Source organism: Nonomuraea ceibae, from assembly GCF_019396325.1.
Lineage (GTDB): Bacteria > Actinomycetota > Actinomycetes > Streptosporangiales > Streptosporangiaceae > Nonomuraea > Nonomuraea ceibae.
In genome coordinates, this window is record NZ_JAHKRO010000046.1 from 1 (window position 1) to 53813 (window position 53813).

At 70.7% G+C, this 53813-nt stretch carries 63 protein-coding genes and 1 tRNA gene (1 of these 64 running past the window's edge); 21 read left to right on the plus strand and 43 right to left on the minus strand.

What is annotated here, in order from left to right; genetic code table 11:
- Positions 1-590 precede the first annotated feature (590 nt).
- The 10 genes from KME80_RS25850 to KME80_RS25895 all read right to left on the minus strand — a co-directional run bounded on the left by KME80_RS25850 (position 591) and on the right by KME80_RS25895 (position 6518).
- Complete coding sequence (locus tag KME80_RS25850; RefSeq protein WP_219508759.1) at positions 591-1088, minus strand: Rv1363c family protein; 498 nt, start codon at positions 1086-1088, stop codon at positions 591-593.
- Positions 1085-1564 (minus strand): Rv1363c family protein, encoded by a 480-nt coding sequence (locus tag KME80_RS25855; protein WP_219508846.1) that lies wholly within the window; start codon positions 1562-1564, stop codon positions 1085-1087. The genes KME80_RS25850 and KME80_RS25855 overlap by 4 nt, the downstream gene beginning before the upstream one ends.
- Positions 1565-1720: 156 nt before the next feature.
- Positions 1721-2113, minus strand: a complete 393-nt coding sequence (gene rplL, locus KME80_RS25860; protein ID WP_219508761.1) for a 50S ribosomal protein L7/L12 — start codon at positions 2111-2113, stop codon at positions 1721-1723.
- A gap of 68 nt (positions 2114-2181) precedes the next feature.
- Positions 2182-2706 carry a 50S ribosomal protein L10 gene (gene rplJ, locus KME80_RS25865; RefSeq protein ID WP_138689471.1) on the minus strand — a complete coding sequence of 175 codons (525 nt, stop codon included), beginning with the start codon at positions 2704-2706 and terminating at the stop codon, positions 2182-2184.
- Positions 2707-2951: 245 nt separating this feature from the next.
- Complete coding sequence (locus KME80_RS25870; RefSeq protein ID WP_246645796.1) at positions 2952-3779, minus strand: SCO4651 family lipoprotein; 828 nt, start codon at positions 3777-3779, stop codon at positions 2952-2954.
- 169 nt (positions 3780-3948) lie between these two features.
- Positions 3949-4668 (minus strand): 50S ribosomal protein L1, encoded by a 720-nt coding sequence (gene rplA, locus KME80_RS25875; RefSeq protein ID WP_219508763.1) that lies wholly within the window; start codon positions 4666-4668, stop codon positions 3949-3951.
- Between the two features lie 59 nt (positions 4669-4727).
- Positions 4728-5159: a 50S ribosomal protein L11 gene (rplK, locus tag KME80_RS25880; protein WP_219508764.1), complete on the minus strand. Its 432-nt coding sequence runs from the start codon at positions 5157-5159 to the stop codon at positions 4728-4730.
- A 115-nt stretch (positions 5160-5274) separates the two neighbouring features.
- Complete coding sequence (nusG, locus tag KME80_RS25885) at positions 5275-6063, minus strand: transcription termination/antitermination protein NusG (RefSeq protein WP_219508766.1); 789 nt, start codon at positions 6061-6063, stop codon at positions 5275-5277.
- A 65-nt stretch (positions 6064-6128) separates the two neighbouring features.
- Positions 6129-6368: a preprotein translocase subunit SecE gene (secE, locus tag KME80_RS52010; RefSeq protein ID WP_219508767.1), complete on the minus strand. Its 240-nt coding sequence runs from the start codon at positions 6366-6368 to the stop codon at positions 6129-6131.
- Between the two features lie 77 nt (positions 6369-6445).
- Positions 6446-6518 (minus strand) — tRNA-Trp (locus tag KME80_RS25895).
- A 157-nt stretch (positions 6519-6675) separates the two neighbouring features.
- Here KME80_RS25895 and KME80_RS25900 point away from each other — a divergent pair.
- On the plus strand, positions 6676-7884 hold the full coding sequence (locus tag KME80_RS25900) for a pyridoxal phosphate-dependent aminotransferase (RefSeq protein WP_219508769.1): 1209 nt from the start codon (positions 6676-6678) through the stop codon (positions 7882-7884).
- Between the two features lie 40 nt (positions 7885-7924).
- Positions 7925-8944, plus strand: a complete 1020-nt coding sequence (locus tag KME80_RS25905) for an adenosine deaminase (RefSeq protein WP_219508771.1) — start codon at positions 7925-7927, stop codon at positions 8942-8944.
- On the opposite strand, the gene KME80_RS25910 is transcribed toward KME80_RS25905, so the two are convergent.
- Positions 8933-9862 (minus strand): hypothetical protein, encoded by a 930-nt coding sequence (locus KME80_RS25910; RefSeq protein ID WP_219508772.1) that lies wholly within the window; start codon positions 9860-9862, stop codon positions 8933-8935. The genes KME80_RS25905 and KME80_RS25910 overlap by 12 nt on opposite strands.
- Positions 9849-10388: an RNA polymerase sigma factor gene (locus KME80_RS25915; RefSeq protein ID WP_219508774.1), complete on the minus strand. Its 540-nt coding sequence runs from the start codon at positions 10386-10388 to the stop codon at positions 9849-9851. The genes KME80_RS25910 and KME80_RS25915 overlap by 14 nt, the downstream gene beginning before the upstream one ends.
- Positions 10389-10502: 114 nt before the next feature.
- On the opposite strand from KME80_RS25915, the gene KME80_RS25920 reads away from it, so the two are divergent.
- The gene (locus KME80_RS25920) at positions 10503-11213 is read left to right on the plus strand and encodes a class I SAM-dependent methyltransferase (protein WP_308125935.1); all 711 of its coding nucleotides are present in this window, start codon (positions 10503-10505) and stop codon (positions 11211-11213) included.
- Here KME80_RS25920 and KME80_RS25925 read toward each other — a convergent pair whose 3' ends face one another.
- From KME80_RS25925 to KME80_RS25945, 5 genes are all read right to left on the minus strand, one after another.
- Complete coding sequence (locus KME80_RS25925) at positions 11214-12101, minus strand: carbohydrate ABC transporter permease (RefSeq protein WP_246645797.1); 888 nt, start codon at positions 12099-12101, stop codon at positions 11214-11216.
- A complete protein-coding gene (locus tag KME80_RS25930; RefSeq protein ID WP_246645798.1) occupies positions 12098-12982 on the minus strand; it encodes a carbohydrate ABC transporter permease in 885 nt (294 codons plus the stop codon). Before KME80_RS25930 ends, KME80_RS25925 begins: the two co-directional genes overlap by 4 nt.
- Before the next feature lie 70 nt (positions 12983-13052).
- Positions 13053-14402, minus strand: coding sequence for an extracellular solute-binding protein (locus tag KME80_RS25935; protein ID WP_308125936.1), 1350 nt, complete (start codon positions 14400-14402; stop codon positions 13053-13055).
- A gap of 105 nt (positions 14403-14507) precedes the next feature.
- Positions 14508-16370, minus strand: coding sequence for an acyl-CoA dehydrogenase family protein (locus KME80_RS25940; RefSeq protein WP_219508777.1), 1863 nt, complete (start codon positions 16368-16370; stop codon positions 14508-14510).
- A gap of 84 nt (positions 16371-16454) precedes the next feature.
- Positions 16455-17624 (minus strand): APC family permease, encoded by a 1170-nt coding sequence (locus KME80_RS25945; protein WP_504739723.1) that lies wholly within the window; start codon positions 17622-17624, stop codon positions 16455-16457.
- Between the two features lie 131 nt (positions 17625-17755).
- Between KME80_RS25945 and KME80_RS25950 the strand changes: the two genes are divergently transcribed.
- On the plus strand, positions 17756-18220 hold the full coding sequence (locus KME80_RS25950) for an Lrp/AsnC family transcriptional regulator (protein ID WP_219508779.1): 465 nt from the start codon (positions 17756-17758) through the stop codon (positions 18218-18220).
- A gap of 1 nt (position 18221) precedes the next feature.
- Here the strand turns inward: KME80_RS25950 and KME80_RS25955 are convergent, their stop codons facing one another.
- Together KME80_RS25955 and KME80_RS25960 are read right to left on the minus strand one after the other, a co-directional pair.
- Positions 18222-18548, minus strand: a complete 327-nt coding sequence (locus KME80_RS25955; protein WP_219508780.1) for a transcriptional regulator — start codon at positions 18546-18548, stop codon at positions 18222-18224.
- Entirely contained in the window at positions 18529-18972 is a 444-nt protein-coding gene (locus tag KME80_RS25960; RefSeq protein ID WP_219508781.1) for a hypothetical protein, read from the minus strand. The genes KME80_RS25955 and KME80_RS25960 overlap by 20 nt, the downstream gene beginning before the upstream one ends.
- A gap of 219 nt (positions 18973-19191) precedes the next feature.
- Here KME80_RS25960 and KME80_RS52015 point away from each other — a divergent pair, with 219 nt between their 5' ends.
- From KME80_RS52015 to KME80_RS25985, 6 genes are all read left to right on the plus strand, one after another.
- Positions 19192-19326: a hypothetical protein gene (locus KME80_RS52015; protein ID WP_281427171.1), complete on the plus strand. Its 135-nt coding sequence runs from the start codon at positions 19192-19194 to the stop codon at positions 19324-19326.
- Positions 19327-19427: 101 nt separating this feature from the next.
- The gene (locus tag KME80_RS25965; protein ID WP_219508782.1) at positions 19428-19823 is read left to right on the plus strand and encodes a YbaB/EbfC family nucleoid-associated protein; all 396 of its coding nucleotides are present in this window, start codon (positions 19428-19430) and stop codon (positions 19821-19823) included.
- The gene (locus KME80_RS25970) at positions 19823-20209 is read left to right on the plus strand and encodes a YbaB/EbfC family nucleoid-associated protein (RefSeq protein ID WP_219508783.1); all 387 of its coding nucleotides are present in this window, start codon (positions 19823-19825) and stop codon (positions 20207-20209) included. Before KME80_RS25965 ends, KME80_RS25970 begins: the two co-directional genes overlap by 1 nt.
- A 59-nt stretch (positions 20210-20268) precedes the next feature.
- Complete coding sequence (locus tag KME80_RS25975; protein ID WP_219508784.1) at positions 20269-20574, plus strand: hypothetical protein; 306 nt, start codon at positions 20269-20271, stop codon at positions 20572-20574.
- Complete coding sequence (locus KME80_RS25980; protein WP_219508785.1) at positions 20565-21410, plus strand: hypothetical protein; 846 nt, start codon at positions 20565-20567, stop codon at positions 21408-21410. The genes KME80_RS25975 and KME80_RS25980 overlap by 10 nt, the downstream gene beginning before the upstream one ends.
- 2 nt (positions 21411-21412) lie before the next feature.
- Positions 21413-21625, plus strand: coding sequence for a hypothetical protein (locus tag KME80_RS25985; protein WP_219508787.1), 213 nt, complete (start codon positions 21413-21415; stop codon positions 21623-21625).
- A 25-nt stretch (positions 21626-21650) separates the two neighbouring features.
- On the opposite strand, the gene KME80_RS25990 is transcribed toward KME80_RS25985, so the two are convergent.
- The 6 genes from KME80_RS25990 to KME80_RS26015 form a co-directional block, all read right to left on the minus strand.
- Positions 21651-22796, minus strand: a complete 1146-nt coding sequence (locus tag KME80_RS25990; RefSeq protein ID WP_219508789.1) for an acetyl-CoA C-acetyltransferase — start codon at positions 22794-22796, stop codon at positions 21651-21653.
- A 57-nt stretch (positions 22797-22853) separates the two neighbouring features.
- Positions 22854-23531, minus strand: coding sequence for a hypothetical protein (locus KME80_RS25995; RefSeq protein ID WP_219508790.1), 678 nt, complete (start codon positions 23529-23531; stop codon positions 22854-22856).
- A gap of 24 nt (positions 23532-23555) precedes the next feature.
- Positions 23556-24317, minus strand: a complete 762-nt coding sequence (locus KME80_RS52830; RefSeq protein ID WP_219508792.1) for a class F sortase — start codon at positions 24315-24317, stop codon at positions 23556-23558.
- Between the two features lie 7 nt (positions 24318-24324).
- Positions 24325-25635, minus strand: coding sequence for a hypothetical protein (locus tag KME80_RS26005; protein WP_219508794.1), 1311 nt, complete (start codon positions 25633-25635; stop codon positions 24325-24327).
- A gap of 123 nt (positions 25636-25758) precedes the next feature.
- Entirely contained in the window at positions 25759-26538 is a 780-nt protein-coding gene (locus tag KME80_RS26010; RefSeq protein ID WP_219508795.1) for a class F sortase, read from the minus strand.
- On the minus strand, positions 26538-27860 hold the full coding sequence (locus tag KME80_RS26015) for a hypothetical protein (protein WP_219508796.1): 1323 nt from the start codon (positions 27858-27860) through the stop codon (positions 26538-26540). The genes KME80_RS26010 and KME80_RS26015 overlap by 1 nt, the downstream gene beginning before the upstream one ends.
- Before the next feature lie 190 nt (positions 27861-28050).
- Between KME80_RS26015 and KME80_RS26020 the strand changes: the two genes are divergently transcribed.
- On the plus strand, positions 28051-29196 hold the full coding sequence (locus KME80_RS26020; protein ID WP_219508797.1) for an acyl-CoA dehydrogenase family protein: 1146 nt from the start codon (positions 28051-28053) through the stop codon (positions 29194-29196).
- A 26-nt stretch (positions 29197-29222) separates the two neighbouring features.
- Positions 29223-29384, plus strand: coding sequence for a hypothetical protein (locus tag KME80_RS26025; protein ID WP_219508798.1), 162 nt, complete (start codon positions 29223-29225; stop codon positions 29382-29384).
- Here KME80_RS26025 and KME80_RS26030 read toward each other — a convergent pair.
- From KME80_RS26030 to KME80_RS26040, 3 genes are all read right to left on the minus strand, one after another.
- Positions 29350-30147: an alpha/beta fold hydrolase gene (locus KME80_RS26030; protein ID WP_219508799.1), complete on the minus strand. Its 798-nt coding sequence runs from the start codon at positions 30145-30147 to the stop codon at positions 29350-29352. The two genes, KME80_RS26025 and KME80_RS26030, sit on opposite strands and share 35 nt — an antisense overlap.
- Before the next feature lie 16 nt (positions 30148-30163).
- Entirely contained in the window at positions 30164-32380 is a 2217-nt protein-coding gene (locus KME80_RS26035) for an ATP-binding SpoIIE family protein phosphatase (RefSeq protein WP_219508800.1), read from the minus strand.
- Positions 32381-32503: 123 nt separating this feature from the next.
- Positions 32504-33208 carry an iron-dependent transcriptional repressor DtxR gene (locus KME80_RS26040; protein WP_281427172.1) on the minus strand — a complete coding sequence of 235 codons (705 nt, stop codon included), beginning with the start codon at positions 33206-33208 and terminating at the stop codon, positions 32504-32506.
- Between the two features lie 104 nt (positions 33209-33312).
- On the opposite strand from KME80_RS26040, the gene KME80_RS26045 reads away from it, so the two are divergent.
- Positions 33313-33936 carry a UdgX family uracil-DNA binding protein gene (locus KME80_RS26045; protein ID WP_219508801.1) on the plus strand — a complete coding sequence of 208 codons (624 nt, stop codon included), beginning with the start codon at positions 33313-33315 and terminating at the stop codon, positions 33934-33936.
- A gap of 21 nt (positions 33937-33957) precedes the next feature.
- Here KME80_RS26045 and KME80_RS26050 read toward each other — a convergent pair whose 3' ends face one another.
- Positions 33958-35193, minus strand: a complete 1236-nt coding sequence (locus tag KME80_RS26050; protein ID WP_219508802.1) for an MFS transporter — start codon at positions 35191-35193, stop codon at positions 33958-33960.
- Positions 35194-35203: 10 nt separating this feature from the next.
- Positions 35204-35857, minus strand: coding sequence for a pyridoxamine 5'-phosphate oxidase (gene pdxH / locus KME80_RS26055; protein ID WP_219508804.1), 654 nt, complete (start codon positions 35855-35857; stop codon positions 35204-35206).
- A 176-nt stretch (positions 35858-36033) separates the two neighbouring features.
- Between pdxH and KME80_RS26060 the strand changes: the two genes are divergently transcribed.
- Entirely contained in the window at positions 36034-37140 is a 1107-nt protein-coding gene (locus KME80_RS26060; RefSeq protein ID WP_219508806.1) for a citrate synthase 2, read from the plus strand.
- Here KME80_RS26060 and KME80_RS26065 read toward each other — a convergent pair.
- Positions 37071-39719 carry a type 1 periplasmic-binding domain-containing protein gene (locus KME80_RS26065; protein WP_219508808.1) on the minus strand — a complete coding sequence of 883 codons (2649 nt, stop codon included), beginning with the start codon at positions 39717-39719 and terminating at the stop codon, positions 37071-37073. The two genes, KME80_RS26060 and KME80_RS26065, sit on opposite strands and share 70 nt — an antisense overlap.
- Before the next feature lie 189 nt (positions 39720-39908).
- On the opposite strand from KME80_RS26065, the gene serC reads away from it, so the two are divergent.
- Complete coding sequence (serC, locus tag KME80_RS26070) at positions 39909-41018, plus strand: phosphoserine transaminase (protein ID WP_219508810.1); 1110 nt, start codon at positions 39909-39911, stop codon at positions 41016-41018.
- A 9-nt stretch (positions 41019-41027) separates the two neighbouring features.
- Here the strand turns inward: serC and KME80_RS26075 are convergent, their stop codons facing one another.
- From KME80_RS26075 to KME80_RS26090, 4 genes are all read right to left on the minus strand, one after another.
- Positions 41028-41645 carry a rhomboid family intramembrane serine protease gene (locus KME80_RS26075; RefSeq protein ID WP_219508812.1) on the minus strand — a complete coding sequence of 206 codons (618 nt, stop codon included), beginning with the start codon at positions 41643-41645 and terminating at the stop codon, positions 41028-41030.
- A gap of 103 nt (positions 41646-41748) precedes the next feature.
- Positions 41749-42513 carry a crotonase/enoyl-CoA hydratase family protein gene (locus tag KME80_RS26080; RefSeq protein ID WP_219508813.1) on the minus strand — a complete coding sequence of 255 codons (765 nt, stop codon included), beginning with the start codon at positions 42511-42513 and terminating at the stop codon, positions 41749-41751.
- A gap of 8 nt (positions 42514-42521) precedes the next feature.
- Positions 42522-43295, minus strand: a complete 774-nt coding sequence (locus KME80_RS26085) for an SDR family NAD(P)-dependent oxidoreductase (RefSeq protein WP_219508815.1) — start codon at positions 43293-43295, stop codon at positions 42522-42524.
- 48 nt (positions 43296-43343) lie between these two features.
- Positions 43344-43682 carry an STAS domain-containing protein gene (locus KME80_RS26090; RefSeq protein ID WP_049563214.1) on the minus strand — a complete coding sequence of 113 codons (339 nt, stop codon included), beginning with the start codon at positions 43680-43682 and terminating at the stop codon, positions 43344-43346.
- 74 nt (positions 43683-43756) lie between these two features.
- Between KME80_RS26090 and KME80_RS26095 the strand changes: the two genes are divergently transcribed.
- Positions 43757-44791, plus strand: a complete 1035-nt coding sequence (locus KME80_RS26095; RefSeq protein WP_219508816.1) for a potassium channel family protein — start codon at positions 43757-43759, stop codon at positions 44789-44791.
- On the opposite strand, the gene KME80_RS26100 is transcribed toward KME80_RS26095, so the two are convergent.
- The 4 genes from KME80_RS26100 to KME80_RS26115 form a co-directional block, all read right to left on the minus strand.
- Complete coding sequence (locus KME80_RS26100) at positions 44767-45513, minus strand: energy-coupling factor ABC transporter ATP-binding protein (RefSeq protein ID WP_219508818.1); 747 nt, start codon at positions 45511-45513, stop codon at positions 44767-44769. The two genes, KME80_RS26095 and KME80_RS26100, sit on opposite strands and share 25 nt — an antisense overlap.
- A complete protein-coding gene (gene cbiQ, locus KME80_RS26105; protein WP_219508819.1) occupies positions 45510-46265 on the minus strand; it encodes a cobalt ECF transporter T component CbiQ in 756 nt (251 codons plus the stop codon). The genes KME80_RS26100 and cbiQ overlap by 4 nt, the downstream gene beginning before the upstream one ends.
- 20 nt (positions 46266-46285) lie before the next feature.
- On the minus strand, positions 46286-47302 hold the full coding sequence (locus KME80_RS26110; RefSeq protein ID WP_219508820.1) for an energy-coupling factor ABC transporter permease: 1017 nt from the start codon (positions 47300-47302) through the stop codon (positions 46286-46288).
- Between the two features lie 73 nt (positions 47303-47375).
- On the minus strand, positions 47376-49202 hold the full coding sequence (locus KME80_RS26115; RefSeq protein WP_219508821.1) for a glycosyltransferase family 2 protein: 1827 nt from the start codon (positions 49200-49202) through the stop codon (positions 47376-47378).
- 313 nt (positions 49203-49515) lie between these two features.
- Between KME80_RS26115 and KME80_RS26120 the strand changes: the two genes are divergently transcribed.
- Complete coding sequence (locus KME80_RS26120) at positions 49516-49896, plus strand: hypothetical protein (protein ID WP_219508822.1); 381 nt, start codon at positions 49516-49518, stop codon at positions 49894-49896.
- Positions 49897-50021: 125 nt separating this feature from the next.
- Here the strand turns inward: KME80_RS26120 and KME80_RS26125 are convergent, their stop codons facing one another.
- Together KME80_RS26125 and KME80_RS26130 are read right to left on the minus strand one after the other, a co-directional pair.
- A complete protein-coding gene (locus tag KME80_RS26125) occupies positions 50022-50162 on the minus strand; it encodes a hypothetical protein (protein ID WP_219508823.1) in 141 nt (46 codons plus the stop codon).
- 126 nt (positions 50163-50288) lie between these two features.
- On the minus strand, positions 50289-50858 hold the full coding sequence (locus tag KME80_RS26130; protein WP_219508824.1) for a CGNR zinc finger domain-containing protein: 570 nt from the start codon (positions 50856-50858) through the stop codon (positions 50289-50291).
- Positions 50859-50931: 73 nt separating this feature from the next.
- Here KME80_RS26130 and KME80_RS26135 point away from each other — a divergent pair, with 73 nt between their 5' ends.
- The 4 genes from KME80_RS26135 to KME80_RS26150 all read left to right on the plus strand — a co-directional run bounded on the left by KME80_RS26135 (position 50932) and on the right by KME80_RS26150 (position 53435).
- Entirely contained in the window at positions 50932-51684 is a 753-nt protein-coding gene (locus tag KME80_RS26135) for a class I SAM-dependent methyltransferase (RefSeq protein WP_219508826.1), read from the plus strand.
- A 20-nt stretch (positions 51685-51704) separates the two neighbouring features.
- Positions 51705-51917 carry a PLDc N-terminal domain-containing protein gene (locus tag KME80_RS26140; RefSeq protein ID WP_219508828.1) on the plus strand — a complete coding sequence of 71 codons (213 nt, stop codon included), beginning with the start codon at positions 51705-51707 and terminating at the stop codon, positions 51915-51917.
- Positions 51918-52022: 105 nt separating this feature from the next.
- Positions 52023-53075, plus strand: coding sequence for a serine/threonine-protein kinase (locus KME80_RS26145; protein WP_219508830.1), 1053 nt, complete (start codon positions 52023-52025; stop codon positions 53073-53075).
- On the plus strand, positions 53076-53435 hold the full coding sequence (locus KME80_RS26150; RefSeq protein ID WP_219508831.1) for a hypothetical protein: 360 nt from the start codon (positions 53076-53078) through the stop codon (positions 53433-53435).
- Here the strand turns inward: KME80_RS26150 and KME80_RS26155 are convergent.
- Both KME80_RS26155 and KME80_RS26160 read right to left on the minus strand, forming a co-directional pair.
- Positions 53347-53532: a DUF5708 family protein gene (locus KME80_RS26155; protein ID WP_219508832.1), complete on the minus strand. Its 186-nt coding sequence runs from the start codon at positions 53530-53532 to the stop codon at positions 53347-53349. The two genes, KME80_RS26150 and KME80_RS26155, sit on opposite strands and share 89 nt — an antisense overlap.
- Positions 53533-53622: 90 nt before the next feature.
- Positions 53623-53813, minus strand: partial view of a dienelactone hydrolase family protein gene (locus KME80_RS26160; protein ID WP_219508833.1) — the final stretch only. Its footprint extends 361 nt past the window's final position; 191 of the gene's 552 nt are visible here — the last part of the coding sequence; the start codon falls outside the window, past its right edge; its stop codon occupies positions 53623-53625.

Sequence of the window (53813 nt, forward strand, 5' to 3'; positions counted from 1 at the left end):
ACCCGGCCCTTCCACTTCTCGTTGCCCAGCAGCCAGTCGAACGACTCGGTCTGCAGGGCGAGAAGGTCAGGAACTTCGAGGGGCTCCTGGATGCGCGAAAAAGAGACGCGACGGGGACCGGCGGGTACGGCGGAGGCGTTGCGCGAGGCTGCCAACAGATGTCCTTCCGAGGGCTCGCGGCGGACTGACTACACGCACGCCAGACAACCTCGCAACGTGAGCAGCGGAGCGGGTCGTCAAAGGGCAGCGCAAAGGGGCAGTGTAGCCGAACGGCACACGCCTGTCCACTTCGCTCTCGCTGCATGCTCCACGTTGGTCGCAGCATCGCCCGTCCGAGCGTAAACGTCAAGCCCGTTAGGCCGACTTTTAGCCGACTTAGGGCCCGGACGCTGGGTTTTCTCCCCTGTGTGATCGGTCGCCTACCGCCAGGCCCAAGACGATACCCGCGAACGGGGGCGGTTAACGCTCCGTCACACCGGGGGTCGAACCCATGCCGACAACCGGTGTAGCAGTGACGGGGATACCCATCCCCAAGGCTTCGCCAAACCTGAATTTTGATAACAATTGAAGGTCGCGCCACGCCCGAGCCCTCAGGCGCTGCCGATCAGCGTCGACAGGTCGGCCACCAGCCAGCGGGAATCTTGCCACACCATGACGAACCTGGCGCGGTTCTGGCTGACCTGTTGCTGCGGCTCGGCCTTCCCGGTGATCGCCTTGACCGTACCCGTGTTCACGAACAGAAGAACCTCGACGCGCCCGGGTTCGGCCCGTTCGACCGCCGCGGCCACGACCGAGGCGGTCTGCACCGTCTTCTGGGCCTTCGCCTTGGCCACCAGCGTGCCCGACAGCTCCCGGTAGTATCGGGTCAGCGCGCCGGTCGTGTGCCGGCCGGCCCGCGCCAGGTCCTGCTCCACCGTGCGATAGTCGTAGGAGAGCAGATCAGGCGCGACGGCCCGGGCGGCGGCCATCGCCTCGGTCCCCGACCTCTCGCTGTCGTGCAGCGCCTTGTAGTCGAGCAGCAGCATCGCGCACGCGACGCCGAGCGCGAGCGTCAGCACCGCCAGCAGCACGGTCGCGATCCGCCTCACACCTGCACCGCCTTCGACACCAGCCACACGCCGCCGGTCCTGGCCAGGTCCATCTCCCACCGGTAGAAGCGCTCCTGCGGCGCGTTGCGGGAGCCGTCCCAGCGGATCTGCACGTCGGCGACCACGAGCGCCTTGGCCGTGCGCGGGCCGATCGACACCAGCCCGGTGGCGCGCACGACGCCCTCCTGGACGACCTTGCCCGACTTCGTGGTGTCCTTGAGCTTGCCCGCCCCGGCCTCGTACTCGGCCCGCGCGGCCCCCGTCGAGGTGGCCAGGATGCGGGCCACGTCCGCGTCGATGGTGCGGTAGTCGAGCGAGAGCAGGTTGACCGCGTGGGTGCGGGCGGCCAGCAGCACCGCCTGCCGGTCGTCCCAGGCGGCCTGCGCGTCGCGGTCCTGGACGACGAGCCAGGTGGCGGCGGCGCCCAGCAGCGCCACCGCGGCGGCGAGCAGCCAGTTGAGGAGGCGGGCGGACATCGCAGCCACGTTCTGCCCCCTTCCGGACCGGTCGCCGGATCATAACCCGGCGCCTTCCCCCGGGTCTCTCAGACGGCTATACAGGCCCTTCTGGAGGCATGCGAAAGGGGCGGCACACCCGGCACCAGGGTGTGGCCGCCCCTCAGGCGAAACGAACTACTTGACGGTGACCGTGGCGCCGGCGCCCTCGAGGGCAGCCTTGGCCTTCTCCGCCTGCTCCTTGTTGACCTTGCCGTCGAAGACCGGCTTGGGAGCGCCGTCCACCAGGTCCTTGGCCTCCTTCAGGCCGAGGGACGTGAGGGCGCGGATCTCCTTGATGACCTGGATCTTCTTGTCGCCGGCGGCCTCGAGGATGACGTCGAACTCGTCCTGCTCCTCGACGGCGGCGGCCTCGCCACCGCCACCGGCGGCGGGGGCGGCGGCAACCGCGACGGGGGCGGCGGCCTTGACGTCGAAGACCTCCTCGAACTGCTTCACGAACTCGGAGAGCTCAAGAAGGGTCATCTCCTTGAACGCGTCGAGCAGCTCGTCGGTGCTGAGCTTCGCCATGATGTTTCCTCCGTTTACGACTTGCGAAATTTAGGAACGGGACCGCGGGTGTTGCGGCAATCCCCGTGTTACTCGCCCGCCTCTTCGCGCTTGGCGCGAAGGGCGTCGGCCAGCTGGGCCATGTTGGTCGGCAGCGCGGCGAACATCGCGGCAGCAGCGCTCTGCTTCGCCTTCAGGGCACCGGCCAGCTTCGCGAGGAGAACCTCACGGGACTCCAGGTCGGCGAGCTTGGTGATCTCGGTGGCGTCCAGCGTCTTGCCGTCGAGGACGCCGCCCTTGATCACCAGAAGGGGATTGGCCTTGGCGAAGTCACGCAGACCCTTGGCCGCCTCGACAACGTCGCCGTTGACGAAGGCGATCGCGGTCGGACCGGCGAGCAGGCTGTCGAGGCCCGCGAGACCGGCCTCGTTGGCCGCGATCTTGGTCAGGGTGTTCTTCGCCACGGCGAACTTCGCATTCTCACCGAGAGAGGTGCGCAGCTCCTTGAGCTGGGCAACGGTGAGACCGCGGTACTCGGTCAGAACGGCGGCAGCGCTGCCTTCGAACTCGCTCTTGAGCTCGGCAACCGCTGTCGCCTTATCCGCCCTCGCCATGGGCCTCCTTCCAGATGTGCCGCCGGCGAAGGGAGTCAGAAATGAGAACAGCCCCGGGCGCAGGGCGCACACGGGGCTCACGCACATGGATCACTCCATGCGGGGAACTCGCATTCACACCTGCGCGGGCCGTCCACGAAGTCGTGGATCCTTCGGTCGCCAGGCATTTGAGGCACCTGACGACGACCGGCGGTCTTCGGCAACGACCAGAGTACGGCCTGGTCGCCGAGTTTCCAAATCGCTCTCTAGTTGGTCGTGCCCTTGGGCAGCTCACCCACCTGGTCGGCCGGGGGCGCCTGGATGTCGACGGGCTCGTTGAAGCCCTTGAACATCAGCGCGGCGTCCATCGTGCCGCCGTCCTTGGAGCCGCTCATCGTGAGCTTGCGGGGCAGCTCGTCGGCCGCCACCCAGATGTCGAACTTGACGTCCTTGAGCTCGGCGAGGCCCTTCCTGGCCTGCTCCTGCTCCTCGGCGGGCAGCTGCCGCACGGCGGCGTCCACCGGGAACGTGCCGCTGTAGTGGGTGGTGTCCTCGCCGCCGACGCTCTCGGTGCCGACGGCCTTGACGTTCTGGGAGGCGGTGACCATCTTCGTCACGTTGGCGAGGTCGAACTGCTGGATCTGGCCCAGCAGCTGGTCGACCTGGCCCTGCTCGCCCATCTCGGCCAGCGGCACCTTGATCCACGGCTTGGTCGCGCCGAGCATCTTGTTGAGCGCCTCGACCTTCACGTACACCGTGTCGCCCTGCAGCACCGCCCGCGCGCCGCCCGGCAGGCCCTTGCCGCCGACGTCCGCGCTGTCGAGCGTGAGGTCCACGGCCAGCTCCGGCTTGCTCTGGTAGAGCATGCGGCCCTGCACCTTGCCGGCGCCCTGGTCGGGATGCGAGACGTTGACGACGGCGTCGACCGTGTAGGAACTGACGTCCGCCGTCCGCTGGGCGGCCTGCGCCAGCACCTCGGAGGCGGCCAGATTGACGTGGAGGGGCTGCGCGTTCGTTCCGCAACCGGCCACAGCGGCCGCGACGAGAGCGGCACCGGCCGCGGCGGTGGCGAGAGAAAACCTGCGCTTCAGCATGATTCGACCCTACGTGTCGGGAGTCTGCCCGTGGCGTCTTCCCGCGACATCTCCGGGAAAACCCAGGGGCGTCCCTGACCCGTACGCGCTGACCGTACGCGCTGGGCCCGTACATGCGAAAAGCGCGCCCGCCCCGAAGGGAGAGCGCGCTCTTCTACGCGGAGGAGGCTCAGGCCTCCAGCTCCGCGGCGAGGCCGCGGGTGGCGTTGGGGTCGACCGGGACGCCCGGGCCCATCGTCGTCGAGAAGGTGACCTTCTTGACGTAACGGCCCTTGGCGGCCGACGGCTTGAGACGCAGCACCTCGTCGAGCGCGGCGGCGTAGTTCTCGATGAGCTGAAGCTCGCCGAACGACGTCTTGCCGATGACGAAGTGCAGGTTGGCCTGCCGGTCGGTGCGGAACTCGATCTTGCCGCCCTTGATCTCCGTCACGGCCTTGGCGACGTCGGGGGTCACCGTGCCGGTCTTCGGGTTGGGCATGAGACCACGCGGGCCCAGGACGCGGCCCAGGCGGCCGACCTTGCCCATGAGGTCCGGCGTGGCGACCACGGCGTCGAACTCGTTGAGCCGGTTGCCCTTGGCGATCTCGTCGATCAGCTCGTCGGCGCCGATGATGTCGGCGCCCGCCTCGCGGGCCGCCTCGGCACGGTCACCGGTCGCGAAGACCAGGACCCGGGCGGTCTTACCGGTGCCGTGCGGAAGGTTGACCGTGCCGCGCACGATCTGGTCGGCCTTGCGAGGGTCGACGCCCAGCCGCAGCGCGACCTCGACGGTCGCGTCGAACTTGGTGGTGGACGTCTCCTTGGCCAGCTTGGCGGCCTCGGCGGGGCTGTAGAGCTTGTCGCGGTCGACCTTGGCCGCCGCGTCCTTGTGCGCCTTGCTGCGCTTCATCTCGGTCTCCTTGTGGTCTGCGGGCCGGCGTGCGGCCCTCCCACGGTCAGGGAAAGGGGTCAGTCGGCGACGGTGATGCCCATCGACCGGGCGGTGCCGGCGATGATCTTCTCGGCCGCCTCGATGTCGTTGGCGTTGAGGTCGGGCATCTTCGTCTCGGCGATGCTGCGCAGCTGGTCGCGGCTGAGCTTGCCGACCTTGTCCTTGTGCGGGACCGCGCTGCCCTTGTCGAGGCCCAGAGCCTTCTTGATCAGCTCGGGCGCCGGCGGCGTCTTGGTGACGAAGGTGAAGCTGCGGTCTTCGAAGATGGTGATCTCGACGGGGATGATGTTGCCCCGCTGGGCCTCCGTGGCAGCGTTGTACTGCTTGACGAAGTCCATGATGTTGACGCCGTGCGGACCGAGGGCGGTACCGACCGGCGGGGCGGGCGTGGCCTGGCCAGCGGGAAGCTGAACCTTGACCAGCGCCGCGATCTTCTTCTTCGGAGGCATGTGTCCTTCTCCGGGTCCTGATTGCGATGCCGTCCGGACGCGGATGCGCCCGGACATGTCGGAGGCCGCCCTCGCGACAGGCGGCCGACCGAACGTCTAAGTGTAGGTGATCGTCCTAGATCTTCGAGACCTGGTTGAACGAGAGCTCCACCGGGGTCTCCCGGCCGAAGATCGACACGAGCACCTTGAGCTTCTGCGACTCGGGGCTGATCTCGCTCACCGAGGCGGGCAGCGTGGCGAACGGGCCGTCCATGACCGTGACCGACTCGCCGATCTCGAACTCGACCGTGGGACCGGTGGCGGTCTTGGTCGTGGCCTTCTTGCTCTCCTCGGTGGGCTCCGGGGCGAGCAGCTTGGCGACCTCGTCGAGGCTGAGCGGGCTGGGCTTGTTGGACAGGCCGACGAAGCCGGTGACGCCGGGGGTGTTGCGCACCGCGGCCCACGACTCGTCGGTCAGCTCCATGCGCACCAGCACGTAGCCCGGCAGCACGCGCTCCTTGACCGGGACCTTCTTGCCGCTCTTGAACTCCTGGACGGTGTGCGTCGGCACCTCGACCTGGTAGATGTAGTCCTCCATGTTGAGCGACACGTTGCGGCTCTCGATGTTGGACTTCACCCGGTTCTCATAACCGGCGTAGGAGTGGATCACGTACCACTCGCCGGGGAGCCCGCGCAGGCCGCGCTTGAACTCCTCGACCGGGTCGACGTCGGGCTGAGCGTCACCCTCGTCGTCGACGGCGGGAGACTCGTCGGCGGCCACGGGGGACTCTTCGGTCTCCTCGGCGGCCTCGTCGTCGCTCTCCGCGACGTCGTCGACGGTCTCCTCAGCGGCCTCGAAGGCCTCTTCCGGCTCGCGGTCCCGCTCGTCGCGGGAGTCGTCCGCCGGCACTGAAGACTCGGACACGGTGGCTCTTCCTCTTTCGTTGAATCGAACGGCGACTGCGTCAGGCGGGCACCGGCGGAGTCAGATCAGCCGAAGATTTCCAGGACGGCCCAGCCGAGGCCGGCGTCCAGCCCGTAAACGATCGCCACCATGATCGCAACGAATATCAGAACGATCGTCGTGTAGGTGACGAGCTCCTTGCGTGTCGGCCAGATGACCTTACGCAGCTCGCTGATGATCTGACGGTAGAAGAGGGCAGGAGAAGTGCGCTTCTTCTTCTCACCGCTAGGCTTGCCTGCGGTCTCGCCGCGCGTGTCGATCGCCACAGTCCTCACCTGAATCAGTCGTATCCAACGCAGTTTTGCGGCGCGCTGACACGCCTTCGTTGCGCGGACCGCACTCGCAGGGCACGAGGGACTCGAACCCCCAACCGCCGGTTTTGGAGACCGGTGCGCTACCAATTGCGCCAGTGCCCTATGTCGTCAACCACACTACCCTGATTGACTCACTGCCTGGACCGAACCGCACCCACCATGCGGCGGCACGACCTGGCGAAAAGTGTACGGGTGAATCTCCGTCACGTCGAACCATAAGCGATCGCCCAGGTCACGGGCGGCATGCGAGCATGGACACATGTCCACCAGACCCCGTGTGTCCGCACGGATCTCCGCGATTTCCGAGTCCGCGACTCTCGCCGTGGACGCCAAGGCCAAGGCGATGAAGGCCGCCGGCCGCCCGGTCATCGGCTTCGGCGCGGGCGAGCCCGACTTCCCGACGCCTGACTACATCGTCGAGGCCGCCGTGGAGGCCGCCCGCGACCCGCGCTTCCACAAGTACACCCCGGCCGGCGGCCTGCCCGAGCTGAAGCAGGCCATCGCCGACAAGACGCGCCGCGACTCCGGCTACGCGACGGACGCCTCGCGGGTGCTGGTGACCAACGGCGGCAAGCAGGCCGTCTACCAGGCGTTCGCGACGCTGCTCGACCCGGGCGACGAGGTGCTCGTGGTCGCCCCCTACTGGACCACCTACCCCGAGGCGATCAAGCTCGCCGGGGGCGTCCAGGTCGACGTGGTGACCGACGAGACCACCGGCTACCTGGCGAGCGTCGAGCAGCTGGAGGCCGCCAGGACCGAGCGCACGAAGGTCCTGCTGTTCGTCTCGCCGTCCAACCCGACGGGCGCCGTCTACTCGCGCGAGCAGACCGAGGCGATCGGCCGCTGGGCGGCCGGGCACGGCCTGTGGGTGGTCACCGACGAGATCTACGAGCACCTGACGTACGGCGGCGCCGAGTTCACCAGCATCGCCACGGCCGTCCCCGAGCTGGGCGACCAGGTGGTCATCCTCAACGGCGTGGCCAAGACGTACGCGATGACGGGCTGGCGGGTCGGCTGGCTGATCGGCCCGCCCGACGTCGTCAAGGCGGCGGCCAACCTGCAGTCGCACGCCACCTCCAACGTCGCCAACGTGTCGCAGATGGCGGCCCTGGCGGCGGTCTCCGGCGACCTGTCGGCCGTGGCGCGGATGCGCGAGGCGTTCGACCGGCGCCGCCGGACGATGGTCCGGATGCTGAACGAGATCCCGGGCGTGTTCTGCCCTGAGCCGAAGGGGGCGTTCTACGCGTATCCGACGGTCAAGGAGCTGATCGGCAAGGAACTGCGCGGGCGGCGGCCCCAGACGTCGGCGGAGCTGGCCGAGCTGATCCTGGAAGAGGCCGAGGTCGCCGTGGTGCCCGGAGAGGCGTTCGGCACCCCCGGCTACTTCCGGCTGTCCTACGCGCTCGGCGACGACGATCTGGTCGAAGGCGTCAGCAGGCTGGGCAAGCTGCTGGCCGAGGCTCGCTGACCCGCCACCGGCCGGCGCCGGCCGGTGGCAAGATATGGCGATGGCACGGTCCCTGCAAACCCTTCCCAAGGCCCATCTCCACCTGCACTTCACCGGATCCATGCGGCACACCACGCTGCTGGAGCTGGCCAGGGAGCAGGGCCTGCACCTGCCCGACGCGCTGGAGCAGGACTGGCCGCCCAGACTGCGGGCGACCGACGAGCGCGGCTGGTTCCGCTTCCAGCGCCTGTACGACATCGCCCGCTCGGTGCTCACCCGCACCGAGCACGTCTACCGGCTGCTGCGCGAGACCGCCGAGGACGAGGCCGCCGCCGGATCGCGGTGGCTGGAGATCCAGGTCGACCCGTCCGGCTACGCGCAGCGCTTCGGCGGGCTGACCGCCACCCTGGAGCTGGTGCTCGACGCCGCCGGCCAGGCCGCCCGGTCCGCGGGCGTCGGCGTCGCCGTGGTCGTCGCCGCCAACCGCACCCGCCACCCGCTCGACGCCAACACCCTCGCCCGGCTCGCCACGCAGTACGCCGGCCAGGGCGTCGTCGGGTTCGGGCTGTCCAACGACGAGCGCCGCGCCCAGGCCCGCGACTTCGAACGCGCCTTCCGCATCGCCAAACGGGCCGACCTGCTGGCCGTCCCCCACGGCGGCGAACTGCTCGGGCCGCGCAGCGTGGCGCAGTGCGTCGACGACCTCGGCGCCGACCGGGTCGGCCACGGCGTGCGCGCCGCCGAGGACCCGTGGCTGATGCAGCGCCTGGCCGACCGGCAGATCTGCTGCGAGATCTGCCCCACCTCCAACGTCGGCCTCGGCGTCGCCGAGAGCGACGCGGACGTGCCGCTGCGGCGGCTGTTCGACGCCGGGGTGCCGATCGCGCTCGGGTCGGACGACCCGCTGCTGTTCGGGGCCCGGCTGCTGCGGCAGTACGAGCTCGCCCGCGACGTGCACGGGCTCAGCGACGCCGAGGTGGCCGAGCTGGCGCGCCAGTCGATCAGGTCGTCCGCCGCGCCCGAGTCCACGCGCAAGGAGCTGCTCGAGGAGATCGACGACTGGCTCGTGTCACCCGAGTGAACGGGCCAGCTCCACCGCCCGCTCCATCGAGCCCGCGCCTTCCAGCCTGTAGCCGGTGTCCCCCACCTGCCACACCAGCGTGGCCGACGCCTGGCGCAACGGGATCTCCTCGCCGTCGTCACGCGTGAGGTGGCCCAGCGGGTGCTCGCCCGCCACCCACCAGCCGGTGACGCCGTTCACCTCGACGTGCTCGGGGAAGGGCGGGGCCAGCTTCTTGAAGAAGTACGGGTCCACGGTCCCGTCGATACGGTCGAAGCGGATGCCGCCCGGCCAGAACATCGACACCACCCTGCCGTCGTCGGCCGTCGTCACCCGCTCGGGGGCGCCGAGAGCCCTGGGGTAGCCGGTCCGCACGTCACCCGGGGGGACGGTGCGCTCGCCCGGCGGCGTGGCCGTGGTCCGTACCGGCGCCGGGGGCTCGCTCCCCAGGCGCAGCTCGATCCCCGCCTGGCGCAGCACCGCCACCACGGCCTCCCGGCCCTGCGGCGTAGCCGCGCACACGGCCACCACGACCGCCACCACCGCGACGGCCACCCACCTCCGCCGCCCCCTACGAACAGAGCGCCCACCACCGGACGGAACGCGCCCCGGCGTGGACAGCCGGCCCTCCTGAGGGGAGGGGGCCGCTGGTGGTGGCTCCCCGCCGCCAGGGGCGCGCCCCTCTTCGGGCGGGACGCTCCCGCCCACCGGGGACGGCCGGCCCTCCTGAGGGGAGGGGGCGGCCGGACGCGACTCCTCGTCGGGCGGGGCGTTCTCCGGCAGGGGGGCGGCCGGCGAGGAGGGGTGGTCGCCGGGGAGGGTGAGGCGGGCGTGGACGGTGGCGGCTACCTGGTCGGGGGGTGGGGAGGGGATGGCGAGGGAGTCGCCGAGGGCGCGCAGTTCGGCCTCCAGGTCGCCGGGGTGTTCAGCCGAGGCCATCGCCCACCTCCCTCCTGAGCCGGGCCAGGCCGCGGTGGGTCCTGGACTTGACGGTGCCGATCGGCCAGCCGAGCACCTGGGCGGTCTCGGCCTCCGACAGCTGTAAGAAGTACCGGCACACGACGGCCCGGCGTTCCCGTTCGGGCAGGGCGCGGACGGCGTCCAGGAGCCGGGCCCGCCGGTCGGTGGCCACGGCGGCGCCTTCCGGGTCGTCGCCGCTGACCACGTCGGCCGTGGCGGCGAGCCGTACGGACAGCTCGGAGCGACGCCCGCGCGCCCGGGTCAGGTTGTGCGTCTCGTTGGCGACGATGCGCAGCAGCCAAGGCCGGAACGGTGAGCCGGGGCGGAAGGACGGCAGGTGCCGGTACGCCTTGACGAACGCCTCCTGGACGACGTCCTCGGCCTCGTCGCGGGCGCCGAGCAGGGCGGCGGTGCGGTGGGCGAGCGCGCTGTAGCGGGCGACCAGCGCCTCGTAGGCGGTCAGGTCGCCGCGCAGGGAGCGGGCGATGGCCTCGTCGTCGTCCATGGGACAGTTCAGATTTCATCGCATGGGCGGCCCCGGGCGGAAGGGCACTAGACTCGGGCCATTCCGCGAGCCCCTTAAAGGAACGGGACTATGTCTTCTGGATATGACCGTGTAGTGCAACCGGCTGCCGGTGACGAGGCCCTGGAGAACCACCTGGGCGGCGACGAGGCGAAGAACTACCGGCAGTACGAGTTCGACATGGTCGCGCCGCACGTGGGCCGGTCGATGCTGGAGATCGGGTCCGGGCTGGGCCACTTCGCCGAGCAGTTCCTGCCTCGGCTCGACCGGCTGGTGGTCAGCGACTTCGACCCTTACTGCGTGGAGCAGCTCCGCAAGCGGTTCGCGGGCCGTGACGACATCGACGTGCTGCAGTTCGCGCTGCCGGACGAGGTGCCGATGGAGGACAAGGTCGACACGGTCGTCCTGATGAACGTGCTGGAGCACATCGAGGACGACGCGGAGGCGCTGCGGTCGCTGGCGCGGGTGACGCTGCCGGGCGGCCGGATCATCATCTGGGTGCCGGGTTACATGCAGCTGTACGGGGACTTCGACCGCAAGGTCGGTCACGTGCAGCGCTACACGCCCAAGACGCTGCGCGCGACCGTGGCGCGGGCCGGGCTCGACATCGACGTGCTCAAGCCGATCAACATGCTGGGCGGCATCGCCTGGTGGGCGGCGGTGCGCCGGGGTGGCGTCGGCTACCCGGACCCGCGGCTGGTCAAGATCTACGACCGCACGGTGGTGCCGGCCACCCGGCTGATCGAGCGGTTCATCCGCCCGCCGTTCGGCCAGACCGTGTTCTGCGTGGCCCGGGTGCCGCGCTAGTCACTTGATCGAGCCGGCCGTGAGGCCGCCGACGACCTTCCGCTCGATGAGCGCGAACAGGATGATGACGGGGATCGTGGCGATGACCGAGCCGGCGAACAGGTTCTGCCAGTCGACCTGATACTGGCCGATGAAGGAGTTCAGCGCCACGGTCAGCGGCTGCTTCTCGGGCGTGGTGGTGAGCGTGAGCGCCACCACGAACTCGTTCCAGGCGGCGATGAACGTGAAGATCAGCGCGGTGATGACGCCGGGCATGGCCAGCGGCAGCGTGACCCTGAACAGCGCGCCGAAGCGCCCGTTGCCGTCGAGGAACGCGGCCTCCTCCAGGTCGCGCGGGATCGAGGCGAAGTAGGCGTTGAGGATCCACACGGCGAAGGCCAGGTTGAAGCCGCCGTTGACGAGGATCAGCGACCAGACCGAGTCGACCAGCCCGAACTGGGAGAACTCCCGGTAGATGCCGACGAGCATGGCGGTGGGCTGGAACATCTGGGTGATCAGCACCAGGATGAGGAACATGGTGCGCCCGCGGAAGTTGTGCCGGGCCGTGTAGTAGGCGGCCGGCAGGGCCACCAGCAGCACCAGGACCGTGGATCCGGCCGCCACCTGGAGGGTGACGACGAGGTTGCCGGCCAGGCCGCTGCTCCAGAACGTGACCAGGTTCGACCATTCCCACTGGGTGGGCAGCAGCGTCGCGTCGCGCAGGGACTCCTGCGGGCGCAGCGAGGTCAGCACCATCACCACGTACGGGAACAGGAAGATGAAGGCGATCACGTACGCGGCCGCCGCGACCAGCGTCGTCTTGAGCCTGGGCATCGCGTGCCCGCCGCGCGGGGCGGTGCGGGCGTGGGAGCGTGGAGGCGCCGGGGGTGCGGTCTTGACGGCCATCATGCCACCGCCCTGTTCCAGCGGGAGATCTTGAGGAAGACGGCGGTGATCACGAGCACCATTCCGAAGTTGACCACCGACATCGCGGCGGACTCGCCGATGTCGGAGCTCTTGAGGATGAACATGAAGATGGTCGAGGTGGCCGTCGAGTAGCCCGGCTGCCCGTGGGTCATCGCCCAGATGATCGGGAAGCTGTTGAAGACGTTCATCACGTTGATCAGCGCGGCGACGGTCAGCGCCGGCCGCAGCAGGGGCAGCGTGATCGACCAGTAGGTACGCAGCCGCGAGGCCCCGTCCATCTTGGCCGCCTCGTACACGTCGGACGGGATCGTGGCGAGCCCGGCCAGCAGCGCGTACGTGGTGAAGGGCACCGACACGAACACGGCGACGAACACCAGCCACGGCATCGCGGTGGCGGCCACGCCGAGCTGGTCGGCGTCGGCGCCGCCGAGCGCGTCGATGAGGCCGAGCTTCAGCCGGATCTGGTTGATCACGCCGACCTCGGGGTCGAGCATCCAGCGGAAGACGATCGCGGTCATCAGGACCGAGGCGGCCCACGGCGCGATCAGCGCCCACCGGGCCATCTTGCGGCCGGGGAAGCGCTGGTTGAACAGCTGGGCGAGGGCGAGCGAGATCAGCACGGTGAGCGCGACGACGGCCACGACCCAGATCACGCTGCGGACCATGATGTCCGCGAAGTCCTTCTCGGCGAACAGCTTGTCGTAGTTGTCGAAGCCGTTGTAGCCCCGGACGACGCCGACCCGGCTGATCTGCAGGAACGACGACCGGACCATCTCGATCACCGGCCAGATCACGACGACCGCGATCAGCAGCACGGCGGGCCCCACCCAGGCGAGGGGCTCCAGGGGGCGCAACCTTCTCATGACGAACCTTCCATGACGGTACGGCCAGCGTCCTGGACGGGGACGCCGGCCGTACGGACCCACTGATGGATCAGCTGGACTCGGCGGTCTTCTGCAGCTCGCCGAGGACCTTGGCGGGGTCGTCGGTGACGGCTCCGCCGATGGTCTGCTTGATCGCCGGGTTCAGGTCGGCCCACTTGGGGTCCTGGAAGGGGTAGAAGCTGGCGTTGGGCAGCGCGTCGAGGAACGGCTTGAGCTTCTCGTCGCCGGACAGCTTCTGGATGCCGCCGTTGGTGACGGGCAGCAGCTTGTAGGTGTCGCTGATCTTCTGCGCGGCGCTGCCGGTGTAGAAGAAGTCGAAGAACTTCTTGATCTCGGCGGCGTGGCCGTTCTTGTTGAACGCCATGATCCAGTCCATGACGCCGAGCGTGGTGTCGAGCGGGCCCGCCTTGCCGGGGATGGGCACGACGCCGTAGTCCTTCAGACCGGCCGCGTCGAAGATCGGGATGGACATGGGTCCGCCGTTGACCATGCCGACCTTGCCGGCGCCGAAGTCCTCCCAGACCGTCTTGCGGTCCTTGGTGCCGGGGTTGGGGGTGGTGAGGCCCTCGGCGACCATGCCCTTGAGGTAGGTGAAGGTCTCGACGTTCTGCGGGGAGTTGATCGCCCACTTGCCGGAAGCGTCCTTGTAGCCGCCGCCGTTGCCGAGCATCCACAGGAACGACTCGGCCTGGGCCTCCTCCTGGCCGAGCGGGAGGCCGAAGGGCTGGCTGACGCCGGCGTCCTTGAGCTTCTTGGCGGCGGCCTTGATCTCGTCCCAGGTCTTGGGCGGCTCGGCGATGCCGGCCTTGGAGAACAGCTCCTTGTTGTAGAACAGGGCGCGGGCCGAGGACACGAACGGGATGCCGTACGCGGTGCCGTCGACCTTGCCGTAGTCGGCGAACTTCTGCAGCATGTCGCCGGAGACCTCGGGCGAGAGGACCTCGTCCACCTTGTAGAGGAGCTGGTCGGCGACGAAGCCGGAGTAGTCACCGGTCTGCAGGATGTCGGGCACCTGACCGTTCTGGATCATGGTGGCGACCTGCTTGTCGATGTCGTTCCAGTTGATGACCTGGACGTCGACCTTGATGTTGGGGTTGGCGGCCTCGAACTCCTTGACCACGCCGTCCCAGAACGTCTGGCCGGAGTTGGGCTTGCCGGGGCCGTCGCCGTAGTCGGCGGCGACCATCTTCAGCGTCACCTGGCCACCGCCGGCCGCCTTGTCACCGCCTCCGGTCTCCGGCGTGCTGGAGCCGCAGCTGGACAGGACCAGCATGGTCGCCAGGCCGAGAGCGGCGCCGCCCACAAGTTTCATGTTCACCGTCAGTACCGCCTTCTCGTGGGACGGTGTCATGCTGGTCCGTACCAGCTTCAGGACGCCGTCCAGGGGTTGGGAAGCCACGTGTGCGCCAGAGTAAGCCCGGGTTCATCAACCGGTCTATACCGGTGGGTCTCGGTTTGAGAACACTCGGACCACGGGTTTCGCACAACCGGTCTAGACCACACGTCAGAGGATTTTTCTCCGCACGCTCTCCCCGCCCTCGGGCGTCCCGATCCACGGCCCGTCGATCGACGGGTCCAGCACCCCCTCCTCCAGGAACGTGTAGCGCCCGTCGAGCACGTAGCCGGCCAGCCGCGTGTCGTGCCCGTCGCTGTTGTCCCACAGCCGGTCGAACAGCGCGTCCACCCGCAACCTGGCCTGACGGCAGAACGTGTCGGCCAGCTCGTACGGCCGGCGGCCCAGGTCGCGCGCGTCCTCCTCGGCCTTGACGCACACGGCCGTCATGGCGAACGTCTCCGCCCCGATGTCGACGATCCGGCCCAGGAACGACTGCTTGTGCTCCAGCTTGCCCTGCCAGCGCGACATGCCGTAGAAGGTGGCCCGGGCCAGCTTCCTGCTGGTCCGCTCCACGAAACGCAGGTGCGCGGCGAGCGGGCCGAAGCCGGCGAAGGCCGTGGGGAGCTGGCCCGCGCCGGTCACCAGCGACGGCAGCCAGCGGGCGTAGAACCGGCTCGCCCGCCTGAGCGCCTGGGCGCGCTCCTTGGGGCCCGCCTCCGGGTTGATCAGCTCACCGGCGGCCGTCAGGTGGGCGTCGACCGCCTCCCGGGTGATGAGCAGGCGCATGATCTCCGAGGAGCCCTCGAAGATCCGGTTGATGCGGGAGTCGCGCAGCATCTGCTCGGCGGGCACGCCGCGCTCGCCGCGCGCCGCCAGCGACTCCGCCGTCTCGAAGCCGCGCCCGCCGCGTAGCTGGACCAGCTCGTCGAGCACCCGGTACGACAGCTCCGAGGCGTACAGCTTGGCCAGCGCCGCCTCGATCCTGATGTCGTTGCGCCGGTCGTCGGCCATCCTGGCGGTCAGCTCGCAGACCGCCTCCAGGGCGTAGGCGCTCGCCGCGATGAAGGCGATCTTGGTGGCGACGGCCTCGTGCTCGCCGATTTTGCGGCCCCACTGGACGCGGGCGTTGCCCCACTCCCGGGCGATCTTGACGGCCCACTTGGCGCTGCCCGCGCAGGTGGCGGGCAGCGACAGGCGACCGGTGTTGAGCGTGGTGAGCGCGATCTTCAGGCCCTGGCCCTCCCGCCCGATCAGGTTCCGGGCCGGGACCCTGACCTGGGAGAACTCGGTCACGCCGTTCTCGATGCCGCGCAGGCCCATGAACGTGTTGCGCCGCTTGACCGTGATGCCCGGCGAGTCGCCCTCGACGACGAACGCGCTGATCTTCTCGCCGGTCCTGGCCATGACGACGAGCAGATCGGCGATCACCCCGTTGGTGGTCCACAGCTTGACGCCGTCGATGACGTAGTCGTCGCCGTCGCGTACCGCGGTGGTGGACAGGCGGGCCGGGTCGGAGCCCACGTCGGGCTCGGTCAGCAGGAACGCCGAGATCTCGCCCCGCGCGCACCTGGGCAGGAACTCCCGCTTCTGCTCCTCGGTGCCGAACTGCTTGAGCGGCTGCGGCACGCCGATCGACTGGTGCGCCGACAGCAGCGTGGCCAGCGCCGGGCTGTAGGACCCGACGAGCATGAGCGCTCGGCAGTAGTACAGGTACGGCAGGCCGAGCCCGCCGTAGTCCTCCCCGATCGTGATCCCGAACGCGCCGAGCCCGGCCAGCCCCTTGACCACCTCGTCCGGCACCAGCGCCGTCCGTTCGATCTGCGCCGGGTCCACGTGCGTCTCCAGGAAGCGGCGCAGCCGCCTGACGAACTCCTCGCCCCGTTCGGCGTCCTCGTCGGGCAGCGCCGGCACCGGGTGCACCAGGTCCAGCCGGAGATCTCCGAGGAACAGCTGCTTGGCGAAGCTCGGCCGGGCCCATTCCCGCTCGCGGGCCTGCTCGCCCAGCTCCCTTGCCTTGGCGTACTCGCTCATGGCACCTCCCGCCGACGCTACGCCTGTCATGCGCTGGTGTGTACTGCCCCGGCGGGGGCGCTTTGCGCTCTCCGGTGGGAGATTTCACCGCGGCAGTGGCCGCCGCTCCTCCGCCTTCAGCGCGATCACGGCCACCCCGGCCAGCACGGCCGGCACCAGCAGGTAGGCGCCGCAGGCGGCGAGCGCGACCAGCGACAGCGCGCTCGCCGCCCGCGCGGTCGCCCGGTGCCTCCCTGCGGGCAGCACCCGTACGGCGGCCGTCACCCCGGCGAACGTGACGGCGGCCAGGCACGCGGACGTGGCCCGCATCAGCAGGTCCAGGTCCACGGCCCACACCAGCACCGGAACGGTGATCACGGCCAGCAGCCCGAGGCTGCGCAGCGGCGTGCCGCCCCCGGCGAACCAGCCCGGCAGCGCGCCGTCCCTGGCCAGGGCCACGCCGAGGCGGGCGGCCCCGGCGACGTAGGCGTTGATCGCGCCGAAGGTGAGCAGGACCGCGAGCACGCCGGTCAGCGGCCGGGCCGCCGGGCCGATGCCGGTCTCCAGCAGCGCGGCGAGCGGCGCCTGCGTGGTGGCCGCCGCCGGCCCGAGCACGCCGATCGTGGTCAAGCAGACGCCGAGGTAGAGCACGCTGATCACGGCCAGCGTGACGACCGTGGCCCGGAGCAGCCCGCCTCTGGCGGCGAATTCGGCCGACAGGTGGCTGGCCGCCTCCCAGCCGACGAACGCGAACAGCAGCACCCCGGCCGCGCTCACCACCCCCGCGGCGCCGTACGGGGCGAAAGGGGTGAAGGCGGCGGCCTCGGCATGCGGCGCGGCGGTGATCACGGCGACGGCCAGCAGCGCGACGAGCAGGCCGACGAGCACCACCTGCACCCGCCCGGACGTCCGCAGCCCGGCGGCGTTGACCAGGAACGCGCCGCCCAGCAGCACCGCGGCGGCGAGCGGCGCGGGCACGCCGGACGACGCGGCGACGTACTGGCCGCCGACCAGCGCGCCGGCGACGATCCCGAGCGGGACCGACCCGTAGAACCACCAGCCGGCCACCGCCGCCGCCCGCCTGCCGAACGCCAGCCCGGTGAACGCCGCCACTCCCCCGCCGCCGGGATGGCGGCTGCCCAGCGCCGCGAACGTCAGCGCCACCGGCACGCTCAGCACGAGCAGCGCCGCCCACGCCAGCACCGACGCCGGCCCCGCAGCCGCCGCCGCGAGGTGCGGCAGCGCGAGCATCCCCGGCCCGAGCACCGCCCCCACGAGCAACGCCGTTCCCTGACCCACTCCCAGTCTTGCCGTTTGCTCCGTCATGGGTCCAGAAAGTAGCCATCCGGACGGCGCCGAAGCCTGCCAGCCGAACGGATGGCCGATCTGGGCGGCAGAATGCCGGCATGGATGAACTTGATTCGGCGATCGTCCGCCTTCTCCAAACGGATGCACGGCAGTCCAACCGCGAGCTCGCCCGTCAGCTCGGCGTGGCCCCGTCGACCTGCCTGGAGCGGGTACGGGCGCTGACCCGGCGCGGGGTGATCCGGGGCTACCACGCCGACATCGACCCCGTGGCGCTCAACCGCGGGGTGCAGGCCATGGTGTCGATCCAGGTGCGGCCGCTCAGCCGCGCGGTCATTGACGCCTTCGTGCGGTCGGCCGGCGAGCTGCCGGAGGTGCTGAGCGTGTTCGTGCTGGCGGGCGGTGACGACTTCCTGCTGCACGTGGCCGTCCAGGACCTCGACCACCTGCACGCGTTCCTGCTGGATCGCCTCAGCAAGCGGCGTGAGATCGCCGGGTTCCGCACCTCGGTGATCTTCCAGCAGGTGCACAACGCGGTGCCGGAACGGCTGCCCGCTCCCGGGTGAGTCAGCCTTCCGGCCCGGTCAGCCCGGTCGGCCCGGTCGGCCCGGTCAGCTCCGCGAGGGCGGCGATGCGGCGCAGCTCGGCCAGGTGACCGGCCAGGGCGGCCCGGCCCGAGGCCGTCAGGGAGAGCCAGGTGGTGCGGCGGGCCTTGGCCAGGTCGAGGTAGCCGGCCGTCTGGAGCACCTTGGCGTGCTTGCTCAGCACGGAGTCGCTGATGCCGATGCTGTCGCGGACGACGGAGAACTCGGCCGACTCCACGGCGGCGAGCATCGCGCAGATCCGCAGCCGGATCGGCGCGTGGATGGTCTCGTCAAAGGCCGGCTGGGTCATGACCGTCCCGCAGCTCGCCGCGCAGCGCCCGGTCGGACCGGCGGCCGGCGACCACGGCGATCGCGGCCACGGCCACGCCCGCCACCGCGACCGCGCCCTTCACGCCGCCACCCCACTCCAGCGCCATCGCCCCGGCCGTCAGCGCCATCGCCACCAGGCTCCAGGCCACGACCGCCGGGGTGGCGCGCGGGGCACGCGGCGCGATCCCGGTCACGCGCTTCAGCGCCATCATGAGTCCGGCTGCGGCGACGGCCAGGAACGGCACCCCGTACGAGGCGAACCTGAAGCTGATCGAGACGTAGGCGAGCAGGATCGCGGCGGCCAGCCCGTAGTGATACCACCACGGGCTGACGAGGCGGTCGGCCACGCGGGCGCGGACCTCGGCGACGCCTTCCAGGGCGAGGCGGGCAGATTCACTTTCCATGATGGAAAGTTAAGCACACTCTTTCCATCATGGAAAGTCCGGAAATAATCGGTTGCGGCGCCGCCGGAGCGGCTCTTACCTTGGGGACATGCGCCTTTACCTGTGAAGCGCCCGGGCCGATCGGCCCCGGCCACTCAGCCCATCCGCCCATCAGACGCGGCTAGCTGAGCTCGCGTACCCGGCCACGGCCGCGTCGCCCTCACGTAAAGGAGCCCTTTCATGCGTGTTCGTTCCTCGGGTCAGCAGGCCTCGGGCAAGAAGAACGTCCCCGGCCACCCGCAGCCCCGGCCCATGCCGAAGCTGCCGCAGCGGCCGATCGCGCCGCCGCGGCGCATCCCGCCCAAGGGCCGCTAGATCCCATAGCGCCCAGGCTGCCCCGTCCCTCCGGCTGAGGGGCGGGGCATTCGCATGTCAAGATGTGGGGCCAACTTTCGACCAGACAAAGGGGATTTCGCATGCCAGACCCCCGGGAGGATCGCCTCTACCTGGACCAGGTCGTTGACCAGACGCGGTCGGCGATGCGGCACCTGCGCGAGGCCCAGCGTCAGATCGCCGCCGTCGAGGGGACCGGCGAGGCCGCGCAGGGCATGATCAGGGCCGTCGCCGACGGGCGCGGCACGCTGACCGGCGTCAAGATCGACCCGCGCGCCCTGCGGCTCGACGTGGCGCGGCTGGGCGCCGAGGTGACCGCCGCGGTCCAGGCCGCGCAGGAGGAGGCCGCGCGCCGCACCGGCGACATCGTGGCGGACGCCGCCGGCCGGGCCGGGACGCTGCCCGAGCCGCTGGACGAGCGGTTCGTGCGCGACCGGGTGGAGTCCGCGGCCCGCGAGCTGTACACGGGAGGGCTGTGATGTTCGGCTTCGACCTCGACCCCGGCGACATCCGTCCCCAGGACGTGGACCGCGCCGACGAGCAGAACGCCCGGGTCCTGGAGCTGCTGGCCGAGGGTGAGGAGCGGCTCGGCGAGATCGTCGGCGCGGGCGGCGGCGACCGGGGCCACGTGCACGCCACGGCGGCGGCCGACGGGCGCGTACTCAAGATCACGCTCGACGCGCGCGCGGTGCGCGAGGGCAGCCAGGCGCTCGCCGACGAGATCCTGCTGGCCGTGCGCCAGGCCCAGCAGGACGCCCAGCGGCAGGCCGACGACCTGCTGCGATCGGCGTTCGAGCAGGCGTTCCCCGGCCGGGCCGTCGACCCGGTCGCCGTACGTGAACGACTGGTGAACCTGCTCGACTGACAAGCGACATTACTCACACTGGTCACACTGGTCACAGGTGACCCATTAATGTCGGATTCATGACTACGGGGATGGAAGTCGCGAAGGGCGCGCTGCGGCAGCAGGCGGTCCGGGTGCGCGTCCACGGGGAAGAGTACGAGGCCGCGGTGGAGCGGCTGCGCGCCAGAACGGGCGGCTGGGGCGACAACGGGCTGTTCAGCGAGTTCGAGAAGGCCTGGGTGGAGTGCCGTCACACCATGCTGACCACCGTGCCGGCCCTGTCGGGGACGATCGGCGGCGTGGGTGCCGGCATGGCCCTGGTGCCCGACAACGTCGAGGCCGCCGAGCAGGCCAGCGCGCTGCCGGAGCTGGATCCATGGGCATAGTCCTGCCGCCCGAGCTGCACGGCGTGCTGGAGCTGGCCGGGCTGCCCTTCCCCAACATCGACGAGGACGAGGTCCGTCTCGACGCCGACGCGGCCCGCGTGGTGCAGGCACACGCCGCGCAGTCGGGCGCCGAGGCGGACGCCGCCGTGCTCGGCTCGGCCGCCGTCTACCGGGGCGGCTCGGCCACCGAGCTGCAGAGCCTCTGGCAGGAGACCGGCAACGGCAACGGCCACCTCGCCCAGGCCGCCGCGGCCACCCGGATGGCGCCCGTCGCGCTGGACGGCATGGCCACGGTGGTGACCGCCACCAAGATCGCCGTGGGCACGGTCGCGGCGGTCGGCACCGTACGGCTGGCGATGGCCCTGCTGAGCGGCGGCCCGTTCGCCAGCCTCACCGCGACGGCGTCACTGCTCGCCACCAGGAGAGCGGGCATGAAGATCTACCGGGAGGCCGCCGAGGGCACCGGCCGGGTGCTGGCGCCCGGCCTGGCCCGCCGCGTCACCGACCCGATGCGCCGCATCCTGGACAACCTGCGCCGCCCCGGCGGCCCCGGCGGCCCTGCGCTGGCAGGCGCCGGACCTGGCCGGATGCCGCTGCGCCCGCAGGGCAACCTGATGGACCGCTCCCCCGGCATCCTCCAGCGCGGCGGGCGCAAGGGCGGGCGCGGCCGTAGCGAGAGCCAGGCCAACCTCAGCCCCGAGGAACAGGCGGCCGTCGACGCCAAGAACGCCGGCAAGAAGTTCGACAACAAGCTGTTCAACAGCGCGAAGGCCAAGGAGCGCAAGGCCGAGAAGTTCTCCGGGGACCGCAACAAGCAGAAGAGAGGGAGAAAGTAGGGATGGCCGAGCTTCAGACGCGGCACTTCTCGCTGAACAACCCCGCGGGCGAGGAGCAGGGCGACGTGCCGATGCTGCTGCGCCGGCTGGCCGGCACCCTGGAGGAGATGGGACCGATCGACATCCGCGACGTGGTCTTCCACAACGACATGGACGACGACGGCGCATCGTGGCCGTTCGTGACCGTCTACTACGACGAGGCCGCCCCGGCCTGACCCGGCCGGGGCGCCTGGGTTCGCGTCAGAGCCGCTCGATGATGGTGACGTTGGCCTGGCCGCCGCCCTCACACATCGTCTGGAGGCCGTAACGGCCGCCGGTGCGCTCCAGCTCGTGCAGCAGCTTGGTCATCAGGATCGCGCCCGTGCCGCCCAGCGGGTGGCCCAGGGCGATGGCGCCGCCGTTCGGGTTGACCTTGGCCGGGTCGGCGCCCAGCTCCTTGATCCACGCGAGCGGCACCGGCGCGAACGCCTCGTTGATCTCCGTCACGTCGATGTCGTCGATCGACAGGCCCGACTTGGCCAGCGCCTTCTGCGTCGCCGGGATGGGCGCGGTCAGCATGTAGACCGGGTCGTCGCCCATGAGCGCGAGCTGGTGGATGCGGGCGCGCGGGGTGAGCCCGTGGTCCTTGACCGCCTGCTCGGAGGCGATCAGCAGCGCGCCGGAGCCGTCGGAGATCTGCGACGACGTGGCGGCGGTGATCTGGCCGCCCTCCTTGAGGGTCTTCAAGGTGGCCAGCTTCTCCAGCGTGGAGTCGGGGCGCGGGCCCTCGTCGTCCTCGACGCCGTTGATCGGCTCGATCTGGTCCTTGAAATAGCCGTTGGCGATGGCCTTGGCGGCCCGCTGGTGCGACTCGAACGCGAACCGCTCCAGCTCGTCGCGCTTGAGGCCCCACTTCTCGCACATCAGCTCCGCGCCGCGGAACTGCGAGATCTCCTGCTTGCCGTAACGCTCGACCCACTTGTCGCCGAACGGGAACGGCATGCCCTTCTCCAGCGCAGCGGTGATCGACGAGCCCATCGGCACGATGCTCATCGACTCGACGCCGGCCGCCACCACGAGGTCCTGGGTGCCCGACAGCACGCCCTGGGCCGCGAAGTGGATCGACTGCTGGGATGAGCCGCACTGCCGGTCGATCGTGACGCCGGCCGTGGTCTCCGGCAGCCCGGCCGACAGCCAGGCGTTGCGCGCGATGTCCATGCTCTGGGGGCCGAACTGCATGACGCACCCCATGATGACGTCCTCGACCGCCGCGGGGTCCACGCCGGTGCGGTCGATCAGCGCCTTCAGCGTGTGCGCCGCCAGGTCAGTGGGGTGGACGGTGGACAGGCCGCCCTTCTTCTTGCCGACCGGGGTGCGGACCGCCCCGACGATGTACGCCTCTGCCACAGTGCCTCCTGTAAACCGAGCAATATTCGGTTCTTAGGCAGAGGGTACAACAGAACGTCACTCGGTTTCTGCCCTCGCCGGGGGAAGCAGTTCCTCCGCCCGATCCACCCGGAACCGCCACCGGTCCACGACCAGGCCGTTCAGCGCCTCCGACAACGACAACGCCAGCGTGCCCAGCTTGAGCCGGTCATCACCGCGCAACTCGATCGCCGTCAGCTCCGTGGCGAACGGCAGCAGCTCCTTCACCGCAGGCGGCTGCCCCTTCTGCGGCACCACCAGCGCCCGCACCCCGCCCGCCGAGAAGACGAACTCCTCCTCCTGCTCGACCTCGCCCTCCAGCAGCTCGATCAGCTCCTCCGCCGACGGCCGCACCGGCAGGATCACCGCCGGACCGCCCGGAGCCGCCTCATCGGCCGGATCGTCCACCTCGCCCCGGCACACGGCCAGCCCGCCCAGCCGGAACGCCAGCCCCTCCGCCAGGAAACGGTCGAAGAAGTCGAACGGCAGCGGGCCCTCCGCCGCCACCCGGCACGCCCAGACCCGCTCCAGCTCCCCGCCGACCAGCTCCGGCTCCGCCTCCACCGGGGCATGCACCCGTACGTCCACCGCCACGATGTCGTCGCCGTCCTCGCGCGCCCCCGGATCGGCCAGCCGCACCAGCCTCAGCAACTCGGCGCGATCCGGCTTGGCGGGCAGAGCCGCCGTGGGGCCAGTTCGCAGTCTCCGCTTCGCCATCCAGCCCATTGCGCGCCTCCGCGATCAGCTTCGATAGGAGCTCGTCATCGTCGCGTAGACGATGACGTTGTCGGTGTAGTGACCCGTGCTGCGGTTGTAGATGCCGCCGCACGTGATGAGGTGGAGCTGGGCGTTCTCCTGCGGGCCGTACACGCGCTCGGAGGGGAACGTCTTCTTGCTCGCCTGCTCGATGCCGCCGACCGTGAACACCGCCGTGATGCCGTCCTGGCGCTTGATCTCGATCTGGTCGCCGTTGAGCAGCTCGGGCAGCCGGTTGAAGACGGCCGCCCGCGTCCGCGTGTCCTTGTGCCCCAGCAGCACCGCCGGACCCGCCTCACCAGGCGTCGACATGTTGCGGTACCAGCCCGCCAGGTTGGGATTGTCGGCCGGCGGCACCTGGATCGTGCCGTCCTTGGCCAGGCCCACGGACTTGATCGGCGCGTTCACGCCCAGCTTCTTGATGATGATGCGCACCGGGGTCGACGGCAGCATCGCCGGAGCCGGCTTGATCTGCGGCAGCGGCGGCGGCGCGTCCGGCCCCGCCTGGAACAGCGCCTGCTCCGGCTGCCCCGACGCCTGACCGTCCGGCAGCGCCGTCAGGCCCAGCGAATCACGCTGGCTCGCCAGGCCGTACTCCTCCGGCGAGCCCAGCACGATCAGCATCCCTGCCACCACCGTCACCACGCCCGCCACGGCGGCGAGCAGCAACGTCGTCCTCAGGACCCTGCTGCCGCCATCGTCCTGCGGAGGCTGCGGGCCGGCGCCGTAGGGGTACTGGTTCGCCACGGGTCCATCATCCCTTGGATACGCCGCGACGCCGCATCAGCAGCCCCCCGGCCCCGGCCGCCAGGATCAGCGCCGACCCGGCCGCCAGGAACATCCGCCCATCGGGCCCCATCGTCCCCCCGGCCCCGGTGTCGGCCCCGTCCTTGGGGGTCTCGGAGCTACGAGGAGAGGTGGTCGTCTCGCTGGGGGTGGGCGTCACGGTCTCGAAGACCGTGGTGGTCTTGGTGGGGGTGGGCGTCGAGGACGTCGTCGGCGTCCCCGTCGAGGTGGGCGTGCCCGTCGCGGCAGAGACGGTGAAGGTGTACGTCTTGAGCCCGGACGCGGGCGCCGCACACTTCACGGTCGCGCCGCTCGCACTGGTTCCGAATGCGATGTCACCCGGGGTGATCGTGACGGTCCCGGCCGTGGTGGGCTTCACCTTGACGGTCACCTGGGGCAGCGTCGTGAGGCTCTGTCCCGCCGTGGCCGTCAGCGCCGCCTCGCCGGTCACCGGAGTGGTCGGGGCCCCCGCGCCGCTGGCCTTCAGGCTGGCGAAGATCTTGCTGTTCGCGGGGAAGCCTGCCGCAGGCACCTTCAGCGGATCACCGGTCGTCTGTACGGCACCGGTCCACGTGATGGAAGCGTCCTGGTTGGCCCTCGCGCCGGTCGGCATGGTCGGCGTGACCTTGATGTCCACGCTCGCCGGATAGTCGGCGTCCGTCCCACTGGTCAGGGTGCAGTTGTACGTGATGATGTCGTCCACCGTGCCGCTGCCGGTGCCGACGGTGACGTCAACGCTCGTCGTGCTCGTCGTCTGGCAGGTGGTCACGTCCGCCGCGCCCGTGCTGCTCGCCAAGCTCAGGGTGAGGCTGCCCGCCCCGGGCGTGGGCTTCAACGTCACCTTGCCGCCGGTGGTGGCCGTCACCGTGACAGTGCTAGTCACCTGGAAGGTAGCCACGGTCGGCGTGTTGGCCGCGACGGTTCCGCCGGTCTTGTTCAGGTCGGCGTGCGTGCCGCCTTCGACGGTGAGCTTGCCGCCCACCTTCACCTGGGTGGCTGTCGAGACGTTCTGCCGCAGCGACAACTGCGGGATGGTCCACTTCGCTTCGAACGTCCCGCTCGCCGTGTCCGGCACCGCGACCGGAACCGTAAGGGACGTGTTGCTGAAGGGCCCGCCTGAGCATGTGTACTCAATGCTCAGTGTCTTGTCCGCAGCTACAGCCGCCGATGCGGGCGAGGACAACGTGAGGGCTGCCCCGGCGAAGACGACCAACGTGCTTACGATCCCCGAGGCGGAGATCTTGAGGGCGAGGCGGCGCCGCGCCTTGGACGTCAGCACTGTCCTTCTCCGTTTCAGCACAGTCACAACAGGGCGTACCACGATTCCAGCCGTTGGTTACGGTTGGGTTGAGATCATACGGACTAATCCTGTCAATCTCCTGTAAAAGACCAAAAGACGGTATCAGCCCTTCTTCTTGGACAGGGTGGCGTAGACGATGATGTTGTCCGTGTAGCTGTGGGCCGCCTTGTTGTAGATCCCGCCACACGTGATGAGCCTGAGCTGGGCTTCCTTCGTGTCGCCGTACACGCGCTTGGTGGGGAACGTCTTCTTGCCGACCTGCTCGATGCCGCTGACCGTGAAGCGCGTCACCTTGCCGTCCGAGCGGTACACGTAGATGTGGTCACCCTTGGACAGCTCGCTCAGACGCTTGAAAACAGCGGCGCCTCTTTTCGTGGCGACGTGGCCGTTGATCACCGAGGGGCCGAGCTCGCCCGGCAGCGGGCTCTTGCCGTACCAGCCGGTCAGGTTGGGCTTGCTGAGCGGCGGGGTGGCGAGGGCGCCCTGCTTGGTGAGGCCGACCGTGTTGATCGGGGCGTTGACCTTGATGTCCGGGATGCGGATACGGGTGGGCCTGACCTTGGTCGTCTTCGACTTGACCGGCTTGATGGCCGGGACCACGACCTCGGCGGGCAGCGGCGGGGGCGCGTCGAGACGGGCCGGGGTCAGGGGGACGTTCTCGCCGCCGGGGCCGACGCTGGGCGGCAGCTCGAACGCGCCCGCGTTCTGATACTGCAGCGTCGCCGGGTCCTGCTGGGCCGCCATCGGAACCGGGCCGGAGCCGTCGTCCACCGGCGGCGCCAGCGACAGCAGGCCGACCATGATGGCGCCCACGCCGGCCAGCGACCCGGCGATCAGCAGCGCCGGGGTGGCCTTGGACATCGTCGACTTCAGCTCGCTCATCAGTCAGTCCCTCCGGCGTGTCCGGCGCGGCGGCGCCGCACCAGGAGCCCTCCGGCTGCGCTGCCCATCAGCAGCAGCGACCCGCCGGCGATCAGCGCGTACGAGCCGCCCGCGACCTGCTCGGGAGCCTCACCGGTGTCCACGCCGCCCAGCGGGGTGGTGTCGACCTGGGCGGCCTTGTAGTTGGTGGCGGTGGGGCCCGGCGTGGTCTTGGCCGTGGGCGTGGGGGTCTTGCTGCTGCCCGGGACCACGACGACCACGTGACTGGTGCTGGGCCAGGGGACGTGCCGGTTCGGCGGCGTCGTCGCGGTAGTGGGTCCGGGGGTGCTCGTGTTGGTCTGCGTCGGCGTGGGGTCCGGGCTGATCGGAGGCGTTCCCGACGGGTCGGGTGACGAGGAGGGCCCGCTGCCCACGGTGATCTCGACGGCGTCCGGGTTGCTCGTGACCCTGCAGGTGGACCTGTGCTCGGTCGGCGGGTCGATCATCTCGCGCGTGTGCAGCTTGAAGGCATCCAGGTGGACGTCCTTGCCCTCGTCGATGGCTCGGATCCTGACCACGTGCTCCTTGTACGGCAGGTCCTTGCGTTCCCAGAGGGAGATGTTGCCCTTGGTGGCGTTGGTCGGATTGCCGCTGGAGTCCTTGGTCGGGTCGACGATCGCCGAGGCGTCCTCGTCCACGATCACGCGGACCCGACCCACGTCGGGCATCTCGCGGCCGATGTACTCGAAGCCGGTGCCGCGGAAGCGGATGACCGCCTCGTCCGTGCGGGTGGAGGTGGTGTGCACGTCCCGGAGGTGATCACCGTATTCCGGTCGGGTGGTGCCGCTGTGAGCCCAGCCAGCGTCATATTTCATACGGGGGTCGTCGTTGTTGACGATGACCTCGCCGGCCGGGGGAACAAAGTCGACCGTCATCTCCTGCGGGGTGAGCTTGATGACGCCCTCTTTGGTCATGTGCGCCTCGGAGGACAGTCCCTCAGGTGCGACGAGAGGCTGGTTGGGCTTGAGGGCCGCCTGGTCCTCGCTGCCATGCGCCTCAAGCGTGCCGTTCCAAGCACCGGCAAGCTTGACGTTGCCCACCAGCGACATCCTGGCGCCCTCGGCGTAGTAGTCGGGTGAGATGAAGCGCGGCGTGTTCGCATGCTCGATCGACCAGCCGAGCTTGAGCATGCTGCCGACCTGGACGGCCGTCGGGATCTGGACCCGGGCTTTCAGCTTGACCTCGGACGAGCCGGCGATCCCGCCCGTACACGTGTAGTCGACGACGAGGTTGAACGTACTCGCCTTCGCGGGTATCGCGACGAACGCGGCTGAGGCCGCCATTCCGATCGATGCGGCGATCCACGCATTGCGCCACCGACTCACGGCTAACTCCGATCGCACAGTAAACCGAAGGTAGATCTTAGAGCCGTCAAGCCCCGCAACACGCCCATGTTCCACCACTTGTGATGAACCCGTGTCCGCCCGCCAGAATCGTATTCTGGAACGCACACACCCCCTGCTAGGAGGCGACATGCGGCGAGACCTCTTCGACGAGGAGCACCTGCTTTTCCGGGAGACCGTGCGGGAGTTCATGGCCCGTGAGGTGGTGCCCCATCACGCCCGGTGGGAGAAGGACGGCATCGTGCCCCGCGAGGTCTGGAAGAAGGCCGGGGAGGTCGGCATGTTCGGCTTCTCGGTGCCGGAGGAGTACGGCGGGGCGGGCATCACGGACTTCCGGTACAACGCGGTGATCGTCGAGGAGATCATCCGCAACGGGGCGTCCGGCCTGGGCTTCTCGCTGCACAACGACGTCGTGGCCCCGTACCTGGTGGATCTGACGGACGAGGAGCAGAAGCGGCGGTGGCTGCCGGGGTTCGCGAGCGGTGAGCTGATCACGGCGATCGCGATGACGGAGCCGGGCGCGGGCAGCGACCTTCAGGGGATCAGGACGACGGCGGTGCGCGAGGGCGACCACTACGTGCTGAACGGGCAGAAGACGTTCATCACGAACGGCGTCAACGCCGATCTCGTCATCGTGGTGGCCAAGACCGATCCTGCCGCCGGGGCCAGGGGGACGACGCTGCTGGTGGTCGAGCGGGGCATGGACGGGTTCGGGCACGGCCGCAACCTGGACAAGGTCGGCATGAAGGCGCAGGACACGGCGGAGCTGTTCTTCGAGAACGTCCGGGTGCCGGTCGCCAACCGGCTCGGCCCGGAGGACGGCCGGGGCTTCTTCCAGCTCATGGACAACCTGCCGCAGGAGCGCCTGTCGATCGCGGTGGCGGCCGTGGCGGCGGCGGAGACGGTGCTGGAGCAGACGATCGAGTACTGCAAGGGCCGTCAGGCGTTCGGCCGGAACATCGGCTCCTTCCAGAACACCCGGTTCGTGCTGGCGGAGCTGGCCACCGAGACGGAGATCGCCCGCCACTACGTGGACAAGTGCATCGTGGCGCTGAACGCCGGCGAGCTCACGGTGGTCGACGCGGCCAAGGCCAAGTGGTGGACCACCGAGCTGCAGACCAAGCTCATCGACCGCTGCCTGCAACTGCACGGCGGCTACGGCTACATGAACGAGTATCCAGTGGCCAAGGCGTGGCTCGACAGCCGCGTGCAGACGATCTACGGCGGCACCACCGAGATCATGAAGGAGATCATCGGCCGCTCCTTCGGCTTTTAGCCGTCCGGCGACGCATACTGGAGACCATGGACAGCGGCCTGATCCTCCTGGTTTTCCTGGCTTTGCTGTTCGCCTGGGGCCTCAACCGGGTGCGCCGGGCGTTCAGGCTCGGCGCCGTGGGCTACGCCGGCATCATGATCGTCTTCGTGATCGTCATGCTCCTGCTGTGGGGTCAGACGTTCCGCTAGCCTCCAGCAGCACCCGCGCCACCAGCGCCGGGTCGTCGCTCATGGGTACGTGACCGCACCCCTTGAGCAGCTTGACCCGCTGGCCCGACCAGCGGGCGGCGCGCACGGCCTGGCGGCGCGGCAGCAGCCGGTCGTGCTCGCCCCAGGCGATGGTGATCGGCGACTTGGGCGGCGCGGGCGGCATCAGCCCGGAGAACGACGCGAGCGTCTCGTCGAACCCGGCGGAGCCGGCGAGCGCCTGCGACCCGGCGGTCAGCGCGGTGGGCGTGAGCCTCGACGGGTGGGCCACCAGGAGCCCGGCCGACAGCGTGCGGCCGAGCGCGCTCTCGGCGGTCCGGCCCGCCTGCCCGGGCGGCAGCGCGCGGGCCGACGCCCGGGCGGCGCGCAGCACCGCCTGGCAGTAGAGCAGCTCGGCGCGCGACCAGAACCCGGCCGGCGACAGCGCGGTGGCGGTGCGGACGGTGCCGCGCGAGGCCAGCTCCAGCGCGATGTAGCCGCCCAGCGAGTTGCCGGCGATGTGCGGCTCGCGCAGGCCGAGCAGCGCGCAGAAGGACTCGACGGCGTCGGCGAGCGACTCGGCCGTGTAGGGGACGCCGTCGGGCAGCCCGCGCGAGCGACCGAACCCGGGCAGGTCGACGGCGATGACGGTGCGCGCGGCGGCCAGCCGGTCCATGACCGGCAACCAGGCCTGCCAGTGGTGCCCGATGCCGTGGACCAGGATCAGCGGCTCGCCGGAGCCCCTGCGTTCGAAGGCCAGCTCCATGCGCGTAAGTGAACCATCAGCGGCTGCGCGTGGGAATCTCGAACCAGACCGCTTTGCCTTCCCTGGTGGGCCGCGAGCCCCACCGCTTGGCGAGCTGGTCGACCAGGTAGAGGCCGCGGCCGCCCTCGTCGTTCTCGCCGGCGCTGCGGATGCGCGGCAGCCGCAGGTCCTGGTCGAACACCTCGACCCAGACCGACTCGCCGCCCCGCCGCAGCCGCAGCGTGAACTCCTTGTCGCCGACCACCTCGTCCTCGAAGCCCGGCATGTCCCAGGAGTCCTCGAACGGCAGCGGCGGCCCGTCGACGATCAGCTCGCGGCGCGGCACGCTGGCCGTGGAGGCGTGCAGCACCACGTTGGTGACGACCTCGGAGACGAGCAGGCAGGCCAGCTCGGCGCGCTCTTCCGGCACGTTCCAGCCTTCGAACGCCTCCGACGCCATCCGGCGGGCCTCGCCCACCATGATCGGCTGGGCCGGGAACGTACGCTCCTCGACGTCGAGGTCGGCATCGCTGGAGCGGACCACGAGGATCGCCATGTCGTCGTCGATCTCGCCGGGCACCGCGACGGTGGCGGCGTCGGCGATGCGCTCGACCTCGGCGTCGGCCATCTTGGCGAGCTTCTCGCAGAGCACCCCGAGCGTCTCGGCCTCGGTGGGCATCTCGCCGAGCCGGGCGGGGCGGCGGTCGACCAGGCCGTCGGTGTAGAGGAGCAGCGCCGCGCCGGGCGGCAGCGTGCGCGTCTCCTCCTTGTAGACGAGGTCGGCGTGCAGCCCCTTGGCGCGTACGCCGAGCGGCTGGCCGACCTCCTCGATGTCGAGCTCGACGCACTGGCCGTCGTGCAGCAGCAGCGGCGGGGCGTGCCCGGCGTTGGCGAAGGACAGCTGGCGCGACCAGGCGTCGTAGACCAGGTACTGGCAGGTGACGATGGGCGGGATGCTGACGTCGGCGCCGTTGTCGTCGCGCTCGGGGGTGGCGATGATGCGGGTCCACTCGTCGAGCCTGGCCAGGATGTCGGCGGGCGACTTGTCGTCCTGGGCGAAGGCGCGCAGCGCGGCCCGGAGCTGGCCCATGATGGCGGCGGCCTTGGCGCCCCGGCCTTCCACGTCGCCGATGACGATGCCGACCCGGCCGGCCGACAGCGGGATCACGTCGTACCAGTCGCCGCCGACCTGGGTCTGGATGCCCTGGCCGTGGGAGACGAGCGGGGCGGCCGGGTAGTAGCGGACGGCGATCTGGAGGCCGTCGAGCTGCGGCAGCGCCCGGGGCAGCAGGTGCTTCTGGAAGGACTCGGCGGTGTGCCGCTCCTCCTCGAACAGCAGCGCGTTGTCGATGGCGAGCGCGACCCGGGTGGCGATGGCCCCGACGAAGTCGCGGTCGAAGGCGTCGTAGTGGGGGCTGCGGCGGTCGGTCAGGTTGGACAGCCCGAGGTACATCAGGCCCAGCGTCTCGCCGCGCACGCTCAGCGGGGCGACGATCGCGGAGTTCATGCCGACCTCGCCGCACAGCCGGGCGCTGCCCTCGGACGGGGCGGGGAAGCTGTTGCCGGCGAAGTCGTCGACCAGGATCGTCTCCTGGCGGCGCATGGCCGCCTCGGCGTAGTGGCCGGACGGGTAGCGGATCTCGGCGCCGACGGGCTTCCAGGTGCCGGGCGGCGGCGACCAGCCCTGTACGTGCTGGGAGATCCGGCGCACCAGCCGGTCGCCCTCCATCAGCTCGATGAAGCAGTGGTCGGCGAACTGCGGGACCAGCATCTCGGCGACCCGCTTGAGCGTCTCCTCGACGTACAGCGAGCCGGCCAGCCGCTCGCCGATGCGCTCCAGCAGGCCGAAGCGGTCCTTCTCGCGCTCGTTGCTGCGCAGCGCCTCGCGGGCGGTGATGACGATGCCCGTCACCGAGCCGGAGGTGTGGCGCAGCGGCACCGCCTGGGCGCGCACGTACAGGACGGAGCCGTCGGCGCGCCGCACGTCGAACGTGCCCTCCCAGACGCCGCCCTTGAGCACGTGCTTGCTCAGCTCGATGGCCTGCGGGTGGTCCTTGTCCATGATCCCGAAGGACTGGGCCGAGGGGTCGCGGCCCGACGCCCGTGGCCGGCCGAACAACCGCTCGGCGAACGGGTTCCAGTAAAGGAGATTGCTGAACCGGTCGGTGACGACCACCGCCATCTCGGCATGGTCGAGCACCGACGACGCGGCCAGGTGATCGGCGTCGGGTGACACGTCCCCCCATCGCTTCATCCGGAGACCACTCCTAGGGGACGCATGCGCGAAAAGCGAACCACGGGCGCTCCTGCAACAGTCTTGGCCGGGGGGGAGTGGAGGGGCTCCCAGTTGGGATTCAACCAAGCAGCCGCGCGTGCGTCAGCGCCTGGTGACGAAAACGTGCGCGGCAACGTCACGCGGGATCTCCGCGAGAGAGTCGTTCGCGTCACCGTCACCTGTCACCCGCACACCGTCGTCGCTCGCCGCGAGCGTCACCTCGCGTCCGGGTTGTATCCCAACTTGCTTGAGTTTAAGCATCAGAGCGGGATCACTTTGCACTTGTTCGCTAATTCGACGCACTACCACGGGCACTCCTTGGGCCCCGGCGACCTCCGTCATGGTCGGCAGCATGCTCCCGGACGGTTCGGCGCTCTCCTGCGCGCCGAGCTCGGCCAGGCCGGGGATGGGGTTGCCGTGCGGGCACACCGTGGGGTTGTCGAGCAGCTTGACCAGGCGGGTCTCGACCGACTCCGACATGACGTGCTCCCAGCGGCAGGCCTCGATGTGCACCTCCTCCCAGGGCAGCCCGATGACGTCGGTCAGCAGGCATTCGGCGAGCCGGTGCTTGCGCATGACCCTGGTCGCCAGGGTGCGGCCGAGCTCGGTCATGGACAGGTGGCGGTCACCCTCGACGCGGACGAGGCCGTCGCGCTCCATGCGGGCGACGGTCTGGCTCACCGTGGGGCCGCTCTGCTGCAGGCGCTCGGCGATGCGCGCCCGGAGGGGGACGATGCCCTCCTCCTCGAGCTCGTAAATCGTCCGGAGATACATCTCCGTCGTGTCGATCAGGCCGTGTGCGGTCAAGGCTCCTCCCAACTGCATGCTACGCCGGTCGTGGCGGGGACTGAGCCCGTCCGCTTCGGGCACAGGAGTCAGAGGCAAAGCCTATGGGGGAGAAACGACCGACGATGTCAAAGGACGGAAACAACTCAGCGGCCGAGTTCCTTCCCGATCGCCTGGACCTGACGTCGCTGCGGGAGGCTGCGGCCGGCTGCGAGGGCTGCGACCTCTACCGGGCGGCGACGCGCACGGTGTTCGGCGAGGGGCCCGCCGGGGCCGCGTTCATGCTCGTCGGGGAGCAGCCCGGCGACCAGGAGGACCTGCAGGGGCACCCGTTCGTCGGACCGGCCGGGCGGGTGCTGGACCGGGGGCTGGCCGAGGCCGGGATCGAGCGGGAGGACGTCTACCTGACGAACGCGGTCAAGCACTTCTCGTTCACCCGGCAGGGCAGGCGGCGCATCCACCAGAAGCCGACGGCGGCCGAGATCGGGGCCTGCCAGCCGTGGCTGAACGCCGAGCTGGCCGTGGTGGAGCCGCAGGTGGTCGTGGTGCTGGGGGCGACGGCCGCGCGGGCGCTGCTGGGGCGGGCGTTCCGGGTGACGCGGCAGCGGGGGGCGCCGGTGCCGCTGGGCGAGGCCACGGCGGTGGCCACGATCCACCCGTCCGCGGTCCTGCGCGCGCCCGACCGGGACGCGGCGTACGAGGGCTTCCTCGCCGACCTCAAGGTGGCGGCCGGTCAGCGAGGGCGGTAGCGCCTCAGGGCGCGCGGCCGGTCAGCGGGCGCGGTAGTTCCTGAAGCCGGCCACCGACAGGCCGGCGACGAGTACGGCCAGCGCGCAGGCGATGCCGCCGCCCACCCACGCGGTGGTGAGGCCGAAGGCGGTGGCCGTGGCTCCGGCCCGGACGTCGCCGAGCCGGGGCCCGCCCGCGACGACGACCATGAAGACGCCCTGCATCCGCCCCCGCATCTCGTCCGGCGCGTACAGCTGGAGTATGGACTGCCGCCACACGGAGGAGACCACGTCGGCGGCTCCCCCGACGGCCATGAACAGCAGCACGAGCCAGAGCTGCTGGGCGAGCCCGGCGGCGGCGACCGCGAGCCCCCACACGGCGATGACGGCCGTGAGCGCCAGGCCCTGGCGGGTGACCCGGGTGACCCAGCCGGAGAACAGCCCGCCGATGACCGACCCGGCCGCCATGGAGGCCACCAGCCAGCCGAGGACGTTCAGGTCGCCGCCGAAACGCAGGTCGACGAGCTCCGGGAACAGGGCTCTGGGCAGCGCGAACACCATGGCGATGATGTCGACGACGAACGACATGAGCAGCACCGGGCTGGTGGCGATGAAGCGGAGCCCCTCGGCCACGGACCGCCAGCCGGGCCGGGACACCTCGCCCTGGGGTGCCAGCGCGGGCAGCCGGAAGGCGGCGTAGAGGCTGGCGGTGAACAGCAGGGCGTCCACGGCGTAGGCGGCCGCGTAGCCGCCCTCGGTGAGCAGGATGCCGCCGATCATCGGCCCGGCGACGGCGCCGATGCTGTAGACGAGCGAGTTGAGCGCGTTGGCCGAGGGCACCAGCTCGGCCGGGAGCAGCCGGGGGATGATGGCGCCCCGGGTGGAGGAGCTGACGGCGAAGCCGGCGGCGCCCACGGCCACGGTCGCCAGCAGCACGTACACGTTGGGGACGCCGACCAGCGCCTGGATCAGGATGAGCATCGTGCTCACCCACGCGACGGCGGAGCCGGCGACGAGGAGCTTGCGCCGGTCGACGGCGTCGGCGACGGCCCCGCCCCACAGCCCGAAGATCACCAGGGGGATCAGGTTGGCCAGCCCCAGCATGCCGACCCAGAACGACGAGCCGGTCAGGTCGTAGACCTGCTGGCTGACGGCCACGACGGTGGCGCCGAGGCCGACGTGGGAGACGGCCTGGCCGATCCAGAGGCGCCGGTAGGCGGGCACGGACAGCGGCCGGGTGTCGACCAGGTGACGCTTGACGAAATCCCCGAAAGTCACTTAAGGCACATTAAGGGGCAAGTCTCTCCAACTCCCACCCCGGCCGCGTACGCCGGTAACGCAGCCGGTCGTGCATCCGGTCGAGCTGCCCCTGCCAGAACTCCACCTCCACCGGCGTCACCCGGAAGCCGCCCCAGAAGTCGGGCACCGGCGGATCGTCCGGCCAGCGCGCCGCCAGCTCCTCGTAGCGGGCGTCCAGCTCCTCCCGTGACCGCACCACCGCCGACTGGCGCGACGCCCACGCGCCGATGCGCGAGCCGTACGGCCTGGCGTTGAAATAGGCGGCCGACTCCTCGGCCGACAGCCTCTTCACCGAGCCCTCCACCCGCACCTGACGGCGCAGCGGATGCCACGGGAACAGCAGCGACGCCCTCGGGTTCTCCGCCAGGTCGCGGCCCTTGCGGGACTCGTAGTTGGTGTAGAAGACGAAACCGCGCTCGTCGTAGCCCTTGAGCAGCACGGTCCTGGCGCTCGGCCGGCCCCCTGCGGAGGCGGTGGCGAGCACCATGGCGTTGGGCTCGGGCAGGCCGGCGTCGAGCGCGTCCTGGAACCAGACGGTGAACTGCGCGATCGGATCGGCGGCGACGGCGGCTTCGAGCAACGGTTCGCCCTCATAGGTCCGGCGAAGCCCCGCCAAGGAGGGCGGGCGCGAGGTGGCATCCACGAGACGGTATTCTCGCGTGCTTGGTGGCAGATCCCACACAGCGCCCCCTACCAGCGGTTATGGCCTACCGGCGGGTCCCGAGACCGAGCACGACCTGGGAGGGGGTTAAATTGACTGGCCGGTATCTCGACATCAAGGCATTGCCGGAACATGGCAAGAAAGGGAGGCGGCCGAGAATGTCCGACTTCAAACCCGGCCTCGAAGGCGTCGTAGCTTTCGAGACCGAGATCGCGGAACCGGACAAAGAAGGGGGCGCCCTTCGATACCGGGGCGTCGACATCGAGGAGCTGGTCGGCCGTGTCCCCTTCGGGCATGTGTGGGGCCTGCTGGTCGACAACAAGTTCCAGCCGGGCCTGCCCCCGGCGGAGCCGTACCCCATCCCTGTCCATTCCGGTGACATCCGAGTCGACGTGCAGAGCGCGCTGGCCATGCTGGCCCCCGCCTACGGCTTCAAGCCGCTGCTCGACATCAGCGACGAGGAGGCGCGCGACCAGCTCGCCCGCGCCTCCGTGATGGCCCTGTCCTTCGTGGCGCAGTCGGCGCGTGGCCTCGGCCTGCCGATGGTGCCGCAGAGCCGGGTCGACGAGGCCAAGACCATCGTCGAGCGTTTCATGGTCCGCTGGCGCGGTGAGCCTGACCCCAAGCATGTCAAGGCCATCGACGCGTACTGGACCTCCGCCGCCGAGCACGGCATGAACGCCTCCACCTTCACCGCCCGCGTCATCGCCTCCACCGGCGCGGACGTGGCCGCGGCGCTGTCCGGGGCGGTCGGCGCCATGTCGGGCCCGCTCCACGGCGGCGCCCCGGCGCGCGTGCTGCACATGATCGAGGGCGTCGAGCAGCTCGGCGACGCCAAGAAGTACGTGCAGAGCGAGCTCGACAAGGGCAACAGGCTCATGGGCTTCGGACACCGCGTCTACCGCGCCGAGGACCCGCGGGCCCGCGTGCTCCGCCGCACCGCCAAGGAGCTCGACGCGCCTCGCTACGAGGTCGCCGCGGCCCTTGAGCAGGCGGCCCTGGAGGAGCTGCACGCCCGCAAGCCCGACCGGGTGCTGGCCACCAACGTCGAATACTGGGCCGCCGTGGTCCTGGACTTCGCCGAGGTGCCCTCGCACATGTTCACCTCGATGTTCACCTGCGCCCGCACGGCCGGCTGGGCCGCGCACATCCTGGAGCAGAAGCTCACGGGCAGGCTGGTGCGCCCGAGCGCCAACTACATCGGCCCCGCGTCGCGTCCGCTCAGCGACGTGCCCGGCGCCGCCGAGGTCGCCGGCACCATCTGACGCCCTCCCTGACGGCCCGCCGGTCCGACCGGCGGGCCGTTCGCGTCGTCCGCCCCGCGCAGGGCGCGGTCGGGGCAGTCGGCCAGGCTCGGCCCCACCTCGGTGAGCCTGCCGCACACGCCGACGAGCTTCGGCTCCTGGCCCACCTGGATGAGCATGACCGGCTTGCCGGCCGACTCGTGCAGCTCCCTGCCACCGGTGAACTCGATCACCCCGGTGGTCCCGTACTGCGTGCCCATCGTGCTCAGCCCGAACAGGACCGTGCCCTTGTCCGGCACCGGGCCGGGGGCGGCGGCGATCGCGAGCCCGAGGGCGAGCGCGGCGTCGTGGGCGAGCATCGCGTGCAGCCGCGACGGCTGCGCGTCCTTGCCGATCAGCCGTTGGATGCGCCCGATCTGGGCTTTTCCTCCCTGGCCCTCGCCGCCCGTGACGTGGTCCCAGACCTTCTCCCACGCCAGCGTGACGTAGTGCAGGCGCAGGTTGGGGTGGTCCTTGAGCCTCTGGTGGTTGTCCTGGACGTACTTGGTGACGTCGTCGGAGGCCAGCACGTGGTGGATGCGGGACTGGCTGCACCCCTCGTCGACGCCCTGGACGAAGGTGACGAAGTCGTCGCCCCTGCCGGTGTAGTAGATGAGGTCAGGCTTGCCCGCGCACGCCTTCTTCACCTGGGCCTTGAGCTGACGCCCGCCCGTGTACGACAGGCTGGTGACGCCGGCCTCGCCGAAGGCGTCGCGGAAGCCGGCGGCCAGGTCGGCGCTGTAGAGGTCGCCCTCGGTGACGTCCTCCAGCAGCGTCACCTTCTTGGCGGCGGGCAGCCCGCCGGTGCCCGCCCTGACCCACGCCGCCGACGCCCTGGCCTCGCGCCCGTTGTTGGCGGCCATGCGGAAGAAGTACGGCGACGGCACCCGCTCGTGCTGGCCGAGCTCGTCGGCGGTGCCGACGGTGACCATGACGGGCAGCCCGGCGGTGTTGAGCACCGCGATGGCCTCCTGGTTGACCGCGCGGCTCTGCGCCATGCCGATCACGCCGACGATCGGCGCGCCCGACTCCAGCCGGTCGACGACCTGCCGGGCGAGCGTCACGGACTTCCTGAACGCCTTGCCGGGGTTGCCGAGCAGCACGCGCATCTTGGGCCGGTCGCCGCTCTGGGCGTTGTAGTCCTGCTGGTAGGCGGCGATCCCGTACAGCTCGCCGTGGGAGCCCGCCAGCAGGGCGTCCGGCGCGCCGGTCATCGGGCCGATGTAGACGATCTCCACGTAGCGGCCGCTGTCGACGGCCTTGACGTTCTCGGCCGCGATGCGGGCGATGGGGGTCTTCAGCCGGTCGTGGAAGACGTAGCCGCCGTCGCTGATGCCGACGCACTCGCCGAGCTCGTCCCGCAGCACGTCGGGGGCCTGGCAGTAGGTCATGGCGGAGTTCCACACGTACAGGCCGGACGCGATCAGCGGCACGACCAGCAGCGCCACCATGATCGTCCAGTAGGCGCGCACCCGCTTGTGCCCCGCCACCGGCGCGAGCGGGGCCGCCCGCCGGTCGTCCCCGGCCGTGAGGTCGACGCCCTCGATCACCAGGTACGCGGGCCCGTGCCGGTGGCTGACCCGGCGCAGCCACTCGTGGTGCGCCTCCTCGTCGCCGTCCGCGCCCGTGACGCGCACCGTGCGCACGTCGCGCACCAGCCCGGGCGACTCGGGGCCGGAGGTGACGACGAGCAGCGGGTCCCACTGCGCGTTGCGCTCGCGCACCTCGTGCAGGCGGCCGAGGAACGCCGCCGCGGCCGTGTCGGCGGCCGTGACGCCCTTCAGGTAGAGCACGCAGTGGTAGGCACGCGCCCACGCGGGCCACAGGAACAGCCTGCGGCGCCTGTACGCCTGCCTGAGGTCCTCCAGGAAGGCGCCGACCAGCAGACGCTCCAGCTCCTCGTCCGACGCCCTGGCGGCCAGCCTGCTCGCGTACGCGGGCAGCCGCTCCCACGGCGTGCGCTGCTGCGCCGCCTGCTTGCGGAACCACGAGCTGCGCACGTGGGTGCGGGCCAGCACGGCCGCGTGCCCGACGGCCACCACGACGCCGGCCGCGACGCTCACCCCCCACGCCAGCAGCGTGGTCGCCTGGCCGAGCCAGGTGCCGATCACCGACGCCGCCGGGATCCAGCCGGTCAGCGACCTGCCCAGGTAGTCGAGCATGACCACCCTCGGGCGGTCGTCAGGGGGCCCGCCCCGGCCCGGCCGGTCCTCGGCCAGCGCCCGCTCCATGTCGGGGATGGCCACCTCGCCGAGCTCCCGCCGGCGCAGCACCAGCAGCACGAAGCCGGTGAGCTGGAACCTGATCCTCGGCAGCCCGCGCGGTCCGGTGCGCTCGCCGAGCTTGGCCACCGCCTGCTTCACCAGGTCGGGCACGCCCGAGTAGACGGCCGGCGAGAAATAGGGCACCGGCTGCCCGTCGGGCACGATGAGCGGCTCCAGGTCGCCCTCACCCGTCAGGAACACCGACACCTGCGGCAGCGACCGGTCGCGCCGCCAGGGGGCGGGTCGCCGGATGAGCCTGCCGAACAGGTGCCGGAGGAACGTGCGGACATCGGCCATGCGTCGCTCCCTGGCGGTCGCCCCCCGACGATCCACTCCTTTGTCGACATACTGCCGTAAATCTCATGGAGTGATGTGTCCAGCCGCCCCCGCCGGAGCCCTCCCACGCTCCAAGGGGTGGTCGTTTCACCATTTCTCAGCATCCGGACCCGGGACCAGGGAATCTCGGCGGCTGGATACCCTTGTCTGGTGGCTGACATCGTGATTCCCGCTGACATCAAGCCCGCCGACGGCCGCTTCGGCTGCGGGCCCTCGAAGGTGCGCACCGAGCAACTGGCCGCCCTCGCCGCCTCCGGGGCGAGCCTCATGGGCACCTCGCACCGCCAGAAGCCGGTCAAGAACCTCGTCGGCCGCGTGCGCTCCGGCCTGGCCGACCTGTTCTCGCTGCCCGAGGGCTACCAGGTCGTGCTCGGCAACGGCGGCACCACCGCCTTCTGGGACATCGCCGCCTTCGGGCTGATCCGCGACCGGTCGCAGCACCTGTCGTTCGGCGAGTTCTCCTCGAAGTTCGCGACCGTGGCCAAGAAGGCCCCGTGGCTGGGCGAGCCCTCGGTCATCAAGTCCGAGGTCGGCACCCACCCCGAGGCGGTCGCCGAGGACGGGATCGACGTCTACGCCCTCACCCACAACGAGACCTCCACCGGCGTGGCCATGCCGATCCAGCGGGTCGGCGGCGACGACGCGCTCGTGCTGGTCGACGCCACTTCCGGCGCCGGCGGCCTGCCCGTCGACGTGTCGGAGACCGACGTCTACTACTTCGCCCCGCAGAAGAGCTTCGCCTCCGACGGCGGCCTGTGGATCGCGATCATGTCGCCGCGCGCCCTGGCCAGGGTCGAGGAGATCGCGGGCTCGGGCCGCTACGTGCCGGAGTTCTTCAGCCTGCCGATCGCCATCGACAACTCGGCCAAGGACCAGACCTACAACACCCCGGCCGTGGCCACGCTGTTCCTGCTGGCCGACCAGCTCGACTGGATGAACGGCAACGGCGGCCTGGCCTGGACCACGTCCCGCACGGCCGACTCGGCGCAGCGCCTCTACACCTGGGCCGACAAGTCGTCCTTCGCGACGCCGTTCGCGGCCCCCGAGTTCCGCTCGCAGGTGGTCGGCACCATCGACTTCGCCGACTCCGTCGACGCCGCCGAGGTGGCCAAGGTGCTGCGCGCCAACGGCATCGTCGACACCGAGCCCTACCGCAAGCTGGGCCGCAACCAGCTTCGGGTGGCGATGTTCCCGGCGATCGACCCGGCCGACGTCGAGGCCCTGACGGCCTGCATCGACCACGTGGTCGAGCGCCTCTAGCCTGCGACGTCAGACGAGTGGCCTGGGCTGCTGCCTGCGCAGCACCCAGGCCGCCACCACACCGCCGACCAGCCCGAACAGGTGGCCCTGCCAGGAGATCCCCGGCTGATTGGGCAGCACGCCCGCGAGGATCGACCAGTAGGCGATGCCGACGCCGATCGCGATGACGATGTCGAGCAGGAGCCGGTCGAACAGGCCCCGGGCCAGGATGTAGCCGAAGTAGCCGAACACCAGCCCGCTGGCGCCCACGGTGACCACGTCGGGGCTGGTGAACCAGGTGCCCACGCCGCCGATGACGATGATCAGCAGGCTGGCCAGCAGAAACTTGCCGATGCCGCGCAGCGCGGCCAGGAACCCGAGGACCAGCAGCGGCAGCGAGTTGGCGATCAGGTGCCCGAAGCCGATGTGCAGGAACGGCGCGAAGAAGATCCCCGACAGTCCCGCCGGCTCCCAGCCGACGATGCCGAAGCCGTCCAGGGCGCCGAACATGAAGTAGTCGACGATCTCCACCGCCCACATGACCGCGAGCAGGCCCACCATCAGGAGGAACGCGGCCAGCGCGCCCGACAGCAGCGCCCCCGCGCCGCGCTTGGCCGACTCGAACGGGGACCTCGAATAGTCGCTCATGCGCTCTCCCAGGTGGACGACTCCCTTTTTACCGTACGTACGAACCGGCCCGAGTGCGTGAAAAGCCCCCTCCCGGGCGGGAGGGGGCTGGGTCGTCCGCGGGCTATTCGCCCTTCCACTGCGGAGCGCGCTTCTCGGCGAAGGCCGCCGCGCCCTCCATCGCGTCCTTGGAGCCGAACACCGGGTTGATGATCGCGCCCTGCCGCTTGAACATCTCGTCGAGCGGCCAGTCCTGCGACTCGATGATCACCTTCTTGGTCGCGGCGAGCGCCAGCGGCGCGTTCGCGGCGATCTTGCGAGCCAGCTCCAGCGCGCCTTCCAGCGCCTGTCCCGGCTCGGTGATCCGGTTGACCAGGCCCAGCTCGTACAGCCGCGAGGCCGGGTAGTGGTCGCCGGTCAGCGCCATCTCCATCGCCACGTGGTACGCGATCCGCCTCGGCAGGCGCATGATGCCGCCCGCCCCGGCCACCAGGCCGCGCTTGGGCTCCGGCAGGCCGAACGTGGACTCCGACGAGGCCACGATCACGTCGCACGACAGGGCCAGCTCGAAGCCGCCCGCCAGCGCGTAGCCCTCGACGGCCGCGACGATCGGCTTCTTCGGCGGCGACTCGGTCAGGCCGCCGAAGCCGCGTCCCTCCACGACCGGCATGTCGCCCGTCAGGAACCCCTTCAGGTCCATGCCCGCGCAGAAGGTGCCGCCCGCGCCGGTCAGCACGTACGCGGAGACGTCGGGGCGGGCGTCGAGCGCGTCCAGCGCCTCGGCGATGCCCCGGGCCACCGCGCCGTTGACGGCGTTGCGCGCCTTGGGGCGGTTGATGGTGAGCACGGCGACGCCGCCGGACTCCTCGACGAGCACTTCGTCGGACACGGGCCCTCCTACTTGGGCTGGAAGCGGATGCCGCCGTCGAAGCGGATGACCTCGGCGTTCATGTAGTCGTTCGCCACCAGGGAGCGCACCAGGTGGGCGAACTCGCCGGCGCGGCCCATGCGCTTGGGGAACACGACCGGCGCCACCAGCTTGGCCTTGAACTCCTCGGCGTTGCCCGAGAAGCCGTAGATGGGGGTGTCGATGATGCCGGGGCAGATCGTGTTCACCCGGACGCCGATGGCGGCCAGGTCGCGGGCGGCGGGCACGGTCATGCCGACGATGCCGCCCTTGGAGGCGCTGTAGGCGAGCTGACCGGTCTGTCCCTCCAGCGCGGCCACGGACGCGGTGTTGATCACCACGCCGCGCTGGCCGTCCTCGTCGACCGGCTCGGTCTTGGCGATGGCCGCCGCGCCGATGCGCATGAGGTTGAACGTGCCGATCAGGTTGACCTCGATGACCTTGCGGTAGGTCGCCGGGTTGTGCGGCTCGCCGTTGCGGTTGACGGTGCGCTCGGCCCAGCCGATGCCGGCGCTGTTGACCAGCACGCGCAGCGGCTTGCCGGTGGCGACGGCCGCGTCCACGGCGGCCTGCACCTGCTCGTCGTCCGACACGTCGGTCTTGACGAAGACCCCGCCGAGCTCGTCGGCCAGGGCCTTGCCGCGCTCCTCGTTGAGGTCGGCGATGACCACGGTGGCGCCGGCGCGGGCCAGCTCGCGGGCGGTGGCCTCGCCGAGGCCGCTCGCACCGCCGGAGATGATTGCTGCGGATCCGTTCACGTCCATAGCACGGACCCTAACCCGGCTACCGAATGAAGTTCTACTCGGGGGCGGTTAAATTCCCCCCACGGCGCTGTCCACATCCGAATAGACCTTGATCCGCCGGTCGAGCCCGGTCGTGCGCAGGATGCGCGCCACAGGCGCCTGAGGGGCCGCCAGCGACACCCCGCCGCCCTCGCCGGTGGCCAGCCGCCAGGCCTCGATGAGCACCGAGAGCCCGCTGGAGTCCATGAACGACAGCTGCTGGAGGTCGAGCACGAGCCGGGCGCTGTCCTGCTTGATCGCGTCGCGCACCTCGTCACGGAGGAACGGTGCGGTGAACAGATCGAGCTCCCCCGCAACGGCCACCACCACGGCGTCACCGAGGGCGTGTCGCGCAAGCCGCAGCTTCATTTGGCCCCTCCTCGATGAGCCACTGTACTTCCCCTTGCCCTGATACCGGGCACGCACAAACTACGATCACCGGTATGCATGAGGATGAGCCGGCACGGGGTGTCCGCCTGCCCGAGGCCCGTCTCAGCCCGCTGCGCGCCGTACTGCGCCGGATGGCGATCGCCCTGGCGATGCTGCTCGCCATGTTCGTGCTGGTAGCGGTGGATCTCGACGGCTACCGCGACAGCGCCGACGGCGACGTCAGCCTGCTCGACGCCCTCTACTACGTGACCGTGTCGATCTCCACGACCGGCTACGGTGACATCACCCCGGTCAGCACGGCGGCCCGGGTCGTCAACATCGTCGCCGTCACGCCGCTGCGGATCGCCTTTCTGGTCGTGCTCGTGGGCACCACGCTGGAGGTGCTCACCCGGCGCACCCGCGAGGCCATACTCATCGAACGCTGGAGGGGCAGGTTGCGCGACCACACGGTGATCGTCGGCTACGGCACCAAGGGCCGCGCCGCGAGCCGCACGCTGCTGGAGAACGGCTGCCCCAAGGAGTCGATCGTCGTGGTCGACCCCGATCCGGGCGTCGTCGCCGAGGCGTCGGCCCACGGCTTCGCCGGGATCACCGGCGACGGCAGCCGCAGCCACATCCTCGACCTCGCCGGGATCAGACAGGCGCGCGAGGTGATCATCGCCACCCGGCGCGACGACACGACCGCCCTGGTCACGCTCACCGCCCGCAGCCTCAACCCGGGCGCGACGATCGTGGCCGCCGTCCGCGAGGCCGAGAACGACCCCCTGGTCCGGCAGAGCGGCGCCGACGTGGTGATCACCTCCTCGGAGGCGGCCGGCCGCATGCTCGGCGTCGCCACCCAGAGCCCCGCCGTCAGCGCGCTGATCGAGGACCTGCTCGTGTACGGCAAGGGCCTGGACCTGTACGAGCGGCCGGTGCGCGCCGACGAGGTGGGCGGCCCGCCAGCCCGCGGCGAGGAGATCGCGGTGGCCGTGGTGCGCGACGGCCGGATGCTCAACTACACCGATCCTGAGGCCGCCGAGCTGCGGGCGGGCGACCGCCTGGTGCTCATCCACGTGCCGCCTCAGCCCGGGATGGCGAACCCGTAAGGCAGCTCCAGCCGGTGGCGGGCCAGCAGCGCCTCGTCGGCCAGCAGCTCGCGGGTGGGCCCGTCGGCGGCGATCACCCCGTCCGACAGGATGAGCGAGCGCTCGCACAGCTCCAGCGCGTACGGCAGGTCGTGGGTGACCATGAGCACGGTCACGTCCAGCGAGCGCAGGATCTCGGCCAGCTCCCTGCGGGCCGCCGGGTCGAGGTTGGACGACGGCTCGTCGAGCACCAGGATCTCCGGCTCCATCGCCAGCACGGTCGCCACCGCGACCCGGCGGCGCTGGCCGAACGACAGGTGGTGCGGCGGCCGGTCGGCGGCCTCCAGCATGCCGACGCGCTCCAGCGCGCTCTTGACCACGGCCTCCAGCTCCTCGCCGCGCAGCCCCGAGTTGGCCGGGCCGAACGCCACGTCGTCGCGCACGGTGGGCATGAAGAGCTGGTCGTCGGGGTCCTGGAAGACCAGGCCGACGCGCTGCCTGATCTCCTTGAGCGTGTCGCGGCGCACCGGCGTGCCGGCGACCGTCACCGTGCCGTGCCCGGCCGTCAGGATGCCGTTGAGGTGCATGACGAGCGTGGTCTTGCCGGCGCCGTTGGGGCCGAGCAGCGCCACCCGCTCGCCGCGCCGGATCGTCAGGTCCACGCCGTAGAGGGCCTGCGTGCCGTCGGGGTAGGCGTAGGCGAGGCGGCTGACTTCGAGGGAGTTGACCGTGGGTCGCGTCATAGGGAGAGCCCCAGAACTGCCAGGGCCGCGGCGGGGAGGGCGAGTGCGGCCCCCCACTGCACGGCAGATGCCGAAATATCGTCAATTATCGGCATCTGGCCGCTGTAGCCGCGGCTGAGCATCGCCAGATGCACCCGCTCGCCGCGCTCGTACGACCGGATGAACAGCGCCCCCGCCGACCGCGCGATCACCGGGGCCTGCCGCAGGTTGCGCGCCTCGAACCCGCGCGACTCCCGGGCGACCCGCATCCGCCGCATCTCATCCATGATCACGTCCAGGTAGCGCAGCATGAACATGGCGATCTGCACCAGCAGCCCCGGCACCCGCAGCCGCTGCGCCCCGAGCAGCAGCGCCCTCGGCTCGGTCGTCGCCGCCAGCAGGATCGAGGCCACCACGCCGAGCGTCGCCTTGGCCAGGATGTTCCAGGCCGCCCAGAGCCCCGGCACGCTCAGCGACATCCCGAGCACCACGGTCCGCTCCCCCAGCCCGATGACCGGGATCAGGAACGCGAACAGCACGAACGGCAGCTCGACCACCATGCGCCTCGGCACGTACGCGACCGGGAGCCTGGCCACGGCCGCCACCCCGGCCAGCAGCAGCGCGTACGCGGCGAAGGCCCAGAACCGCTCGCGCGGCGTGGCCACCACCACCAGGGCGAAGCACAGGACGGCGAGCAGCTTGCACTGCGCGGGCAGCCGGTGCACCCGCGAGCCGCCCGGCAGGTAGAGCCGGTGCGCGTGCCCCGATCCCACCGGCTCCACCGCCTCCCGACTCAGACCCGTGTGCGGTCGCGCCCGCGCGCGGCCCAGGCCACGACCCCGGCGACGAGCAGGGTGATGCCGACGCCGATGATTCCCGCGACGCCCACGGGGATGCCGCCGACCTCACCGTAGTCGGCCAGCGCCCAGGTGCCGAACAGGTGGTCGGCCGCCTGCCCCAGGAAGCCCTTCTCCTCGGCCACCGACTCCAGCCCGTCGGGGTCGGCCGAGGCGTAGGACGACACCAGCCCGGCCAGCACCAGCGTGACGCCGAGCGCGCCGAGCACGAACGGCTTGCCGCCCCGGGCGGGCGCCGGCCGCCCGGCGGTCTCGGGCTCCTGGCCCACGATGGTCGTGCCGTCGGCGCCGCGCAGCTCCAGCGGCCTGGACAGGCCCCGCGCGCCGTACACCAGGTCGGGCCGGACCGCGAGGACGGCGCCGACGGTGAGCGCGGTGATCAGGCCCTCGCCGATGCCGATGAGCACGTGCACGCCGCCCATCGCGGCCGCGACCGTGCCGAGCTCGATCGGCGCGGTGCCGCCGACCCAGAACAGCACGGTGAACACCAGCGCGGAGGCCGGCACCGACAGCAGCGAGGCGACGAACGCGGCGGCGGTCACCCCGCCCCGCCCCGGCGCGACCCTGGTGATCGCCCGGAAGACGCCCCAGCCGACGAGCACGGTCACCAGGCCCATGAGCGTGATGTTGACGCCCAGCGCGGTGAGCCCGCCGTCGGCGAAGAACAGCCCCTGCACGATCAGCACCACGGCCATGCACAGGACGCCTGTGTAGGGTCCGACGAGTATCGCCGCCAGCGCCCCGCCGAGCAGGTGGCCGCTGGTCCCGGCCGCGACGGGGAAGTTGAGCATCTGGACGGCGAAGATGAAGGCGGCCACCAGCCCGGCCATGGGCGCGGTGCGGTCGTCGAGCTCGCGCCGGGCGCCGCGCAGGCAGACCGCGACTCCCGCGGCGGCCACCACCCCGGCCGACACGGACACTGCTGCGTTGAAGAAGCCATCGGGGACGTGCACGACCAGCCTCCGGATGCAGGTGAACAAACGTACCTACTTTAGGTCATCGTCTTGCACCTGCATATGGATGGCATTAGCGCATGATTCTTCGGATCACCGCCCGCGCGCTGAGCTGCCGCACCACCGTGCTCAACCGGCCCTTGCCGGACGTCGCGTACGGGCGGACGCTCAGCAGCGCGATCCCGCCCAGCCAGCGGCGCGGCGCGGCGACCGTCGCGGCCTCGGTCTCGATCCTGAACCGCGCGGGCGGGCCGCCCAGGTCCAGCTCCAGGTAGGCGTCCCAGGTGCCGGGCGGCAGCCTGCCCACCGCCGGCCGGGCCACGAAGCCGCCGCCGGGCAGCGCCGCCACCACGTCGGCGCGCTCGCGCCCGCTGCCGCGCTCGCGCCACACCAGCCGCCGCACGGCCTCCTCGGGCGGCACACCGCCGGCGACCGTGATCTCGCCGTCGATCACCAGCCGCCGCCCGAGCGACCACCTGGTCCTGGTGATGCGCACGCTCCCCGGCACCCCCACCACGTAGCCGCCGACGTCGACGCTGAGGTTGCCGTTGTCGCGCGTGAAGTACGGCAGCACCGCCGCCGCACCGATCAGCCGGGGCGCCGGGAGCACCAGGGCGCCGTCGCGGTCGGCGCCCAGCCTGCCGGTGCGCAGCACGCCCTCGCGCTCGGCCGACACGCGCACGTCCCAGATCCCGGAGCCGAGCGCCCGCGCGTCGACCCGGGCGGTGTAGCGGCGGCCGGGCTCGGCGCTCTCGCCCGGATCGCCCGGCCGGGCGCGCACCACCAGCTCGCGCCGGGGGTCGTCCCGGGTGCGCAGCACCAGCGACACCGCGTCGGGCACGCCGATGCCCTCCAGGTCGACCGCCACCGTGACCGCCAGCCGGTCGCCGTCCCAGCACAGCCCGGTCAGCTTCCGGCGCACGGTGGCGCCCTCCAGATCGGCCAGCCGCGCCAGCCGGTCCACGTCGCCGAGCGCCGCCAGCCGCTGCCGGTCGGTGCCGGTCAGCCCCCGGTAGACGCCCGGCGTGAGCCACTGGTCGCACAGCCCGGCCACGGCCTGCGCGATCTCCTTGCGCCGCACCTCCCCCGCCTCCAGGAAGGGTGCGCCGAGCTGCGCGAACACGTCGAGCCTGAAGTGGCGCAGCAGCAGATGGTCGCGGAGCGGCCCCGGCGGGACGTGGTCGGTCATGAGCCCGATCGGCCCGCGGATCATGTGCAGCCAGGCCAGCGGGTCGCGGCTGTCGGGCTGCTGCATGATGCTGCTGCCGTCGGCCCTGGCCACCAGGTGGTAGCAGTCGTAGTCGGCGACCACCGAGATCGTGCCCGCGTGGCAGTAGGCGTGCACGGTGAAGTAGATGTCCTCGCCGACCAGCAGGCCCTCTCGGAACCTGATCCGGTGGCGCTCCAGCATCTCCTTGCGGAACAGCTTGAAGCAGCTCAGGCTGTTGTAGACGGCGCTGGCGCCCAGCTCGGCGCGGTCGGCGTTGTGGTGGAACATCGACGCCGGGGCCCGCCGCCCGTGCCCGACGATCTTGCCGAGCACGATGTCGGAGCCGTTGGCGTCGGCCACGGCCACCATGCGCTCCAGCGCCTCGGGGCCGAGGTAGTCGTCGGCGTCGCAGAAGAACACGTAGCGGCCCGCCGCGTGGTCGAGCCCGACGTTGCGGGGGCGGCCCGCGCCACCCGAGCCTTCGAGCCGGATCACCTTGAAGCGGTCACGGTGGTATTCGGCGTAGAGGCCGAGAAGCTCGGCCGTCCCGTCGGTGGAGCCGTCGTCGACCACGACGATCTCCGCGGCCACCCGCTGCACGAGCGCCGAGGTGAGGCACCGGTCCAGGTACGGCCTGCAGTTGCGGGCGGGGATGACGATGCTCACGTCCACCGTGTCGTCCTTCACCATGGCCACCACCAACCCGCACCCCGGAGCGTCACCATCCGCATCCGCCTCGTATCAGTATGTGACCGCCGGCCCCGGCGGCGTGGGCGATCGCCAGTCTTGGTGCCCCTGATTTACTCAGCCGGACGATTGCCGCATTCACTCGATAAACCCAGGTAAGACGACTAAGCGTCGTATTTGACCCCCACCGAATCGGCTTCAGGGGCGCTGTTTTCCCCCTCGGGAGAAGAGAAGTCCTCCGGGGGCACAGACCCGTACCTCCAGAATCCGAGCGTGATCCACGGATCGCGATTGCGCGTCTACAGTGAGGCAACCTTTGACGGTGGAGGTGGCGGGTATGGAAACAGATCTCCGGCGGACGGCAGGCAACGGGTCGGCCGTGCACACGGCAGAGTTCATCGTTTCCTCAGCGCGACTGGGAGAGCTCTTCGAGTGCTCCGAAGTGTTGCGCCGGACCCGGCAACGGGCCGAGCAGATCGTCGACGACGCAGGGGCCATGCTGGCCGAGGCCCGGCGCGAGGGCGATGCCGACCGGGCGCTCATGCTGGCCGAACAGCTCGACGAGGCACGGCGGTCCTACGCCAAGGTGCTGGAGGCGTACATGATCCTGACGCGCAGGATCAGCGACGAGCGGCAGGAGATCCTCCAGGCCCAGATAGAACGCGACAAGCATGCGGACTTGTCGGGTGCCGCCTGATTTCTCAGTGGAGATGGCCATTTATAGACTTGTGTGAACCTTTGTGACGTGGGGGACGTCAATACATCACAAAGCGGGCTCCAGCTCCCCGGGCCGCCCCCGGGGAGCTGGAGCAGGGGGATCCGTCACGGATCGACACCCAGCTCTTCGGTCTCGGCGTCGAGCAGCCGCTCCACGAGCTGGCGCCGCTGCTCGGGAGTGAGGCGCACCGGCCACACGGCAGGCAGCATCAGCACGTCGCCGTTCGACATGCCGACCAGGTTCACGGGGAATGGTGGGGAGGGGGTCACAGTGGCGCCATTCTGGCACGTCAGAAGGGCGCACGAGCCTTATTCGCGTCCTCTTTCCTGGCTGGCACTCCAGGCCGGGATGATATTTCCGGATGTGTCGGGCTAGACAGTCTTGCTGCGCGCTCTGAATGCCGCGGTCTTGACCCGGTTCTGGCAAGGAGTTGAACAGAACCGGCGCGTTCCGTTACGCGAGACGTCCACGTAGACCCGATCGCAGTGCGGCGCGGTGCACACCCCGAGCCGGTCGTGAAACTCGCTCCCCAGCACCAGCGCCAGCCCGGTGGCGCAGCTCGCCGCCCAGTCGCCCGCCATCGTGCCGCCGGTGCCGTGGAAGTGCAGGTGCCACGGCTCGCCGTCGTGCCGCTGCAGCATCGGCCTGGCCCGCGACTCCTCCAGCAGCGCGTTGACCCGCAGCGCCGCCGTGTCCACGTCGTCCGCCGCCACGGCCTCGAAGACCTCCCGCAGCCGCAGCGCGACGGCGACCAGCTCGGCCGCCTCGGCCTCGGTCGCCGGGCGGTGGCTCGGATAGCCGACGCGCAGCCCCTCGGTGGCCGCCGCGGCGGTGTCGGCGGGCGGCGGCGCGGGCCGGCCACGCCGCTCGCCCGGGGTCAGGCTGTTGACCAGCCCGACGGCGACCCGGACCACTCCGTCCGTGTGACTGTTGAAGTTCAATTGACCAGTTACACCTTTGCGCTCTAGTCTGTGACTGCTGAAAGCATAAACGACAGTCACAAGGAGACCTACTGTGCTCACCCACGATGCCGCACTCGCCTGGCTCGCGCGCTGGGACCGCCAGCAGGCGGGCTACCTGCCCGACCGCGAGGAGCGCTTCACCGCCCTGATCGACGCCATGGAGGTGCTCGACCGGCCCGACCCCCTGGTGATCGACCTCGGCTGCGGCCCCGGCTCGCTGTCCGCCCGCCTCGTCGAGCGGCTGCCCAAGGCCCGGGTGATCGCCGTGGACGCCGACCCGCTGCTGCTCGGACTCGGCCGCGCCGCCTACCCGCACCTGACGTTCGTGGCCGCCGATCTGCGCACCCCCGGCTGGACCGCCACGCTCGGCCTCGACCGCCCCGCCGACGCCGCCGTGAGCACCACCGCCCTGCACTGGATCTCCCCGCCCGACCTGCGCGCGATGTACTGCGAGCTCGCGAGCGTGCTGCGGCCCGGCGGTCTTCTGCTCAACGGCGACCACCTCGACTCCGACGACGTCACCCCCGGCCTGGCCCGCCTCGAACGCGCCATCCACGACACCCAGACCGAGCGCGTCTTCGCCGGCGACCACCCCGAGGACTGGCGCGCCTGGTGGGACGCGGTGGCCGCCGACCCCGACCTCAGCGCGCTCAACGCCGAGCGGACCACCGCCGGCGCCGACCACCGCGGCTCGGAATCCAACCTGCTCTCCCACCACGTCACGGCGCTGCGCGAGGCCGGATTCAGCGAGACCGGCACGCTGTGGCAGCGCGGCAACAACCGCCTGCTCTGCGCCATCCGATAGCGTGATTTATCATCACGTTCATGGCGAAACAGTGGCGTGAGCTGAGCAAAGGGCAGCGGACGGCGATCGGCGGGCTCACGGGCGCGCAGCTCGCCCTCCTGGGCGCGGCGCTGATCGACCTCCAGCGCCGGCCCGCCGCCGAGATCAAGGGCTCCAAGCGGGCCTGGCGCGCGGCGGTCTTCGTCAACTTCGCCGGCCCGCTCGCCTACTTCGCCTTCGGCCGCAAGCGCTGACCACCGCCCGCCGCGACGCGGGTATCCCTTCTCCGATTGCCCTGCCGGTGCCTCCCTTCGCCGATTGCCCTGCCCACGCCGGGGGGATCTTGATATAAGAGCTGGATGGTCTCCGCCCCCCGGCCCCTGAGCCAGTCCGACCCGGCGCGCGTGGGCGCCTACCAGGTGGAGGCCCTGCTCGGCGAGGGCGGCCAGGGCGCCGTCTACCTCGGCCGCGACCCGTCAGGCCGGCCGGTGGCGATCAAGGTGCTGCACGCCCGGCTCGTCGCCGAGCACCGCCGCCAGTTCGTCCGCGAGCTCGACGCCGCCCGCAGCGTCGGCTCGTTCGGCACGGCACGGGTGCTCGAAGCCGATGTCGACGGCGACCGGCCCTACATCGTCAGCGAGTACATCCCCGGCGAGTCGCTTCAGCAGCTCATCAGCCGCGACGGCCCCCGCGACGCAGGCGGGCTGCGCCGTCTCATGCTCGCCACCGCCGCCGCGCTGCAGGCCATCCACCAGGCCGGGATCGTGCACCGCGACTTCAAGCCGGGCAACGTGCTGCTCGGCCCCGACGGGCCCCGGGTGGTCGACTTCGGCATCGCCCGCGTGCTGGAGGCGACGGCGACCCAGACCAGCTCCGTCGTCGGCACCCCGCCGTACATGTCGCCCGAGCAGCTCGGCGGCGAGCCGGTGGGGCCGGAGTCGGACGTGTTCTCCTGGGCCGTGTCGATGGTGTTCGCGGCGACGGGCCGGCCGGCGTTCGGTCAGGACAGCATCCCGGCGGTGTTCAACCGCATCCTGACCCAGCCGCCCGACCTCACCGGGGTCCCGCAGGATGTACGGGACGTGCTGGCCGACTGCCTGGCCAAGTCGCCGGCCGACCGCCCGACGGCCGGCGAGCTGCTGCGCCGCATCCTGGGCCAGGACGAGGAGGCCGCGCCCGCCCGCCGCGCCGGCCGTCCGGTGACGTGGGCGTTCGTCATGCAGATGGCCGCCGTCGTCGTCACGCTCGTGGTGGCACTCGCCGCCGACTACGGCCACGAGCCCGATCCCGGGGGCGGCTTCTCGCCGGCGCCGTTCCCGTGGGTGGCGAGCGGGGTGCCGTTCTGGCCGATCATGTTCGTCTGGATCGCCGGCGGGGTGGCGGCGGTCCTCTTCCTGAGGAGGCGCGGCTAGATGGAGGTGACGACGCTCGTCCTGATCCTGGCCGTGTGCGCCGTCCTGGCCTGGATCGTCCTCGCGCGCGGGCGTGACTTCCTGGCCCGCAACCGGCTCCTGACGGCGGTGGCGGTGCTGCCGCTGCAACCCCTGCTGGGCCTCGGCCTGGTGGCGCTGGTCGTCACCCGGTGGGACGTGCTGGAGATCAGGGGGATCGCGCTGGGCCTGGTCGCCTACGTCAACGGGCTGGTCGGCTTCGCCCTGACCACGGCGGTGCAGGACCGGCGGCTCAGGACTCGGCGCGCATCCGGTAGAGGCCCCACAGCGCCTCCAGCGCGCCGATCACCATCATCACCACGCCGATCTTCGACGGGTTGAACACCACGATCTCGACATCGAGCCCGAACTGCCACAGCAGCAGCCCGCCGACGAAGACGGCGAGGCCGGTGAACAGGTTCTTGCGGCCGGGAGCCATGACGGAGCCTCATTTCGATCATGCCTGCTGAGGTCTCCTACGCTATTGACTCCCTGGTGGGCGGGCTTCCTGCGCGCTGACGAGATCGGCCTACATCTTTCGATGCAGGAACGCCAGCGCCCGCTCGGTGAGCAGCTTGGCCGCGCCCGTGTCGTAGGAGGGCAGGCTGCTGTCGGCGAACAGGTGACGCCCGCCCGGATAGAGGAACAGCTCCGCGCCGAGCGCCCTGGCGGCGTCGAGATCGCCCTCGCCCGCGAAGAACGGGTCGGCGTCCATCCCGT

Excerpts from the sequence above, each read along its gene's own strand:
- KME80_RS25855 (WP_219508846.1), bottom strand. The coding sequence starts at position 1,564 with ATGTCCGCCCGCCTCCTCAACTGGCTGCTCGCCGCCGCGGTGGCGCTG.
- rplL (WP_219508761.1), bottom strand. The coding sequence starts at position 2,113 with ATGGCGAAGCTCAGCACCGACGAGCTGCTCGACGCGTTCAAGGAGATG.
- rplJ (WP_138689471.1), bottom strand. The coding sequence starts at position 2,706 with ATGGCGAGGGCGGATAAGGCGACAGCGGTTGCCGAGCTCAAGAGCGAG.
- KME80_RS25870 (WP_246645796.1), bottom strand. The coding sequence starts at position 3,779 with ATGCTGAAGCGCAGGTTTTCTCTCGCCACCGCCGCGGCCGGTGCCGCT.
- rplA (WP_219508763.1), bottom strand. The coding sequence starts at position 4,668 with ATGAAGCGCAGCAAGGCGCACAAGGACGCGGCGGCCAAGGTCGACCGC.
- rplK (WP_219508764.1), bottom strand. The coding sequence starts at position 5,159 with ATGCCTCCGAAGAAGAAGATCGCGGCGCTGGTCAAGGTTCAGCTTCCC.
- KME80_RS25900 (WP_219508769.1), top strand. The coding sequence starts at position 6,676 with ATGTCCACCAGACCCCGTGTGTCCGCACGGATCTCCGCGATTTCCGAG.
- KME80_RS25905 (WP_219508771.1), top strand. The coding sequence starts at position 7,925 with ATGGCACGGTCCCTGCAAACCCTTCCCAAGGCCCATCTCCACCTGCAC.
- KME80_RS25910 (WP_219508772.1), bottom strand. The coding sequence starts at position 9,862 with ATGGCCTCGGCTGAACACCCCGGCGACCTGGAGGCCGAACTGCGCGCC.
- KME80_RS25915 (WP_219508774.1), bottom strand. The coding sequence starts at position 10,388 with ATGGACGACGACGAGGCCATCGCCCGCTCCCTGCGCGGCGACCTGACC.
- KME80_RS25925 (WP_246645797.1), bottom strand. The coding sequence starts at position 12,101 with ATGATGGCCGTCAAGACCGCACCCCCGGCGCCTCCACGCTCCCACGCC.
- KME80_RS25930 (WP_246645798.1), bottom strand. The coding sequence starts at position 12,982 with ATGAGAAGGTTGCGCCCCCTGGAGCCCCTCGCCTGGGTGGGGCCCGCC.
- KME80_RS25940 (WP_219508777.1), bottom strand. The coding sequence starts at position 16,370 with ATGAGCGAGTACGCCAAGGCAAGGGAGCTGGGCGAGCAGGCCCGCGAG.
- KME80_RS25950 (WP_219508779.1), top strand. The coding sequence starts at position 17,756 with ATGGATGAACTTGATTCGGCGATCGTCCGCCTTCTCCAAACGGATGCA.
- KME80_RS25955 (WP_219508780.1), bottom strand. The coding sequence starts at position 18,548 with ATGACCCAGCCGGCCTTTGACGAGACCATCCACGCGCCGATCCGGCTG.
- KME80_RS25960 (WP_219508781.1), bottom strand. The coding sequence starts at position 18,972 with ATGGAAAGTGAATCTGCCCGCCTCGCCCTGGAAGGCGTCGCCGAGGTC.
- KME80_RS52015 (WP_281427171.1), top strand. The coding sequence starts at position 19,192 with ATGCGTGTTCGTTCCTCGGGTCAGCAGGCCTCGGGCAAGAAGAACGTC.
- KME80_RS25965 (WP_219508782.1), top strand. The coding sequence starts at position 19,428 with ATGCCAGACCCCCGGGAGGATCGCCTCTACCTGGACCAGGTCGTTGAC.
- KME80_RS25970 (WP_219508783.1), top strand. The coding sequence starts at position 19,823 with ATGTTCGGCTTCGACCTCGACCCCGGCGACATCCGTCCCCAGGACGTG.
- KME80_RS25975 (WP_219508784.1), top strand. The coding sequence starts at position 20,269 with ATGACTACGGGGATGGAAGTCGCGAAGGGCGCGCTGCGGCAGCAGGCG.
- KME80_RS25980 (WP_219508785.1), top strand. The coding sequence starts at position 20,565 with ATGGGCATAGTCCTGCCGCCCGAGCTGCACGGCGTGCTGGAGCTGGCC.
- KME80_RS25985 (WP_219508787.1), top strand. The coding sequence starts at position 21,413 with ATGGCCGAGCTTCAGACGCGGCACTTCTCGCTGAACAACCCCGCGGGC.
- KME80_RS25995 (WP_219508790.1), bottom strand. The coding sequence starts at position 23,531 with ATGGCGAAGCGGAGACTGCGAACTGGCCCCACGGCGGCTCTGCCCGCC.
- KME80_RS26010 (WP_219508795.1), bottom strand. The coding sequence starts at position 26,538 with ATGAGCGAGCTGAAGTCGACGATGTCCAAGGCCACCCCGGCGCTGCTG.
- KME80_RS26015 (WP_219508796.1), bottom strand. The coding sequence starts at position 27,860 with ATGGCGGCCTCAGCCGCGTTCGTCGCGATACCCGCGAAGGCGAGTACG.
- KME80_RS26020 (WP_219508797.1), top strand. The coding sequence starts at position 28,051 with ATGCGGCGAGACCTCTTCGACGAGGAGCACCTGCTTTTCCGGGAGACC.
- KME80_RS26025 (WP_219508798.1), top strand. The coding sequence starts at position 29,223 with ATGGACAGCGGCCTGATCCTCCTGGTTTTCCTGGCTTTGCTGTTCGCC.
- KME80_RS26030 (WP_219508799.1), bottom strand. The coding sequence starts at position 30,147 with ATGGAGCTGGCCTTCGAACGCAGGGGCTCCGGCGAGCCGCTGATCCTG.
- KME80_RS26035 (WP_219508800.1), bottom strand. The coding sequence starts at position 32,380 with ATGAAGCGATGGGGGGACGTGTCACCCGACGCCGATCACCTGGCCGCG.
- KME80_RS26045 (WP_219508801.1), top strand. The coding sequence starts at position 33,313 with ATGTCAAAGGACGGAAACAACTCAGCGGCCGAGTTCCTTCCCGATCGC.
- KME80_RS26060 (WP_219508806.1), top strand. The coding sequence starts at position 36,034 with ATGTCCGACTTCAAACCCGGCCTCGAAGGCGTCGTAGCTTTCGAGACC.
- KME80_RS26065 (WP_219508808.1), bottom strand. The coding sequence starts at position 39,719 with ATGGCCGATGTCCGCACGTTCCTCCGGCACCTGTTCGGCAGGCTCATC.
- KME80_RS26075 (WP_219508812.1), bottom strand. The coding sequence starts at position 41,645 with ATGAGCGACTATTCGAGGTCCCCGTTCGAGTCGGCCAAGCGCGGCGCG.
- KME80_RS26085 (WP_219508815.1), bottom strand. The coding sequence starts at position 43,295 with ATGGACGTGAACGGATCCGCAGCAATCATCTCCGGCGGTGCGAGCGGC.
- KME80_RS26090 (WP_049563214.1), bottom strand. The coding sequence starts at position 43,682 with ATGAAGCTGCGGCTTGCGCGACACGCCCTCGGTGACGCCGTGGTGGTG.
- KME80_RS26095 (WP_219508816.1), top strand. The coding sequence starts at position 43,757 with ATGCATGAGGATGAGCCGGCACGGGGTGTCCGCCTGCCCGAGGCCCGT.
- KME80_RS26100 (WP_219508818.1), bottom strand. The coding sequence starts at position 45,513 with ATGACGCGACCCACGGTCAACTCCCTCGAAGTCAGCCGCCTCGCCTAC.
- KME80_RS26115 (WP_219508821.1), bottom strand. The coding sequence starts at position 49,202 with ATGGTGAAGGACGACACGGTGGACGTGAGCATCGTCATCCCCGCCCGC.
- KME80_RS26140 (WP_219508828.1), top strand. The coding sequence starts at position 51,705 with ATGGCGAAACAGTGGCGTGAGCTGAGCAAAGGGCAGCGGACGGCGATC.
- KME80_RS26145 (WP_219508830.1), top strand. The coding sequence starts at position 52,023 with ATGGTCTCCGCCCCCCGGCCCCTGAGCCAGTCCGACCCGGCGCGCGTG.
- KME80_RS26150 (WP_219508831.1), top strand. The coding sequence starts at position 53,076 with ATGGAGGTGACGACGCTCGTCCTGATCCTGGCCGTGTGCGCCGTCCTG.
- KME80_RS26155 (WP_219508832.1), bottom strand. The coding sequence starts at position 53,532 with ATGGCTCCCGGCCGCAAGAACCTGTTCACCGGCCTCGCCGTCTTCGTC.